The sequence below is a fragment of the Cohnella sp. WQ 127256 genome, assembly GCF_024519285.1.
Classification (GTDB): Bacteria; Bacillota; Bacilli; order Paenibacillales; family Paenibacillaceae; genus Cohnella.
In genome coordinates, this window is sequence record NZ_JAMZCY010000008.1 from 173,014 (window position 1) to 230,684 (window position 57,671).

General features: G+C 45.8%; 51 protein-coding genes (2 of these 51 only partly in view). 39 read left to right on the plus strand and 12 right to left on the minus strand.

The features are described from left to right. The 3 genes in view from M1K58_RS22355 to M1K58_RS22365 are tightly spaced (at most 14 nt apart) and all read left to right on the plus strand, a layout consistent with a single transcriptional unit that may run on beyond the window. Positions 1-173, plus strand: partial view of a polyphosphate polymerase domain-containing protein gene (locus M1K58_RS22355; RefSeq protein WP_256761106.1) — the final stretch only. Its footprint begins 541 nt before the window's first position; the window shows 173 of its 714 coding nt (coding positions 542-714); its start codon lies off the left edge, out of view; its stop codon occupies positions 171-173. Between the two features lies 1 nt (position 174). Then, positions 175-888, plus strand: coding sequence for a DUF4956 domain-containing protein (locus M1K58_RS22360; protein ID WP_256761107.1), 714 nt, complete (start codon positions 175-177; stop codon positions 886-888). A 14-nt stretch (positions 889-902) separates the two neighbouring features. After that, positions 903-3,011, plus strand: coding sequence for a CotH kinase family protein (locus M1K58_RS22365; RefSeq protein WP_256761108.1), 2,109 nt, complete (start codon positions 903-905; stop codon positions 3,009-3,011). A gap of 280 nt (positions 3,012-3,291) precedes the next feature. On the opposite strand, the gene odhB is transcribed toward M1K58_RS22365, so the two are convergent. Both odhB and M1K58_RS22375 read right to left on the minus strand, forming a co-directional pair. Further along, a complete protein-coding gene (gene odhB, locus M1K58_RS22370) occupies positions 3,292-4,533 on the minus strand; it encodes a 2-oxoglutarate dehydrogenase complex dihydrolipoyllysine-residue succinyltransferase (RefSeq protein WP_256761109.1) in 1,242 nt (413 codons plus the stop codon). Positions 4,534-4,538: 5 nt separating this feature from the next. Further along, on the minus strand, positions 4,539-7,448 hold the full coding sequence (locus M1K58_RS22375; RefSeq protein ID WP_256761110.1) for a 2-oxoglutarate dehydrogenase E1 component: 2,910 nt from the start codon (positions 7,446-7,448) through the stop codon (positions 4,539-4,541). Between the two features lie 336 nt (positions 7,449-7,784). Between M1K58_RS22375 and fliD the strand changes: the two genes are divergently transcribed. Further along, a complete protein-coding gene (fliD, locus tag M1K58_RS22380; RefSeq protein WP_256761111.1) occupies positions 7,785-9,035 on the plus strand; it encodes a flagellar filament capping protein FliD in 1,251 nt (416 codons plus the stop codon). A gap of 97 nt (positions 9,036-9,132) precedes the next feature. On the opposite strand, the gene M1K58_RS22385 is transcribed toward fliD, so the two are convergent. Together M1K58_RS22385 and M1K58_RS22390 are read right to left on the minus strand one after the other, a co-directional pair. Then, complete coding sequence (locus M1K58_RS22385) at positions 9,133-9,984, minus strand: 1,4-dihydroxy-6-naphtoate synthase (protein ID WP_256761112.1); 852 nt, start codon at positions 9,982-9,984, stop codon at positions 9,133-9,135. Next, complete coding sequence (locus M1K58_RS22390; RefSeq protein ID WP_256761113.1) at positions 9,981-10,643, minus strand: futalosine hydrolase; 663 nt, start codon at positions 10,641-10,643, stop codon at positions 9,981-9,983. The genes M1K58_RS22385 and M1K58_RS22390 overlap by 4 nt, the downstream gene beginning before the upstream one ends. Positions 10,644-10,748: 105 nt before the next feature. Here M1K58_RS22390 and M1K58_RS22395 point away from each other — a divergent pair, with 105 nt between their 5' ends. Continuing rightward, the gene (locus M1K58_RS22395) at positions 10,749-11,411 is read left to right on the plus strand and encodes a ribonuclease H-like YkuK family protein (protein ID WP_372339197.1); all 663 of its coding nucleotides are present in this window, start codon (positions 10,749-10,751) and stop codon (positions 11,409-11,411) included. Positions 11,412-11,456: 45 nt separating this feature from the next. On the opposite strand, the gene M1K58_RS22400 is transcribed toward M1K58_RS22395, so the two are convergent. Beyond that, a complete protein-coding gene (locus M1K58_RS22400; RefSeq protein WP_256761114.1) occupies positions 11,457-12,335 on the minus strand; it encodes a helix-turn-helix domain-containing protein in 879 nt (292 codons plus the stop codon). 123 nt (positions 12,336-12,458) lie between these two features. On the opposite strand from M1K58_RS22400, the gene M1K58_RS22405 reads away from it, so the two are divergent. The 7 genes from M1K58_RS22405 to M1K58_RS22435 all read left to right on the plus strand — a co-directional run bounded on the left by M1K58_RS22405 (position 12,459) and on the right by M1K58_RS22435 (position 20,265). Beyond that, positions 12,459-13,520, plus strand: a complete 1,062-nt coding sequence (locus tag M1K58_RS22405) for a Gfo/Idh/MocA family protein (RefSeq protein ID WP_256761115.1) — start codon at positions 12,459-12,461, stop codon at positions 13,518-13,520. Next, positions 13,517-14,395, plus strand: coding sequence for a sugar phosphate isomerase/epimerase family protein (locus M1K58_RS22410; protein WP_256761116.1), 879 nt, complete (start codon positions 13,517-13,519; stop codon positions 14,393-14,395). The genes M1K58_RS22405 and M1K58_RS22410 overlap by 4 nt, the downstream gene beginning before the upstream one ends. A 2-nt stretch (positions 14,396-14,397) precedes the next feature. Further along, entirely contained in the window at positions 14,398-15,282 is an 885-nt protein-coding gene (locus tag M1K58_RS22415) for a sugar phosphate isomerase/epimerase family protein (protein WP_256761117.1), read from the plus strand. 325 nt (positions 15,283-15,607) lie between these two features. After that, positions 15,608-17,050, plus strand: coding sequence for an RtcB family protein (locus tag M1K58_RS22420; RefSeq protein ID WP_256761118.1), 1,443 nt, complete (start codon positions 15,608-15,610; stop codon positions 17,048-17,050). 8 nt (positions 17,051-17,058) lie between these two features. Continuing rightward, positions 17,059-18,387, plus strand: a complete 1,329-nt coding sequence (locus M1K58_RS22425) for an ATP-binding protein (RefSeq protein WP_256761119.1) — start codon at positions 17,059-17,061, stop codon at positions 18,385-18,387. Positions 18,388-18,458: 71 nt separating this feature from the next. Continuing rightward, a complete protein-coding gene (locus M1K58_RS22430) occupies positions 18,459-18,743 on the plus strand; it encodes a late competence development ComFB family protein (RefSeq protein WP_256761120.1) in 285 nt (94 codons plus the stop codon). A 130-nt stretch (positions 18,744-18,873) separates the two neighbouring features. After that, positions 18,874-20,265 carry an MDR family MFS transporter gene (locus tag M1K58_RS22435; RefSeq protein ID WP_256761121.1) on the plus strand — a complete coding sequence of 464 codons (1,392 nt, stop codon included), beginning with the start codon at positions 18,874-18,876 and terminating at the stop codon, positions 20,263-20,265. A 234-nt stretch (positions 20,266-20,499) separates the two neighbouring features. On the opposite strand, the gene M1K58_RS22440 is transcribed toward M1K58_RS22435, so the two are convergent. Continuing rightward, positions 20,500-21,189 (minus strand): hypothetical protein, encoded by a 690-nt coding sequence (locus tag M1K58_RS22440; protein ID WP_256761122.1) that lies wholly within the window; start codon positions 21,187-21,189, stop codon positions 20,500-20,502. Positions 21,190-21,280: 91 nt separating this feature from the next. Further along, on the minus strand, positions 21,281-21,643 hold the full coding sequence (locus M1K58_RS22445; RefSeq protein ID WP_256761123.1) for a hypothetical protein: 363 nt from the start codon (positions 21,641-21,643) through the stop codon (positions 21,281-21,283). 176 nt (positions 21,644-21,819) lie between these two features. Between M1K58_RS22445 and hprK the strand changes: the two genes are divergently transcribed. The 4 genes from hprK to M1K58_RS22465 all read left to right on the plus strand — a co-directional run bounded on the left by hprK (position 21,820) and on the right by M1K58_RS22465 (position 24,650). Continuing rightward, positions 21,820-22,734: an HPr(Ser) kinase/phosphatase gene (hprK, locus tag M1K58_RS22450; protein WP_256761124.1), complete on the plus strand. Its 915-nt coding sequence runs from the start codon at positions 21,820-21,822 to the stop codon at positions 22,732-22,734. Then, positions 22,731-23,750 carry a TraB/GumN family protein gene (locus M1K58_RS22455; RefSeq protein WP_256761125.1) on the plus strand — a complete coding sequence of 340 codons (1,020 nt, stop codon included), beginning with the start codon at positions 22,731-22,733 and terminating at the stop codon, positions 23,748-23,750. The genes hprK and M1K58_RS22455 overlap by 4 nt, the downstream gene beginning before the upstream one ends. 118 nt (positions 23,751-23,868) lie before the next feature. Then, positions 23,869-24,303: a HEAT repeat domain-containing protein gene (locus tag M1K58_RS22460; protein ID WP_256761267.1), complete on the plus strand. Its 435-nt coding sequence runs from the start codon at positions 23,869-23,871 to the stop codon at positions 24,301-24,303. A 53-nt stretch (positions 24,304-24,356) separates the two neighbouring features. Continuing rightward, positions 24,357-24,650: a hypothetical protein gene (locus M1K58_RS22465; RefSeq protein WP_256761126.1), complete on the plus strand. Its 294-nt coding sequence runs from the start codon at positions 24,357-24,359 to the stop codon at positions 24,648-24,650. An 89-nt stretch (positions 24,651-24,739) separates the two neighbouring features. On the opposite strand, the gene M1K58_RS22470 is transcribed toward M1K58_RS22465, so the two are convergent. Then, a complete protein-coding gene (locus M1K58_RS22470; RefSeq protein ID WP_256761127.1) occupies positions 24,740-25,816 on the minus strand; it encodes a phosphodiester glycosidase family protein in 1,077 nt (358 codons plus the stop codon). Continuing rightward, positions 25,813-26,253, minus strand: coding sequence for a hypothetical protein (locus M1K58_RS22475; protein WP_256761128.1), 441 nt, complete (start codon positions 26,251-26,253; stop codon positions 25,813-25,815). Before M1K58_RS22475 ends, M1K58_RS22470 begins: the two co-directional genes overlap by 4 nt. A gap of 97 nt (positions 26,254-26,350) precedes the next feature. On the opposite strand from M1K58_RS22475, the gene M1K58_RS22480 reads away from it, so the two are divergent. From M1K58_RS22480 to phnE (M1K58_RS22515), 8 genes are all read left to right on the plus strand, one after another. Then, positions 26,351-26,671, plus strand: a complete 321-nt coding sequence (locus M1K58_RS22480; RefSeq protein WP_256761129.1) for a hypothetical protein — start codon at positions 26,351-26,353, stop codon at positions 26,669-26,671. A 383-nt stretch (positions 26,672-27,054) separates the two neighbouring features. Next, positions 27,055-31,080, plus strand: coding sequence for a glycoside hydrolase domain-containing protein (locus M1K58_RS22485; RefSeq protein WP_256761130.1), 4,026 nt, complete (start codon positions 27,055-27,057; stop codon positions 31,078-31,080). 264 nt (positions 31,081-31,344) lie between these two features. Next, positions 31,345-32,211: a DUF72 domain-containing protein gene (locus M1K58_RS22490; protein WP_256761131.1), complete on the plus strand. Its 867-nt coding sequence runs from the start codon at positions 31,345-31,347 to the stop codon at positions 32,209-32,211. A 19-nt stretch (positions 32,212-32,230) separates the two neighbouring features. Next, the gene (locus M1K58_RS22495; protein WP_256761132.1) at positions 32,231-33,217 is read left to right on the plus strand and encodes a Gfo/Idh/MocA family protein; all 987 of its coding nucleotides are present in this window, start codon (positions 32,231-32,233) and stop codon (positions 33,215-33,217) included. Positions 33,218-33,230: 13 nt separating this feature from the next. Continuing rightward, positions 33,231-34,373, plus strand: a complete 1,143-nt coding sequence (locus M1K58_RS22500) for an MFS transporter (protein ID WP_256761133.1) — start codon at positions 33,231-33,233, stop codon at positions 34,371-34,373. A 305-nt stretch (positions 34,374-34,678) separates the two neighbouring features. Continuing rightward, positions 34,679-35,464 carry a phosphonate ABC transporter ATP-binding protein gene (phnC, locus tag M1K58_RS22505; RefSeq protein ID WP_256761134.1) on the plus strand — a complete coding sequence of 262 codons (786 nt, stop codon included), beginning with the start codon at positions 34,679-34,681 and terminating at the stop codon, positions 35,462-35,464. Continuing rightward, positions 35,424-36,236: a phosphonate ABC transporter, permease protein PhnE gene (phnE, locus tag M1K58_RS22510; protein ID WP_372339198.1), complete on the plus strand. Its 813-nt coding sequence runs from the start codon at positions 35,424-35,426 to the stop codon at positions 36,234-36,236. The genes phnC and phnE (M1K58_RS22510) overlap by 41 nt, the downstream gene beginning before the upstream one ends. After that, a complete protein-coding gene (gene phnE / locus M1K58_RS22515; RefSeq protein WP_256761136.1) occupies positions 36,233-37,066 on the plus strand; it encodes a phosphonate ABC transporter, permease protein PhnE in 834 nt (277 codons plus the stop codon). The genes phnE (M1K58_RS22510) and phnE (M1K58_RS22515) overlap by 4 nt, the downstream gene beginning before the upstream one ends. 76 nt (positions 37,067-37,142) lie before the next feature. Here the strand turns inward: phnE (M1K58_RS22515) and M1K58_RS22520 are convergent, their stop codons facing one another. Further along, complete coding sequence (locus tag M1K58_RS22520; protein ID WP_256761137.1) at positions 37,143-38,153, minus strand: phosphate/phosphite/phosphonate ABC transporter substrate-binding protein; 1,011 nt, start codon at positions 38,151-38,153, stop codon at positions 37,143-37,145. Positions 38,154-38,315: 162 nt separating this feature from the next. On the opposite strand from M1K58_RS22520, the gene M1K58_RS22525 reads away from it, so the two are divergent. After that, positions 38,316-39,902 (plus strand): bifunctional metallophosphatase/5'-nucleotidase, encoded by a 1,587-nt coding sequence (locus M1K58_RS22525; RefSeq protein ID WP_256761138.1) that lies wholly within the window; start codon positions 38,316-38,318, stop codon positions 39,900-39,902. Between the two features lie 17 nt (positions 39,903-39,919). Further along, positions 39,920-40,558: a PAQR family membrane homeostasis protein TrhA gene (gene trhA / locus M1K58_RS22530; protein ID WP_256761139.1), complete on the plus strand. Its 639-nt coding sequence runs from the start codon at positions 39,920-39,922 to the stop codon at positions 40,556-40,558. Positions 40,559-40,630: 72 nt separating this feature from the next. Here the strand turns inward: trhA and M1K58_RS22535 are convergent, their stop codons facing one another. Further along, on the minus strand, positions 40,631-41,386 hold the full coding sequence (locus tag M1K58_RS22535; protein ID WP_256761140.1) for a YheC/YheD family protein: 756 nt from the start codon (positions 41,384-41,386) through the stop codon (positions 40,631-40,633). Between the two features lie 154 nt (positions 41,387-41,540). Here M1K58_RS22535 and M1K58_RS22540 point away from each other — a divergent pair, with 154 nt between their 5' ends. The 4 genes from M1K58_RS22540 (at position 41,541) to M1K58_RS22555 (ending at position 44,995) form a co-directional block, all read left to right on the plus strand. Then, positions 41,541-42,197, plus strand: a complete 657-nt coding sequence (locus M1K58_RS22540; protein WP_256761141.1) for a pentapeptide repeat-containing protein — start codon at positions 41,541-41,543, stop codon at positions 42,195-42,197. 216 nt (positions 42,198-42,413) lie between these two features. Next, entirely contained in the window at positions 42,414-43,427 is a 1,014-nt protein-coding gene (locus M1K58_RS22545; RefSeq protein ID WP_256761142.1) for an ABC transporter substrate-binding protein, read from the plus strand. Positions 43,428-43,434: 7 nt separating this feature from the next. Further along, positions 43,435-44,214 carry an ABC transporter ATP-binding protein gene (locus tag M1K58_RS22550; protein WP_256761143.1) on the plus strand — a complete coding sequence of 260 codons (780 nt, stop codon included), beginning with the start codon at positions 43,435-43,437 and terminating at the stop codon, positions 44,212-44,214. Next, positions 44,195-44,995 carry an ABC transporter permease gene (locus tag M1K58_RS22555; protein ID WP_256761144.1) on the plus strand — a complete coding sequence of 267 codons (801 nt, stop codon included), beginning with the start codon at positions 44,195-44,197 and terminating at the stop codon, positions 44,993-44,995. Before M1K58_RS22550 ends, M1K58_RS22555 begins: the two co-directional genes overlap by 20 nt. A gap of 30 nt (positions 44,996-45,025) precedes the next feature. Here the strand turns inward: M1K58_RS22555 and M1K58_RS22560 are convergent, their stop codons facing one another. After that, positions 45,026-45,220, minus strand: coding sequence for a hypothetical protein (locus tag M1K58_RS22560; protein WP_256761145.1), 195 nt, complete (start codon positions 45,218-45,220; stop codon positions 45,026-45,028). A 166-nt stretch (positions 45,221-45,386) separates the two neighbouring features. Here M1K58_RS22560 and M1K58_RS22565 point away from each other — a divergent pair, with 166 nt between their 5' ends. From M1K58_RS22565 to M1K58_RS22605, 9 genes are all read left to right on the plus strand, one after another. Beyond that, positions 45,387-46,796, plus strand: coding sequence for an aldehyde dehydrogenase (locus tag M1K58_RS22565; protein ID WP_306220637.1), 1,410 nt, complete (start codon positions 45,387-45,389; stop codon positions 46,794-46,796). Between the two features lie 77 nt (positions 46,797-46,873). Next, entirely contained in the window at positions 46,874-48,022 is a 1,149-nt protein-coding gene (locus M1K58_RS22570) for an amino acid deaminase/aldolase (RefSeq protein WP_256761146.1), read from the plus strand. Next, positions 48,019-49,323: a D-arabinono-1,4-lactone oxidase gene (locus M1K58_RS22575; protein WP_256761147.1), complete on the plus strand. Its 1,305-nt coding sequence runs from the start codon at positions 48,019-48,021 to the stop codon at positions 49,321-49,323. The genes M1K58_RS22570 and M1K58_RS22575 overlap by 4 nt, the downstream gene beginning before the upstream one ends. A gap of 44 nt (positions 49,324-49,367) precedes the next feature. Then, positions 49,368-49,844, plus strand: coding sequence for a DUF1904 family protein (locus M1K58_RS22580; protein WP_306220638.1), 477 nt, complete (start codon positions 49,368-49,370; stop codon positions 49,842-49,844). Between the two features lie 26 nt (positions 49,845-49,870). Next, positions 49,871-50,812 (plus strand): metallophosphoesterase family protein, encoded by a 942-nt coding sequence (locus M1K58_RS22585; protein WP_256761148.1) that lies wholly within the window; start codon positions 49,871-49,873, stop codon positions 50,810-50,812. A 272-nt stretch (positions 50,813-51,084) separates the two neighbouring features. Continuing rightward, complete coding sequence (locus M1K58_RS22590; protein WP_256761149.1) at positions 51,085-53,181, plus strand: Ig-like domain-containing protein; 2,097 nt, start codon at positions 51,085-51,087, stop codon at positions 53,179-53,181. A 190-nt stretch (positions 53,182-53,371) separates the two neighbouring features. After that, entirely contained in the window at positions 53,372-55,009 is a 1,638-nt protein-coding gene (locus M1K58_RS22595) for a diguanylate cyclase (RefSeq protein WP_256761150.1), read from the plus strand. A gap of 32 nt (positions 55,010-55,041) precedes the next feature. Next, positions 55,042-55,413, plus strand: a complete 372-nt coding sequence (locus M1K58_RS22600; RefSeq protein ID WP_256761151.1) for a response regulator transcription factor — start codon at positions 55,042-55,044, stop codon at positions 55,411-55,413. Next, positions 55,400-57,671 carry the 5' portion of an ATP-binding protein gene (locus M1K58_RS22605; RefSeq protein ID WP_256761152.1) on the plus strand. 995 nt of this gene lie beyond the right edge of the window, so only the first 2,272 of its 3,267 coding nucleotides appear in the window; it begins with the start codon at positions 55,400-55,402; the stop codon falls past the right edge of the window. Before M1K58_RS22600 ends, M1K58_RS22605 begins: the two co-directional genes overlap by 14 nt.

Here is a 57,671-nt window from a genome sequence, read left to right on the forward strand (position 1 = left end):
GCACGATTAATGCATTCGATGAAGATTTCATGGTGTTTGAAGTGAAATATGACGAGTATATCCCTGAATATATACGAGCTTTAGTGCAAACCAACGGTTTGGTCAGACAATCCAATTCTAAATATGTAACATGCAGAAAATTGCTGAAATTCAATTCCTGGGAGGACCAATAATATGGAACCAAATACAACAACGGCAACAGAGGCGAAAACGACCTTTTCCGATATTCTAAAAAATTCAGTTCAGGAAAACTTCACGAACGACATCGATATTAGTAAGATCATCATTACCTTGCTTATTTCCTTCTTCGTGGGGCTGTTTATTTATGTTCTTTACAAGCGTATCTTCAGTGGCATTTTGTATTCCAAGAGCTTTAATGTGTCGCTGATCGGCATGACGCTGATTACCTCAATGGTCATCATTGCGATTAACTCGAATCTGATCTTGTCACTTGGGATGGTCGGAGCGCTCAGCATCGTTCGGTTCAGAACACCGATTAAGGACCCAACGGATTTGATATTTCTATTCTGGGCAGCAGCTGCGGGAATCGTAACAGGTGCTGGTTTCTTCTCTCTAGCGATTATTGGTTCAATTATTATCGGACTCGTTCTTTTTGTATTCGTGAAGAAGGCTTCACTGGAAACACCATATCTACTTGTTGTGAATTGTGAAGGAGATAGTAGCGAGCAAGCGATTCATAAGCAACTAAATGTTCTTGTTAAAAGGTTTAACGTGAAGCAGAAGACAGTAACAAGCAACAACATCGAGATGACGGTGGAAGTGCGTTTGCGTGATCAAGAAACTCGATTTGTTAATCAACTCATGGCACTTAATGGTGTGAAGAACGCTGTTCTTATTAGCTATAGTGGCGATTACGTATCACAATAATGGGTGGTGAGAAAATGAGGTCGCGGAAGTCCTATACGGTTTTGATTGGTTTCTTCGCTGTCGTGCTGGCTTGCACTTTACTGTGGAACATACGTATCCAAAGCGTGGATAGTGTAGTTCACGCATGGTCCAACTCGGCAGCAACTGAAGAGATTAAGCAGAATATTTTTCCTAAAGATAAGGTCGTGGATGTGAGGATCACAATTGACGAGGACGATTTTCAAAATATGCTGGATAATGCATCGGCAGAAGAGATGAAGACGGCCTCAGTTGAATATAACGGGATCAAATTAGACAACATTGGTATTCGCACGAAAGGTAATCTTTCGTTACGTAGCGTTGTTTCATCGGATTCAGATCGATACAGCTTTAAGCTGAGCTTCGATGAGTATATATCGGGTCAGACCTTAAGTGGAATTAGCAAAATCAATCTAAACAACAATTATAGTGATGCAACGAGCATGAGGGAATTTCTAACCTATGAGCTTGCGGAGTCTATGGGATTGCCGACACCAGAGTATTCATACGTCAACGTGTATGTGAATGGAGAGCTTTGGGGCTTTTATTTGGCAATTGAGCAAATTGGTGATGCTTATTTAGAAAGACATTTCGATAACTCGTATGGAGCACTATATAAAGCAGAGTTCGGCGGAGGCGGCGGTGGAGGTGGCTTTGGCGACAGAGGTGCTGGAGGGGCAGGAGGTGTAAGCAGCTCAGGCGGCGGGGATTTACTATGGCAAGACGATAACATCGAATCCTACTCTAGCCTTGTACAGAAGTCGAAATCTTCGAATGACGATATTCTAGTGGATATGCTGGATGAGCTGAATAACGGAACGGATTATGAGAAGGTGCTGGATGTTGAAGGGGCACTCAAATATATCGGCTTGAATGCTGTTACCGTTAATATGGACAGCTACTTAGGATCTAATCAGCAAAATTATTATTTGTATGAAGATGATGGAGTGTTCTCCGTGTTGCCGTGGGATTACAATATGTCCTTTGGCGGCATGGGGAGTGGAAGCTCTCAAGTGATGATCGATGAGCCAACGCAGGGTGCTTTAGCAGATCGGCCGTTAATTGCTAAGCTACTTGGAGTGGCAGAGTATAAGGAAAAGTACCATGAAATGATACAAAGCATGATTAATGGTTACTTGTCCGATGAGGTGTTCGAAGCAAGGGTAAACGAGATTAAAGAGATGATTTCACCGTATGTTAAGAAAGATCCACGCCCTTTCTATACCTACGATCAGTATGAAAGTGCGATACCGCAGCTCGTAACCTTTACGTCTAGCCGAGTGGCTAACGTATCTGGGCAATTGGACGGTTCGATTGCTGCTTCCGGGGACGGAAGTGGGAGCGGTAGTGGTATGGGCGGCGGAGGCATGGGTGGCTTTGGCGGTGGTCAGATGCGTCAAGGAGACAGAACGCAGCTGGGTGGTCAGCGACCAACTGGTGAGCAAGTGCCGAGCGGTATGCAAACGCCAAGCGATAACAAGACATCGAGTGACGGTAACGCCGCTAGCAAAATTCCGAGTGGGGAGAAAGCATCGAGTGATGGGCAAGCAACTAACGGAGCTCGGAGTGGTGAGGAAATGAGCAGTCGAGCTCAAGATGCTGCTATTCGCACAGTAACCCTGGACGCTCATATGCAAAGCGATGTTATGCTCACGGATTTTTCACCTACTGATGGCAAAAGCGTAGCAGAAGCTGAGCAAGGACAAAGTAGTCAGACCCAGCAGAATGAACAGGGAGCTCAAGTCCCAAATGGTCAAGGAGCTCAAGCGCCGAATGCGCAAGGTGGTCAAATGCCAAATGATCAAGGAGCTCAAGCGCCGAATGCGCAAGGTGGTCAAATGCCAGATGATCAAGGAGCTCAAGCACCGAACGGGCAAGGTGGTCAAATGCAAAATGGTCCTGGTGGGGAGTTTGGTGGAGGCGACAGAGGTTTTGGCGGAGGTCAAGGTGGCCCAGGAGGAATGGGTGGCATGGGTGCTATGGGCGGGCAAGCAGGAATTCAACCTCAAGGTAGCAACGAAGGAGTCATCACAACAGCTGTTGCTTTGGCGGTACTCGGCTTAGCTGGTCTGTTTGTGACCTTGTACAAACGTAAACGGCTTTAATAAGGTTAGCTTAAGGAACGATGTTCAACAATCGACGGAGTGCGCAGCTACAGTTCGATGAAACCGAACTGCACGCACAAATTGCCCTAAATGTTCGCTACAGTTCGACGAAACCGAACTACACAGCACCAAATGCCCTAAATCCGCGCTACAGTTCGATGAGACCGAACTGTTCTCGCAATACAACCGCAACCCAAATCCAATTCAAACAAAAAAAACCTTTTCACCAGCCTGCACAATAACACGTGCAGGCTGCGAAAAGGTTTTTGCTTTTGAGGGATTAACCTTCGAGCAATAGCGTTTCTGGATCTTCGAGCATTTCCTTGATTTTCACAAGGAATTGTACAGCTTCTGCACCATCAACGATTCTGTGGTCGTAGGAGAGAGCGATGTACATCATTGGGCGGTTTTCCATACGTTCAGCATCGATAGCTACTGGACGAAGCTGGATCTTGTGCATACCAAGAATACCAACTTGAGGTGCGTTCAAGATCGGAGTGGACAGCAACGAGCCGAATACGCCGCCATTCGTAATTGTGAACGTTCCGCCTTGAAGCTCGGACAATTCCAAAGTATTGTTACGAGCTTTACCAGCCAATTGTACGATCGTGCGCTCGATCTCAGCAAAGCCAAGACGATCCGCTTCACGCAAGACAGGAACAACTAAGCCTTCCTTAGCGGAAACCGCGATACCGATATCGTAATATTTTTTGACGATAATGTCTTCGCCGTTAATTTCTGCATTCAGATGAGGGAATGCACGCAATGCGCCTACAACTGCTTTAGTGAAGAAGGACATGAAGCCTAAGCCCACATCATGCTTCTCTTTGAATGAATCTTTGCGGCGTTTACGAACTGCAAGAATAGCAGTCATATCAACTTCGTTAAAAGTTGTGAGCATTGCAGCCGTTTGTTGCGCTTCAACCAAACGCTTGGCGATCGTTAGACGACGACGTGACATCCGTTTACGCTCTTCTGGTTTGTTTGAATTCGATGTTGCTTTGTCAGGAGCAGCCGATTTAGCAGCCTGTGGTGCAGCACTTGCAGGAACTGTACCCGCAGATGCAACATCACTCGAGTGAATACGTCCAATTGGATCACGAGCAGGCAATGTGCTTAGGTCGATTCCCTTTTCTCTAGCAAGCTTCCTTGCTGCCGGAGTAGCGAGTGTAGCACCGCTATCGTTACTGCTAGAAGAAGCAGTAACAGCCGGAGCAGCAACGGGTGCCGCAGTAGGAGCAGGTGCAGTTTCTTGTTTTGGAGCTACAGCTGCAGCTGCGGCTTGGCCAGCAGCACCAATTTTGCCGACAGATTCACCTATTTTTACAGTATCCCCTTCATTCGCGAGAATTTCCGCAACAACGCCATCTTGATCGGCGCTAATTTCTAGGTTTACTTTATCTGTTTCAAGTTCTAATAGAAGATCACCTTGTTGAACTGTATCTCCAACTTTGACGATCCATTTTGAGATTGTTCCTTCGGTAATGGATTCACCCATCGCCGGTACTATAATGTCACTCATTGCTGTTACCTCCCGGATTTAACTGCCGATTTCTTTTCTGATTTCTTCTTCTGAACTAAAGCTTGATTGATAATAAATTGTTGTTCGAAAGCATGGATTTGTTGGTAACCACTCGCTGGGCTTGAACGTTTAGGGCGTCCATTGTAGCTGACAGTTGTTTCTGCCAGATCGACGAGCTCGCGAATACGTGGTTCTATATAGCTCCAAGCGCCCATGTTCTTCGGTTCCTCTTGAACCCATAATACTTCACTGAGGTTCGGGAATCTGTCCATAATCGCTTTAATTTCTTGCTGAGGGAAAGGATAGAGTTGCTCAACACGGGCAATGTGAAGCCAATCCCGGTTAACATCAGCATTCTTGTCGATTTCCTCTGCCAAATCGATAGCAACCTTACCTGTGCAAAGAACAAGTCTTTCCACGCGATCAGGATGCTGTCCGAGACCTGGTTGCTCTACTACGGTTTGGAATGAGCCTTCACTTAGCAGAGAAGCAGGAGATGCCACTAATGGATTACGGATCATGCTCTTAGGTGCCATAACAACGAGCGGACGAGCGGATTCCTTATTCACTATGGAAGCCTGGCGACGAAGCAAGTGGAAGTATTGAGCTGCGCTAGATAAGTAGGCGACAGTCCAGTTTTCCTCACCTGACATTTGCAAGAAACGTTCCATACGTGCGCTTGAGTGCTCAGGACCTTGGCCTTCATAACCGTGTGGCAGAAGCATGACCAATCCTGAACGTTGCGTCCATTTGGATTTTCCAGCAGAAATAAATTGATCGATGATAACTTGCGCAGAATTCATGAAGTCGCCGAATTGCGCTTCCCAAATGACCATCGTTTCTGGTGCATATACATTATAGCCATATTCTAAGCCAAGAACGCCTGCTTCAGACAGAGGGCTGTTATGGATGGCGAATGAAGCATTCGCTTCCGGTAATTCATGTAGCGGGCAGAACGTTTCTCCTGTCTCGGAATCATGAAGAACAAGGTTCCGATGAGCGAAAGTTGCACGTTCCACATCTTGACCACTAAGTCTAATTGGCGTGCCATCGGCCAATATCGAAGCGAAAGCTAGCGTCTCGGCATGGCTCCAGTCCACTTTCTCGCCTTCATTCAATGCATCAATCCGGCGTTCTAGAATACGCTGAAGCTTGCTGTATACGTTGAATGTTTCAGGCCATTGAAGCAAGCCTTTGTTAATACTACGAAGCTTCTCAATCGGTACGGAAGTAGCTGGTTTCGCTTCTTCCAATGTGTAGGCTGTTGGTTGACCCTTCTGGATAGAGTCTTTATGCTCTTGTCCTTTGACTTGGTCATAAGCGTCCTTCAGCTTGTTCTGCACATCACGCTTGATTTGTTCAGCACCTTCGGCAGAAAGAGAACCTTCGCGAACGAGTTTGTCCGCATAGAGACGACTAACCGTCGCATGCTCTCTAATTTTTTTGTAAATAAGCGGTTGTGTCGTTGAAGGATCATCTGTCTCATTATGGCCATAACGGCGATAGCCAATAAGGTCAATAAGGAAATCCTTCTTAAATAGAGTGCGATAATCACTAGCCATCCGTGCCGCAGCAATAACAGCTTCAGGCTCATCAGCATTGACGTGAATAATCGGAATTTCAAATCCTTTAGCTAGATCACTTGCGTAATGGGTTGAACGGGAATCATGGCTTTCCGTTGTGAACCCGATACGATTGTTAGCGATGATATGAATCGTTCCGCCGCTTGTGTAGCCTTTTAAGTTGTTGAAGTTAAGAGTTTCCGCTACGATCCCTTCACCAGAAAATGCAGCATCACCATGCATAACGATGGAGGCAGCTAAGTCAAAATTCTGAACAGGATATCCTGGCTTACTCCGATCCTCTTGTGCTGCACGGGCATAACCGCCAACAACAGGGTTTACGTACTCGAGATGACTTGGATTGTTCGCCAATGTAATTCGAGTTTCTGCAGTTTCCCCGGATTGGATGGAACGGTTTGCACCTAAATGGTATTTTACATCTCCAGTCCACCCGTAGTTGATCCCGATAGATCCTTCGGAAGGAATGAGTTTCTTGTTAGGTGAGTGGTGGAACTCTGAGAAAATGTTGCCGTACGGCTTACCTAATACGTGAGCAAGCACGTTCAAACGACCTCGGTGAGCCATACCGATAGCAATGTGGCGTGCACCGGCGTTAGTTAGCTCATGTACGATTTCGTCTGCAAGCGGAATAAGCGCTTCGATTCCTTCTGCGGAGAAACGCTTTTGTCCAACGAATGTGCGCTGTAGGAAATCTTCAAATTGCTCAGCCTCAAGCAGCTTTCTAAGCAAGGATTCACGCTCAGAGGCTAGCAGCTTAGTAGATGGAATAACGGATTCCGCACGCTGGTTCAGCCATTTACGTTCATCCTCAGCATGAACATGGCCGAATTCAAAGGCAATAGATCCCGTATAAACCTCTCGTAGCTTTTGAATACCTTCCCAAGCATTGTTCAGAGGATAGGGAGCATCTTCCCACACGCACTCAGGAGGGAGAAGCTCCAAATCCTCTTTGGTTAAACCATATGTGCTTGGTTCAAGAATATCCGTATTTGCTTTAGGACTGAGTTCAAGTGGATCGATATTGGCAGCAAGATGACCAAATGCGCGTAAATTCCAAGCCAATTGGCCTGCAGCGATTGCCTTCTTGAGTATATTAGTATCCATAGGTGCGGCTACTCCACGAAGCTGTGGCTGCTCAGTTGCTGTATTCTGAATATGCGTCTGCGCTTCGGCACGAGGTGGTGCGCCATATTGAGCGAAGAGCTCACGGTATTGCTGACTTACTGCTTCTGAATTCTGTAAGTAGATGTCGTACTGCTCTTGGATGTAGCCTAGATTAGGGCCAAAAAACTGCTGCCATAGTCCTTGCAACTTTTCATTGTCGTGTGACATTGTGTGCATCCCTCTGCATTCATGGTAGTCATACTGAGGTGCTAAATATGAAGTCATGTTCGCACCTGATTCTATTCTAATACATTTCAATGTTCGGATATAGACATTATTATGCATTGGAATGATCTATATAATAGATCGGTCCCGTTTTACCCTCAATATTAGTTAGATTGCGCTATTCAGACATTTTTGACTCTTCTTTTCTTATAGAAGGAAATAATTTGTTGCCACTAAAAAAATGGATGATTGTGTAAAAATATGACGCGTGATATATTGAAATAAGTCACTTTGAAGTGTAATTTTATACAAAATCTCTAACTTAAGGATGGTGATGGGGTGTTTAATTCCATTGTAGCTATCAATAAATCCGTTTCTCCTATTTCCCCGATTACCTTTGCACCGTTTGGACAATCGGTAAATCGGGAATCTGCAGGCTCTTGGTTAAAATCTTCCTATTCCAATCCGTATGAACAATATGCTAAAACAGCTGCAACAGGAATTGCTAATTTCCTTAAATCTACACAAAGCTTACAGTCCTCGGCGAACAGCTTACTTCAGAAAAGCACCTCGTCTTTGCATGCTAGACAAGTTCAATCTTCCGATCCAATGGCAGTAGCCGCCTCAGGAGCACAAGATGGATCAGCCTTGAACTCTTATAAAGTTAAGGTGAACTCGATTGCTCAATCTCAGAAAAACAGTGGTCTGGATTTGAATAATCATGCTTTGACTTCGATTCAAAGTGGAGCTAATGAATTCAAGCTGACGATTGGAGATAAGTCGACGACAATTAAAAGCAACATCGCAAAAACGGATACCAACGAGCAAGCATTAACAAAATTAAAAGATGCAATTAATGATTCCCGTACAGGGGTTAGTGCTAAGATTGTAACTGATTCGAAACTTGGTACCTCGAAGCTTGAATTGACTAGCGATAAGACGGGGACCAAGCAAGCCTTCGAAATAACGGATGAGGTAGGGAACGCTGCGGCAGTGACAGGAATTAATCGGGTGACGTCGGCAGCTGCGGATGCTTCTTATACCGTAAACGATGGAAAGGCACAATCCTCCCAATCCAATGAGATCGAGCTGGAGAAAGGGAAGGTTGCCGTAACACTGCTTAAACCAACGACAGAGACCATCGATATTAAAGTTCGTCAGGATGAGAAGAAAGCAGTTCAGCAGGTTAAAGAAATGATTACAAGCTACAATTCGATGATTGATCGGCTCAATGATGCAGGGGGGTTTTTGAACCCAGCTGTCAAACGAAGTCTTGAACAAGTCGTCCGATCCAGCTCCTATGAGCAATTAGGTATTAGTAAAAATGGAGATGGCACTTTAAAGCTTGATGAAGCTAAGCTTAGTAAAAGCTTGAGCACAAATTTCGAACAGACGAGTAAGGCGATAAGTGGAAGCAATAGCTTGGCCAAGAGCTTAGAGAAAGCATCTGGTCGTTTCGATGAAGTTCCAGTAAGTAGTTTGCTCAATCAAAAAATGCAGGCGATGCAGCAATTTACAACCTATCAATCGTCGATGCAGTATCAATCACCCTTCCCTATTTCAGGGGTATTGTTGAACAGTGTTTACTAAGTGAGCGGGATTAATAATAAAATGGGCTGTCCCCGAAAGTCGACATAGACTTTTGGAGACAGCCCTTCGTATGAGGGGGGATGGACATAGCCTCATCTTACCTAAGAGACAACAAGTCCATTTGTGGAACAAGCCCTTCATCCATGGCGCGTTGCAGCAAAGTGGTTATCGCAGCATAGCCATCTTCTCCCAAGCTCGCGGTGAACTCATTTACGTAAAGGTCGATATGCGATTGAGCCACGCTCGAATCCATTTCCTGTGCATGCTCCATAACATACTTCTTAGAAGCATCAGGGTATTGCCATGCATATTCCACTGAAGATTGAATCCATCTCTGAATGTTGGACAGGTCTAATGAACGACGGGCGATGATTGCTCCAAGTGGAATCGGTAGGCCCGTATCGGATTCCCACCAACTGCCCAAATCCACGACTTGGGACAGTCCGTAATTCTGGTAAGTAAACCTCGCTTCATGAATGACAAGGCCAGCATCTATTAATCCATCGCGTACAGCAGGCATAATCTCATGGAAGGGCATGACGACGATTTCGCCAACGCCACCTGGCACATTCTGTGCAGCCCACAACCTGAACAAGAGGTAAGCTGTCGATCGTTCACTTGGCACGGCAACACGTTTTCCTGACAATAGGGATGGATCAGGTGAGACGGTAGCTTCAGTACCGTTGTATCCTGCTGTTAGCACTAACGGACCACACCCTCGGCCGAGTGCGCCTCCACAAGGGATAAGCTTGTACTCGGGTAAAATCCAAGGCAAAGCGGCATAGGAAATTTTCATAATGTCCAGCTCATTGTTAGTTGCGGCTAGATTGTTCGTAATATCGATATCTGCATAGGTAACTTCAAATGAAGGAGTATCAGGAATTAAGCCGTGAACTAAGGCGTGGAATACGAAAGTATCGTTAGGACAAGGTGAGAATGCGATTTTCATGATGAAATGACCTCCGATAGATGTGTGCTTGCAGCTTCCAAAGCGGTAAGAGCATCTCCAATTTTCCAAGCTGCCTTATTACGTGGACCTACTTCATTGGAAATGGTACGAATTTCAAGGAAGGGGATACCGTGTCTGTGAGCTGCGGCAGCAACGCCATAGCCTTCCATTGCTTCTGCGGCAGCTCTTGGAATCCGCTCCGTTAATTCCAATGCCGTATTAGCTGTACCTGTTACAGTAGACAAAGTAAGAATAGGTCCATAGCAGACACTCAAGCCTCCAGCCCGCAGTGCTTCAACAAGCTGGATTGAAACCTCCGTCTCTACGTTCAACCGGCTTGTACCGAAGCCCAGCTTGTCCACGCTGAAGAACCCTTCCGGTGTTTCCGCACCCAAATCCGCAGAGATCACTTCGCTTGCTACGACGATTGAGCCAATTGCGGCTTGCCCAACGAAACCTCCGCCAATCCCTGCACTAACGACAAGATCATAATCTGAAGCTCCAGTAGCTAATACCGTTGCTGTGCTTACTGCTGCTGCGACTGGTCCTACACCAGCGACCTGTACATCAAATCTATCCCCATTACGAATACCACGAAGAACTGCTTCTCGCTCTACTTCAACCGCGGTCATGACTAGAATCTTCTTAATTATCATCATCCCCTTTAGATGGGCTTTGTTTAGTATTTCAATCTATTTCAATTTATTAATTATAGTTTCATTCTGATGACGAGTAAAATAGGCCGGCTAATTAAAGAGGAAAAAGTGAAAAGCTTTCATAAGGTTATGGTTCGAGTCCTGTCGGTTGCGCCATACAATAAGCTATTGCAGACAGCATGCATTGCAGAGGTGATCATTATGACCATGATGAGCACGATTTCTATGTGGGATGATTTGAGCTTTCAGAATTTGACCGAGAGTGACCTAAGCCTTGATCTCGTACTTGAGCGAATCCTTCAATTTATAGCGCAGGAGCCCAAGGGAGCTTATCAATTTATTATCGGGACAGATAGTCAGGTTCATCGTGGGCATACCAAATTCGTTACGGGTATCGTCATTAATCGTATTGGCAAAGGGGCGTGGGCCTGCAATCGTCAATTGGCGGTTCCAAGGCAGTTGACCTCTATTCGTGAAAAGCTGGCGCTTGAAACCTCTTTCTCCCAAAGGTTGGCTAGTTTCTTTGATATCGCTGCGGTCAGTCAAATGGAGAACTTGCTTATGCCTTATGTATATCAAGGTGCGACGCTAGAAACGTATATTGACATTGATGCAGGAACAGAGCCTGATATTAATAAAACAGCGCTGTACGTTCAAGAGATGATTGACCGGGTGGAGGCAATGGGGATTTATGCACCAAGAGTGAAGCCTGAGTCTTGTGTGGCGTCCTCCTATGCGAACCGATTTACGAAAAGTCGTATGGTTCTGTAAGAAAAGCACGCAGGCCCAAAGGGTCTACGTGCTTTTCACATTTACTCAATATTGATTGTTTTTCCACTCCGTAGGGGACACCTTTTTCAGCTTCTTAAAGGTACGGCTAAAATAATAAATATCGTTAAAGCCCGTTGCAAGCGCGATTTCCGAAATGGTCATTCGTTTGCTGCGGAGCATGCTTTCCGATTTATTAATTCTAACCAAATTGATGTACTCGACTAAGGATTTATCTGTCACCTGCTTGAACAGTCGGCTAAAATGAAATCGACTCAAGCCTGCAAGATCGGAGAGCTGCTTTACGGTCAGCTTGTCCTGATAATTTTCATCGATGTAGGAAAACACAGGGGCGAGGCGTTCGAGCTCTTTGAGCTTGAGGCGATATTCATCTAATTCCGAAAGCGTAGCGACATAGTTGCGAACAAGAACCGAGAGCAACAAATATAAGTATGATTTTACGGACAGTTCGTAGCCTACTTCTCTATGATCAAGTTCTCGGATGATCGCATGCATGCAACGGGTAATTTCTTCGTCACCAGCAATGCGATTGTGGAACAAAATTTGGTTCTTCGTAATCGGAGTAATGAACTTCTTTTCTATAGCTCCTGCAGATTGGCTGTGGAGCACGGAGAGATCAACGATCATCGCATAATAGGATAAATCCTCAGAGCCACAAATTCCATAATGAAGCTCGTTACTATTAACGACGCATAAATCGCCAGGTTGATAATTAATGGGTACAGATCCGCATTCTATCGTTGCCTTTCCTGAAACGAAAAATAAAAATTCCATATGTTCATGCCAATGGTGGACAAACAAAGTTTCGCCAACAACCCTTGGAGGGGACTGACATGGGTGAACCTTGATGGGAAATGAGGGGTCTGGCATAGGCATCGGTTCTCGCAATGAAGCTATCTTATCCATGATTTCACTCCCGTGACCGCACGATTGTACAAATAATGAGCATGCTTTTACATGGCAACTGCACCAAGTATCATTATAATACGAATTAAGAATAAATGTGAATATTAAGGGAGAGCTGAGGGAATGAGTCAGGTACGGGTAGGCATCATCGGCACAGGATCTATTTCGGAGCTTCATTTGAATTCGTATGCAAACAACCCTAATGTAATTATCACCGCGATTTGTGACGTTAACGAGGCTAGAGCACGCCAAGTCGCTACGAAATATGGAGCGAATAAAATATTTACCGATTACCGCGAGCTGATGGCGGATACGGATATCGATGCGGTCAGTATTTGTACATGGAACAATACTCATGCACCTATCAGCATAGCCGCACTGCAAGCTGGCAAACACGTGCTAGTGGAGAAACCTTTGTGCAGGACAGTTGAAGAGGCGTTTGAGATCGAAAAGGCTGTTAAGGAATCAGGTAAGCTACTTCAGGTAGGCTTCGTTCGTAGATATGATAACAATGTGCAGATGATTCGCGAGTTCATCGATAATGGGGAATTCGGGGAGATCTATTATGCGAAGGCTTCGTCGCTCCGTCGTCTCGGCAATCCTGGTGGTTGGTTTTCCGATATCGAACGTTCCGGTGGAGGCCCGCTTATCGATATTGGTGTACACGTAATCGATCTGTGCTGGTACTTGATGGGCAGACCTAAGGTGAAGACAATTAGTGCCAATACGTATAAGAAGCTTGGAAATCGTTCTCACATTCAACATTTGTCCTCTTATAAATCTTCCGATTACAATGCTGCTGTAAATACGGTTGAGGATTTGGCTAACGCTATTATTCGATTCGAGAATGGGGCTTCCTTAGTCGTTGATGCAAGCTTCACACTGCATGCGAAGAAAGATGAAAGCTATATCAAGCTCTATGGAGAAAAGGGCGGATTCGAGATTGAGCCTGCTATCGCTATCGTGACGGAAAAGAATAACACGATAATCAATATCGAGCCTCAAACCGACAGCTTGGCAGGGTTCAATGGTGATACTGCTTTTCAAAACGAAATTAATCACTTTATCGATTGCATAGTAAAAGGCGATAAACAGATTAGCCCCGTAGAAGACGGTGTGGAAATCATGAAGATCCTGTGCGGGATTTATGAATCCGCTGCTAAAGGTGAGGAGATCCAGCTATGAAAATAGGGATAAGCACTTATTGCTTCTGGCAGGACATTCAAGCAGGCAAGATAGATATCATTCAAGCGATTGGTGAGATCGCTAATATGGGCGGAGAGCATGTCGAAATCGTACCTCTCGGCTTTGACTTAGCAGCTAATCCTGAATTGATCGAAGCGATTAAAACAAAAGCTGCCGATGTGGGTCTCGATATTTCCAACTATGCGATTGGTGCTAATTTCGCTGGATTGGATGATCAAGCATACGAGCAGGAAATTGATCGCGTGATGCGAGAGGTCGATATCGCTGCGGCTCTTGGGGTTAAGCTAATGCGACATGATGTGGCTAATTCTGATGACAAATCGATACGTCAGTTTATGAAGGATTTGCCTAAGTTAGCCGAAGCTTGCCGACGGATTGCGGATTACGCTGCCCAATATGGGATTACGACAAGTGTAGAAAATCATGGCTACTATATTCAAGCGAGCGATCGAGTGCAAGCCTTAGTTAATGAAGTCAATCGGGATAACTTCCGTACTACATTAGACATTGGAAACTTCGTGTGTGTGGATGAGAATCCAGTCGTTGCTGTTCGCAACAATATTTCATATGCTTCCATCGTCCATTTCAAAGACTTCTATATTCGCTCAGCTGCTCTAGACCCTGGCGAGGGCTGGTTTCAATCGACTGGTGGTACTTACTTGCGGGGAGCGATCGTCGGACAAGGAGATCTTGATATTCGATCAACGCTGCAGATCGTGAGAAACTCGGGGTTTGATGGCTACATCTCTATCGAATTTGAAGGTATGGAGCCATGTGTACAGGCAACGAGAATTGCGCTTAACAACGTTCGACGGTTATGGGAAGAAACTAAACAAGCTGAAGGAGTGTTGTAAAGATGTCCGGAATTATTGAGCCTTGGAAAATCGGAGTTATTGTAGACAGTTTTCGAGTTGGAGTTCGTGAAGGTTTAGTTAAAGCACGTAATATCGGAGCGGATGGCGTCCAAATTTATGCGGTTACTGGAGAGATGGACCCAGCTAATCTTTCATCGACTGCGCGGAAAGAATGGAAATCTTATATCGAATCGTTAGGCTTGCAAATCTCTGCGCTTGTAGGAGATCTGGGTGGTCACGGATTTCAAGATAAAACAGTGAATGCAGCAAAGATCGAAAAGTCGAAGCGGATCTTGGATCTGGCTGTGGAGCTTGGAACGAATGTTGTAACAACGCACATCGGAATCGTACCGAATGATAAGAATAGCGAAGTTTATGAATCCATGCATCTCGCTTGTGATGAACTAAGCAAATATGCATCGAGCATGAATGCCTTTTTCGCAATTGAGACAGGGCCGGAGACTGCGGCACATCTGAAAGGGTTCCTCGATGGTCTAAGCTCCAAAGGGGTATCTGTTAACTTTGATCCAGCTAATATGGTTATGGTTACGGGGGACGATCCTGTTCAAGGCGTCCATACGCTCAAGGATTATATCGTTCATACGCACGCGAAGGATGGAATTCGACTTCGTGAGGTAGATCCACGATTGATTTATGGAGCTTTAGGCTTCGAGCCGATGGACCATGAGAAGATCGCATCCGATGCCGAGTCTGGAGATGCTTTCAGAGAAGTTCCGCTTGGCGAAGGTGGAGTGGACTGGGGTAATTATTTGAAGGCTCTTAGAGATATTGGTTATAACGGATACTTAACAATTGAACGTGAAGTCGGTACGAATCCAGAAGTAGATATCGCTGCGGCAGTTCAATTCCTTAAAGCAAGAAATTAATGGAGTATAGATATTATAGTTGACAGAATTTCACATCGACCTTATGATAAACCTTATCTTATTACAGAAAGGAGGCCAATGATCATGATCCGACTTCATCGCACGTCACTTAACATCTCGAATTCAGTAAGTCAACCGAATAAGGTGGGACAGGTCCATTGGTCTCTACGGGTAATGGCACGGAAGACAGAAGGGTAACGAACAGCGGCTGCAGTCGCCATCGATTCCTTTATTATTTTCTTTGCACAGGAAGACCGTGAGCTATGGCTTGCGGTCTTTTTTGGTGTTTATTTTAGAAAATAATGAAAAGGAATTGATTTATTTTATGATAACCATACAAACAAATAACAGTAAGAATTCCTACTACCGACAAGTGAAGCTCCCAGCGGGGGATCTACATGTGTATGCAGGAAATGAATTATTCGATGCGATGGGTGCCAAAGTGTTCGAAATGGCAAACAACAATCTGCAAATTCCTAATATTCGATATATGAGCTACACCCCTGATGTTCATGTAGGTGTCGGCACTTGTATAGGCACAACCGCACTTTGGGAAACGGACGATGCGTACGTGTCACCCTCGATCGTTGGTAGTGATATTGGTTGTGGGATGCGCGTGCATCTGACGAATTTGACCGCAGATGATTTACGAGAGGTTAAGCTGCGCCGAAAGCTTGTGAAGGCGATTGAGCGAATGCTGCCTGTCGAGGAGCAAGCACGGGGTCATTTTTCAGATTTCCGCTTAGAACAGGTTGTTAAGAAAGGGCTTCACGGACTTCCGAATAAATATGTGCCAGATGCTTATACACCACGAAAAGCAACCTCCCTCACTCATGTAGAGAGTAGCCGTTTTTACTTGGATGACAGTTATCTTGAACGGATCCCGGAGCAAGTATGGCATCGAGCGCATCGTCAACTGGGTACGTTAGGCAAAGGAAACCATTTTGCGGAAATTCAGGCGATTGAGATCGATGAAGGCAATCGTGAGGTTGCAGAGCAATGGGGACTAACAGATGGGCAAGTCATCATTATGATTCATTCAGGCTCCCGGGCGTGGGGTGGGGCAGTTAATCAATATTGTGGGTCTGAGGTCGTTAAGACCATGAGGAGGAGCGGATTTGGTACAGCAGATCCGAAGCTCGCCTTTGCACCGCTTCATAGTGAAGCTGGTCAGGCTTACGTGAATCTGATGTACTCGGCATTAAACTATGCCGTCGTTAATCGTCATCTCATTGCTTATAGTATCCGTGAGGCATGCAAGGAAGTGCTTGGTTCTAAATTTGAAATGAGCACGCTATACGATCTCATGCATAACTACGCGTGGGAGGAACAACACGAGGGGACATCCTTGTTCGTTCATCGCAAGGGAGCAACACGGGCTTTGCCACCAGGCCATCCGGATAATCCTGTGCCCTTTCTAAGCACCGGTCACCCTGCGCTTATTCCTGGCTCGATGGGTTCAGCATCCTATCTAATGGTTGGTAGACCAGAAGGAGCAAGCAATCATTATTCGATCTGTCATGGAGCGGGTCGAGTTCGTTCTCGTAATGCAACTAAGCAACTGGTAACCGTGGAGGAGTTCTCTGAATCGATGCGTATCGGACAAGAGGATGAGATTGTCGTGAATCACCGATCCTTAGAATCCATTTTAGATGAAAGCCCTCAAGCGTACAAAAATATCGATCAAATCATAGAAAGCGTTGTTGGAGCACAACTGGCCTCGGTCGTTGCGAAATGTCGACCGCTAGCAACGATTAAAGGAGTATGAAGGACTTTATGATACAAAATACAATGCGATATGAACAACAGCGTAGTGGGCAACAAAGCTATATTGCCACTTATGCGAATATGGATGTAGGAGTAAGAGAAGATCAACAGACCAAACACTATTTCGAATATGTGCAAGTGCTGGAGCGCATCATCCGCTTACTCTCTGAACGTTACAGCTGCGACTTCCGCCTCTATTATCAGGAGGGGATGAACGACGTTTGGAACGATCTTGCTGAGGATATTAAAGAAGGGGACTCCGAAATCGAGCATATTTCGAGTGTATTTGATCTCGTCGAGTCTAGGCAGTTCTCCTATCGCCCAAGTTGCGACCAAACAAATGTGGATATCGGTCCTTCGGTTCGCAACAACGTGTTTGGCTATCCGAGGTATAAGGTTGCGTTTGCTCGGATTCCGATTCTTGTACAGCATGGTATCAGCTGGGAGGATTTGGTGTTCGCTGAAAGTGATGAAGGTCTGCGCCGGATGCTGGAGGACCGTCAGCAGCGACAACTGAGACAACGCAAGGTAGCAATCTTCACGGATACGCGGGATGGGCTCGAAAGAAATCGAGAGCCGATTACTCATTCGGTAACGCGTAGCGACGTGATCATGGACGATGCGGTAAAACTTCAAATTTTCCGTTCGATTGACGAATTTTTTTCGCAGGATCGTTCCTTTTTCCAGACGTACAATGTGCCATACAAGAGGGGAATTCTGCTATACGGCAGCCCCGGTAATGGAAAGACGACACTAGTTAAGTCGATTGTCGGAAGTATTCATGCGCCCGTATCTTACTGGCAGATTACCGAATATACGAATAGTGAATCCATTCAGGAAGTATTCGCAGCAGCTATGAGGATGGCTCCTACGGTTCTGGTTATCGAAGATATTGACTCCATGCCAGAATCCTGCCGCTCCTTCTTTCTGAATACGTTGGATGGAGCGACATCCAAAGAGGGGATTTTTCTCATTGGAACGACAAATTATCCAGAGAAAATTGATCCCGCATTAATGAATCGAGCGGGTCGGTTCGACCGTGCATATGAAGTGAAAAAGCCTGACGAATCGCTTCGGTTCGCCTATCTGATGCACAAGGGATTGTCGCGGTTCGCGACTGATCCTATCGTTGCCCTTGCAGCCCGAAATACGGAAGGATTCTCGCTTGCTCAATTAAACGAGCTATATGTTTCCGCTGCTTTACAGATGCATTACGATAATGAACTAGATGTCGATCGATTAATCACTGAGTTGAAGGCGGATCTGACCAAGGATCGGAAAGGGACTTGGCTATCCGATGTGGGCTCCAATGTAAGAGTAGGATTTGTCGCTAAATAATTAGTTAATGTGTGCCATCCTCTTTTCCAGTATAATGAAAAGACATTTACGGATGGCTGGAGAGTGTTCACATGTTTTTTTCTCGCGATTTGTCTATTTTTAACGTAATGGAACCTATTGTTAGTAATATTTTCGAAGACAATTATGTAAAAACAGGGATTCTAAAATGCGATTGTCAGAAGTGTCAGCTGGATATCATATTGTTAGCCTTAAACCACGTCCCCCCACACTATACGTCCAGCCAAGCTGGGGAAGCGTATATTAAAGCACTCTATATGGAGCCGCAGTTGCAATCTGATGTTCTACGGGAACTAACGAAAGCTGCACAGATCATCGAAGAAAACCCTAATCATTAGAAATTTAATGAAGTGCATACAACATGAAGATTAGATGAAGAGGTCGGGGTTGCGCCCCTAGACCTCTTTATCTCTTTATTCGCCTATGCTAATATGCTTATTACTACGAGCAGGAGAGAAGGATTTATTGATGTCACAGAAGAAGACGAATCGAACACTCGTAACGATAGGATTACTAGCTGCCCTATTTATTGGAGCACTGGATGCTACTGTTGTTACGACAGCAACTACAAGTATTGCGAATGAATTAAATGGTTTAAGCCTGTTAAGCTGGATTTTCTCCATCTACACGCTGACGACTTGCGTTACAACACCTATCTTTGGTAAGCTGGCGGACTTATACGGACGGAAGTCTATATTTACGATAGGTCTTATTTTATTTTTAGTTGGTTCCGTGTTGTGCGGAGCAGCACAATCGATGACTGAGTTGATCTGGTTTAGGGCTATTCAGGGAATTGGTGCGGGTGCATTAACACCAGTTACGTTTACGATAATTGGAGATCTATATACGGGCGAACAACGAGGTAAGGTGCAAGGTGTGCTTTCATCTGTGTGGTCTATAGCGGGTTTAGTTGGACCATTCGTAGGCGGTTACTTCGTTGATTCAATGTCTTGGCGTTGGATATTTTATATGAATGTGCCGGTTAGCATCCTATCGTTCATCCTTGTTTTTGGATTCCTACATGAACGCTTCACGAAGGAAACTAAGAGTGTGGATTATATGGGAGCACTCATGTTCACGATCTGTATATCAAGCTTGCTGTTGGCTTTATTGACTGGTGGGGAAGCGTACGCTTGGGACTCCTCAATGATTATCGTTCTTTTTGCTTGTGCAGCGATATTCCTTCTTGTATTCCTAAGGGTAGAAGCGAAGGCGAAGGAGCCTATGCTTCCGCTCCTGTTATTCCGTGAAAGAAAATTGATTATCCCTTATATGCTGGGCTTTTTCGGGTTTTGCGTTGTCGCTGGGGTTACCATCTATATTCCGCTATGGATTCAGAATATTATGGGCTACAGTGCGACCAAGTCCGGTTTAATGCTGATGCCGATGTCAGTGACTTGGGCGATTGCTTCGAATTTCTCAGGCAGGTACATGTTCCGTTTCGGTGCAAAAAAATTCATGATGCTAGGAACCCTATTTGTGGCTGGGGCGGCTTTATGGCTCTATACTCTGGATATGAGTTCTTCCTATTTACAGTTGATCGGAATCGTGTCGATTGTTGGATTTGGAATGGGCTGCATTAGTACTCCTGCTATCGTAACGATTCAGAACTCGGCAGCAGAAAGTATGCGAGGAGTGGCAACGTCAACGAATTCGCTGATGGGCGCGCTTGGTCAGACGGTTGCGGTTGCGGTATTCGGAATGCTATTCAACAGTGTGGTGTCGGAGGATACTCCAACACAAATGGCAGATGGCATGCATCTCATCTTTATAATGATTCTTGCCATTGCAGTCGTGAAACTATTCGTCGTTAACTTCTTACCTTCGACACGGAAGTCTGTGGAGAAAACATCTAGTTGAACATCTCTATAGAGATGTTCGGTACACGTACGAAGTGTGAATGACGCAAAAACCGCGATGAGCTTAAATTGAGCTCATCGCGGTTTTTTGTCTTTTTGGGAGGGGTCTAGAGGATTACGCTAGAGTGACACAGTAAGTGCGTTTTCGTTGCTGCAGTTCGGTGGCACCAAACTCTATAGTTCGATGGCAGCGAATTCTAGATACGTAGGTGCGATATCACTCCTACAACAGGTTTTATTTAGCGCTATCGCTCGAAGGGGCAGCCGGAGCCACTCCTTGTCCCTTTCCTTGTCGTCCACCGCCCATACCACCACCCATGCCGCCGAAACTGCCGCCTTCGCTAAGAGTAATCGTAACCGCATTCTGAGTGTCATCTGCAAGATCGACACTTACGATATCGTCTGCTTTAAGATCGGCTATTGTTAATACAGTTTCCTTCCGTTCTTGATTCTCGAACGTTGTCTTGATGATCTTAGTGCTATCGGTTACTTGAATGTCTACAGTCTCATCGGAGAACATATTAGCCATGTTAGGGCGATTCTGTCCATTCCCTTGAGGAGGCTGCTGGCCATCCGCACCAGCCTGATCCCCACCGCCCGGAGGTTGCTGACCATCCGCACCAGCCTGATCCCCGCCGCCCGGAGGCTGCTGACCAGCTCCCCCTCGAGCATCTGGAACGAATGAGGACTTGTACACTGTGATCGTCTGCCCGTTAATGCTCTTTATTTTCCCCATTAAATCTGCATTCATCATTGGTGACCTTCCTTGCCCTTGCCCCTGTTGTTGCCCTACTTGTTGCTGCTCTTGCGAGTTGTTCACTTCTGCTGCTCCAGAAGTATTGTCCGCTGTATTGTTTCCGCATCCCGTAGTTAATAAGAATGCCGCCAAAGTAGCGACGAAAATTGATTTCTTGAAAGCCATCATGTCGTTCTCTCCTTTGATAATGAGCTCTTAAATAGGGTTCGTCTAAACTACGAATCCAAGAGCTCAAAAGTATCGCTAGAGAGGAGATATCTTACGGCATGTCATCATGGATAATCGGATTAACGTATAAATAAGGTGTACGGGAAGTAGAATAGGTTCCTTCCAATGACTTCTCGGAGAGGATTTTGGCTTTTAGCAGTGCAGTGATTTTAGCAGAATCGGCTTTGAACAGCACCTTCCAGAGCTCAGGATCGGGGAGAGCTTCGATTAGCAAATGATCATGGTAATGCTTTTTTTCCTGATAAATAATTTTCAACGTGTAGTCGGAAAGACGAATTTCGGAGTCCTGATCATATTCATTCGTAATTTCTCGACGTAATTCATTTAACTCATCTTCGCATTGTTTCATTTGGGCTTTCAATTGACAGAAGCGGGTTAGTTTATCGGTGTCCATCTCATGACCTCCATATGTAGGGTTATGATGATTTGTATGAGAAGGAGACACATATTATGAGATAAGTGTCTAGCTCTAAATGAACTCTCTGTCGAGCTCTAAACGAACTCCCTGCGGAACTCCTTGCAATACTAATTATTTGTTATAATGAAGGCATATGGGATAGGGGGACGAACATGAAATCAATAACTGTTAAGAGCCTGCAGGAGCGGTTCAAGCTTGAGGTGCTGGCGGGAGAAGATCATCTTCATCGAACGGTGACACGCTCCAGAGCACACCGGCCAGGACTGGAGTTTGTTGGCTACTTCGATTTCTTTCCGATGAATCGAGTACAAGTGTTGGGTAGGAAAGAGATCAATTATTTACATAATCAGACGGAAGAAGAACGTAACTTGCATATCGGCAACGTTGTAAAGTATCATCCTCCCTGTTTTATCGTAACGACTAAGCAAGAGGGCTTGAAATATTTGATGATCTATTGTGAGCAGGAAGGGATTCCACTATTAAGGACAGCAGAAACGACTACAGAATTCCTTGGGAAGCTCGATGCATTCCTGGTTCAAGCGTTAGCGCCGGAAATAGCTGTTCATGGCGTATGCTTGAACGTATCTGGTATAGGGATCTTGCTTCGAGGGAAGTCAGGAATCGGTAAGAGTGAAACTGCACATACCCTTATCCGCCGGGGGCATCGCCTTGTTGCAGATGATATTGTCGTGCTCAAGAAGCTAAGCTCACAAACCTTGCTCGGTTCTCATAACGAAACAACGAAGGAATTTCTAGCCTTACGTAGCATTGGACTCATAAACGTTGTACGCATGTATGGAAGAAAGGCATTTCAGGATGAGACACGGATCGTACTAGATATCGAATTAAATCCGTGGCAGGATCAGGCGTTGAATAATGGGCTTGAGCTGGAGCCGACTTTCACGGAATATTTGGGTGTGCGGATTCCTCATATCGAAATTCAACTGCAGCCAGGAAGGGATGTTGCCGGAATGATCGAGGCTGCTGCGAATAGCTGGTATTTGAAGCAACAGGGCTATAGTGCAGCTGAAGAATTTATGAAACGGATTGAAGGAGATATGAAATGAAGAAGCGTTTTAGCGGAATAATATTAACGTGGCTTGTCATCATGGTACTGATCGTGTTGACAGCTTGTTCCTCCAATTCGGCTAATCCCATAACGGAGCAGGCAATAGCAACGTCAACGTCTTCTCCATTGATAACGGAGCAACCTTCAACTTCAGCTAACATTCCGGCTAAAGAAGGGGCCAAAGGATTCCTCTGGAAGGTAACTGGCGATCACAATTCGGGATATTTAGCGGGAACGATCCATGTTGCGAAGAAGGAGATGTATCCTTTAGATGCAGATTTGGAACAGGCGATCAAAGAATCTGATTATATCGCACTGGAGCTAGACTTGACGAAGGTCGATCAGAAGAAAGTGATGGAGATGGTCAACGAGAAGGCTCTGCTAACGGATGGGACGACCTTAAAGGACCATGTGACAGAAGAGGATTATACAAAATTCCAGGCGATTTTGAAAAAATCAATTTTAAGCGTGGGAGCTGCAACCCTTGACAGCTATGAGCCGTGGTACGCGGCGATGACACTGGAGAGCCTTCCTGCAATGAAGTACATGTTGACCGATGGAATTGATCAATATATTGCTAAGCAAGCTCATGAGAATGGCAAGGAGATCATCGAGCTCGAGAGTATGGAGTCGCAGCTTAGTATATTTGATGGATTTTCGGACGAGCTGGAGCGGCTTTATTTTCACCAAACGGTGGAAAGTGCTGGGCTAGCTTCAATTGGACTCAAGCAACTAATGGATATGTGGACATTAGGGAATCTGAAGCTGCTGGAGACGATGCACGACCAGTTCGAGAAGGAAGGCAGTCAATCGATGGGGGATTTATTCGACGACTATAATAACACTTTTCTCGTTAATCGGAACATCGAGATGGCGAACAAAGTTGATCATTACTTGAAGGATGGGGAAGCTGGAACATACCTCGTCGCAGTTGGTTCGTTGCATATGGTGGGGGAACAGGGATTGGTGTCTCTTTTGGAGCAGAAGGGGTACACGGTTGAGTTTGTGGAGTAGTTTACTAATAACATATCATTGTACAAATGGAATTACAGTGGTATGATAAAATATTGATATGTAAAATGAGCTAATGAGATCACACCTTACTAGAACAGGACGGGATCAATTGGATAAAATGGAAGATCAAAATGAATTGCCTGCAAATTATGAACAATTAAAAATAGCTGCTAATCGAACGTCAAATTGGCGTGAGCGTTTAGAAGCTGTGGAGCAGTTAGGGCAGTGGAAAAGCAAACAAACCATCGATGTACTTACGCATAGAATGAATAACGATGATGTGTATCAAGTACAAATGGCAGCTTTTAATAAGCTCAAGGAGCTTGGCGAAGATGTTCAACTTCCGCCAAGGAAAACAGTTGAGTTGATTAAAGGTGTTAATAAAGTTTTGATTAGAATTAAAAAAAGCTTGCCTAAAGATCATTCTTACGAAGAGTTCAAAGTGAAATTGAAAAAGATGAGACTCGACATCTATGATATTTACGAAGGTGAAAGAGGCGCTGACTTTGATCAGTGGCTTGAATCCACGTGGTCTTCATTGTCGACTAGGTAAGTGGAATTTAATTAAATTGATCTAGGGGTGATCTTCTGAGAAAGCAAAAGCCAATGTCATTTGAGGATTTGTTGAAAGAATTGCAAGGTCAGAAAACGATGATAGAGGACCCGAATCATGTTTCATTTGATGTATTGTTTAATGATGCGTTTATGAGCAAGCATTCCACTAGTGTTAAGAGCTTCGAAGAGTTTCTTGAGAAGGGCAACTTCCAAGTGAGGTCACAGGAAGATGTCGACAACATTCCGGATGAGCTCTTTGATCGACATGTTGCTAGGGAGACCGATTTTGCAGATTGGAAATCCATGTTCGACACAGCGACTAGCGAGTATGCGGGTAATCAATAAAGTGTTGAGCTTACGAAGTGAAGAAAAGGGTTATTCCACAGGCGCTTGAATGAGCGGCTTGCGGGATAACCCCTTTTTTATGAGTCATTTTACTTGAAAAATAAGAAGTTGGTTGGAAGCTTACGCAAATTACCGTCAGAAGGGTTGTTAATGACCCGACCATTGAACACGAGTGACGTTGAGCCACCGCCATCCAGGTTGTAGCCATTGATAGCTCCATAACGCTGTAACAGAATTTGCATCTCAGCTAGCGTTGCACCGGAACTACCCTTTTCGTTATAGCCATCGACAATCAAGAATAGGATCTGATCATCCTTATAGTTCGCAATAACTGTACGAGGTGCGCGTGAGGGACTGCTCTGCCATTTAGATGGAATTTCTGTTTTCCTGCCATTTTGCAGCAGCACGGGTACGAATGACGCTCCGAACTTAGGGTTCTTCGCATCTAATTGCGATTTGCTCGTGAACTTGCCTCCAATAAGCTTGTTATTGTCGCTTAAGCCCACGAAGAACAAATCCTTATAGGTGGGCTGGAAGCCTCCCACATATTCTCCGTTCACGATAGTCGTGCTCAGTGGATATCTTTTGCCCCCACTATCTGCGAATCCCCCGGCATTAACTCCTATCGCCGCTTTATTTCTCTTAACCGCTTCAAGCGTCGTTTCTGAGCCGCCTTGCTTATCTTTCCCGAGGGCAAGTTTCATGGCATCGTCCTTTTTAAGCTTAACCTTAAGCGCATAGCTCCTGAAGTTTTCCGTCTTCAGATAGAACAGCTGAGCATTAAGATTGTCCGATTGAATGGTCGCGGAGGGCGCACCCAATTTATTCGTTATTCGTCGGTCATAGATTTGGTAAGGTCTAGCAGACTGGGTAGAAGCAATAGATGCAATTTGTTTCATATCCGCATTCGTCTTCTGATAGAGCGTGATTTGCTTTTGAAGTGATTTTCCAGTTACTTTGGCAATCACTTCTGCTTGGTTTAAACCTTCAATGGCTTTAGCGGTATGTACGACTAGATTGCCGGATTCCGTACTGTGTTGCGGGAATGAGTCCTCGGATAACTCGATCCCGATATTCGAGACGAGCATCCAAATCAGCATCCCTAAGAAAGGGGTACAGGCGAGCAACAATGTCCGATTGAAAGAGCGAGTCATCATCGTACTCATTTCAATACGTCCAAGCTTTTCTTCAATTCTGTAAGCTGTTTCTTTACATCTGCTAGTTGGGAGTACAGTTTGTTACTGTTGTCTGTCTTTGTGTCGGCATTGTCTTTCGTAAAAGTAAGCAATTCGTTTAACGCCTCGATCTTACCTTCCATTAGCGCAAGCTGTTCCTTATAACCGGTTTCTAGCTTTGTTAATCGGCTATCGTAATCTTGCTGCATCAACGTAATTTGGCCGGCAGTCTGGCGTTCTAAATCTGAGGATACTTGCTGCTGTATCCGATCGGAGTAAAATTTGGCACCAGTAACTCCGCATGCAATGAGTAAAATCCATACTAAGGAAAAAAAGAGCAAGGCGCCTCGGCGCTTCTTCCTAGGCGGTGTCTCTTGATAAGTGTCGGTTAACGTTTTTTGTGCAGGTTGTGCTCCTAATTCTCTCATTACGTTGTTTGTTACACCTCTCTTGTTGTCTTTGCAACTAGCAGACTTCAGAATGACTCGACTTACTATGAACGAAACTAGGCGGAGAAAGTTGCGCTTGTCATGGGATTGTAACATAGATTGGAGTGGAAATTCGGGGATTGCAGCCATCCATTATCTGCATGTTCGAAAAACGAAGGGGGAAACGCAGCCCAAGGCTCCGCCGGAAGTAAAGAAACTGCAGAAGCAAGCGGGAGCGCCCAGAGTGAATCCAAATCACCACCACAAGAGCAAAAAGTCATTGTCGTTGATCCAGGAGGAGATTTGGCGGATTATTCTTCAACTCCAAGCCTCGACAGGTGTTGAAGTCGCAACTCCAGTAGGCTTGGTTGAAGTGGAATGGGTAAGCAAAAGCCTTTGGAGTATCGGGAAACGGTAAGGTTGAAAAGGTAAAGGGAAAAGAAGCAAGTAAAGATCTTAATATTGTGTGGAGTGGACATACGGTTTTATGCTAAAGGAAGCTATCCTAGGGGTAGCTTCCTTTAATCAAGCAATTGTAAGCGCTTACCAACTCGTAAACAGATGAGAAGGTTGTAAAGATCTTGGGATTGTTGGCAATCAGCTGAACCTTCTATAGTTAAATTGTGAGTTTTGAGTTATGAAAAGGGACACCTCAAGTTACATTAAATAACATAAATGATATGTTGAAAAATGATTCTTGCGATATCTTGCCATGTTCTATCACGGCAGGCTCTGAAAGGGGGTGAACTTAGGTCAGTTTCTTAATCAATTTCATAATCCAGATTAAAGGAGAGGGAAAAAATGTCTAAGAAGTGGATGTCCGTATTGATGAGTGCGGTTATTTTGTTGTCCGGAGCCGAACTTGGAGGATATGGTACAAGCAAAGCTTTCGCGGCTGGCGGTGCTCCGGATTGGTGGACGGCGGGCCCGCTTAAAACGGTCTATCGAACGAGCGTTTTACCAACGAACCCGGGCAAATCCGTGGAACTGGTGTCCGCCGTTAACGAATATGAGAGCGCTCAACTGGCAGTCAGAAGCGCTGATCCGTTCGTGATTACGGGAATCGATTTTACGGATCTTGATTTTGCCGGCAACCGAATCGCCGCAACCAATCTCAAATACCGGTTCGTCGAATACGAGGACGCGGAGCCTGTTCAACCGAATGCGTATAATCCGGACAAGGTAGGCAATCCACTTTACCCATTGTCTGACATGCCCGATCCTCTATCTAACGATAGCTCGGTGCAAGTAGTCGGCAATTCAACCCAGCCTATTTTCATTACGAACTATGTGCCAGCCGGTACGGTTCCCGGAGACTATCAGGGAACAGCTACCGTGAGGACGACGGCGGGGGATTTCACGGTCCCGATCAGCGTCGAAGTAGCGAACGCGGTAATCCCGCCAACGTCGGAATCCGAATTCATCAATTACCAATGGATGATGACGAACGGTTTTACTTGGGATGGTTTATCGTGGGACGGTTCTCCTCAGCCGAACTACGATGCAGGCGAATATTACTATGGCGTTCAGCCTTATAGCGACGAATGGTTCGATTTGATGGACGAGTTCGCAAGGGTGATCACAGAATATCGCCAAAACATGATCTGGGTCCGAACGGACTTGTTGCTGCAAGAAACGGGAACGTTTCAATCGGAGTTCGTGAACGGCATTCCCGAAGACTTGGATTGGACGCAGTTCGATAGGTACATGCAGATCTTTATCGATAGGGGCATCAAGAACTTCGCCAATATTCATCTCATTCACGTCTTGAACAAAATGCCTGCGAATGAGAAGCCGAATGCTTCGTGGAACGAGAGCTTGCCCGACGCGCTGCCGCAGACGGACGCTTTCCTGACGAATTACTTGACGGCCTTAAATGACCACTTGGAAGAAAAAGGTTGGACGGAAGCCGGTGGATTCACCTGGTATCAGCACATCAGGGACGAACCGATCAAGGACGATGATAAAAATTGGTGGACGTACGTTGCTCGGAAGATTCGCCAAATCAACGCGCAGTATGGTTCGGAGTTCAAGCTGATGGACGCAGACCCGAACGGGATCCTGCTCTCGGAGGGAACGAAAGGATACTCGGACGTGTTCGTTCCTTTCACGCCGACTTTATACTACAAGAAAGATGAATACAAAGCGGTGCAAGCAGCCGGAAAAGGGTTGTGGGCTTATACGATGGAGGTGAATCCACCGCCGTGGTTAAACCGGTTCTGGACGCAGCCAACGCTAACCGGAAGGCTGCTGTTCTGGAATCTTAGCCAAGATGGCGTCACGGGTCACCTTCACTGGGGATGGAACGCGTGGTTCGTAGGGCCGTGGAGCGGCGACTCGTTCATCGTCTATCCCGACAGAGTTAACAAGACGGTTAAGAGCTCGTTGCGCTACGAAGCGATGAGGGATGGTCTAGAGGACTACGAGCTGTTAAACCTGATCAAGAAGACAAACCCGAACTTAGCGAAGAGCTTAACGGACAGTGTTGTTAATCCGTCCGACCCCCGCAAATATTCGCTTGATCCGGAGTACATCCAGAAGCTTCACCGTTACTTGGTGCTCGCAGCAGCTGGGGAGTCGGTCGGAGCGATTCCGGAGCCGACGAGTCCATATGACGGGCAGGAGACGCCGCGAACGTTCATGACGGACGGTGCAAGCAGCGACATAGGTTATACGGGTGCATGGTACGATAAAAACGGGCAATATGCGTATTTAGGCAGCGTGAAATCGACCTCAGTCGCGGGAGATGAGCTGACATACGAATTTACCGGCATAGGCATCGATGTTGTTGTGGCGAAGAACGAGAGAGCGGGTAAATTCTCCGTATCCATCGACGGTGCGGAGCCAGTTGTTTTGGATGCTTACGAGAAGGTGGATTACGACTATTATACAATCTATAGCAACCGCGATCTGGCGGAGGGAAGACATTCGATCCGGATCGTCAACCTGGAAAACAAAGAAGTGAATCTGGACGCTCTTCGGGTGCATATGTACGAAAATCAACAAATCTATGATGCCACTTTAAAAAGCTTGGGGCTGGCAGGCGTTCCTTCGTTTGCCTTCAACGGTCTGAAGACGAATTACCAAATCCTGCTACCCGATGATGTGGATACAGTTACGATTTCGCCGGTGATGACGGACGCAACAGGTACCATGACTCTCAATGGTAAAAACTTGGAGATCGGGATGACGGCGACAGCGGATATTCCGGTGGGCAAGAGCCGGATCAGCATCATGACGACGGCAAGCGACGGCGTAACGAGTAAGCAGTATACACTGAATTTTATGAAGGGACGAGTGAACGAGCCGGGCATCAACGCTGCCAGAAGCTATGCCTCGATAACCGCGTCGGCGGCGCGATCGGGCGAGCAAGGCTTGATCTACGGACCCGAGAAGATAGCTGACGGAGATTACGGTACGATGTTCGCGAGCTTGCGCGATTATAACGATACCCATCCGTTTCCGCACGAGATCGTCGTGTCCTGGAACGAGCCCCAGGCGTTCAATACGCTAGTGCTGGCTACGCCGTCAGGCTTACTTCAAGGGATTACCGACGTCGACGTCCAGATTTCCCGTGACGGCACGACTTGGGAAACGATTAAGAGTAGAGTTCCGTTCACCTGGAAGAGCGACAAGGACGACAGCGTAATGGAATCTTCCTATGCCGACATACCCGCGGTTTCCGGTGTCATGAAGCTGCGCTTGCAGATCAACGATGCCTATTACAAAATGTGGAGCATGTATGCCGCATATGAACTGGAGCTCTACGATCTCCCGGACAACGGCGAGATTGAGGTCATCGTGACTAAAGAGGTTGCCTTGTCGGAGCTTTCACTCTTTGGATTGCAGAAGCATAAGCCTATTCCTCTTTCATTCGACCCGAAGGTTGAGAATTACAAGGTAGATTTGGAAGCAGGGATGGACAAAATCGAAATTCAGCCAGTTCTGAAGGACGGTTATGGCACGGTGGAGATCAACGGCGTGCTTGTATCTTCCGGCAAGAAGACCGTAGCCCGAATTCCCGAAGGAACTAGCATATTGACCGTGAAAGTGAGTGGAGCCGACGGGGCTTCCAAGACGTACCAGATCGTGATTAACCGAATCAAAGATCTCGCCACGAAAGCGAATTCCATCGATCTCGACATGAAGATGGCGGGGTATAGCGATGTGGCCTACCTGATCGACGGAGATAACGCCACGGCATTGCGAAATGGGAATTACAACACGTATGCCGAATTCGAATTTCCTCATACGATAACTTTGAAATGGAACTCGCCTCAAGCGTTCAATTCATTCAATTTGATCGTTCCTGATGGCTCCGCCGATCATAAGCCGTCCGTCCTGGCGTTGAAGGTTCGCCGATCTGCTGCGGATCCGTGGACGCAAATTCTGAGCGATGACCGGACGTGGACCCAGAACGGAGATACCGTATTCTGGCCGTTATACACAGGACTAGATTCTAACGCCGCTAGTGGAACTTATCGGGAGAAGTTGCCGATTCTCGCCCAACAGGGAATAACTGAGATGCAAATCGTCATCTACGACGGTCGGTTGTTCACGACTCCAGCCTATTATCAGATCAACGGCATTGAGATCGCCAATATCCCTGCTGGTGGTCAGATCGTAATTGAGAACCCCGGTAACGGAAGCGGTAATGGACATGGCAACGGTAACGGACATGGCAACGGTAACGGTAATGGACATGGTAACGGTAATGGACATGGTAACGGTAATGGTAACGGTAACGGTAACGGTAATGGTAACGGTAATGGACATGGTAACGGTAATGGTAACGGTAATGGACATGGCAATGGCAATGGTCGGTAACAGGGCATGACCGTATCGTTTTGGAACGGAAGCATTGGCGAATAGAGCCTGTGCTTCTGTTTCATTTTGGGGCGAGACGCTGGTCGCGGAGAGAGAAGCTGATGGTTATTCCCATAATCTCGATTGATACGGGAGACCTGGATATTAACCGTGTGTGATACTCGGCGATATACGCTTTTTCTAGGAACACTTGATGTGCTCACGATAAAGTTTTAGTATCAATGTATTGCTTAATCCTAAGGTTAATGGTTTCGGAGGTGTACCGTGAAGATTGCCGTCGGTTTGGCAGGCTGGGGAGACCATGATTCATTGTACGCGCCGGGAACCGCGGCGAAGGACAAGCTTAAGGCATACGGCGCCCACTTCTCCCTCGTGGAGCTGGATAGCTCGTTCTATGCCGTGCAGCCACCGGAACGGATGTCGCGTTATGCGGCGGAGACGCCGGAAGGCTTTGGATTCGTCGTGAAGGCTTATCAAGGAATGACGGGGCATTTGCGAGGAAAGCCCTATTACGAAAACGATGACGAGATGTACCTTGCGTTTCGGGAAAGCCTCGAACCGGTTATGAATGCGGGGAAGTTAACCGCGGCGCTGTTTCAATATCCGCCATGGTTCGATTGCACGAAGGATAACGTTCGGTTGTTACGTGAGACGAAGAAGCGAATGGATGGTTTCCCGTGCGCATTGGAGTTTCGCCATCAGAGCTGGTTCGAGCCCGAGTATCGGGAGAGAACGCTATCGTTTATGCGGAAAGAGGGCTGGATACATAGCGTTTGCGACGAGCCACAGGCGGGTATAGGATCAATTCCAATCGTATTGCAAGCCACGGATTCAGTTTTCACGCTCGTACGCTTGCACGGTAGAAATGTGAGCGGCTGGAATCAAAGCGGGGCTCCGAACTGGAGAGAGGTCCGCTATCTATATGATTACAGCGAGGACGAGCTCAGGGAATGGAAGGATCGCATCGTACAGTTAAAGGAATTATCCGCTACTGTGGGCGTTATTTTCAACAATAATTCTGGAGGCCATGCAGCAGGGAATGCCAAGCAGCTTATGCAGATGCTGGAGATGCCTGTGTACGAGCTTACGGCAGACAATCCACCAGAACAATTGGATTTGTTTAATCTATAAATAGAAGGGGATTTGGACAATGATTAGATTCGGAATTATCGGAACGAACTGGATTACTGAGGATTTCATTAATGCTGCAAGGAGGATTGGCGATTTTGCGTTGACCACGGTCTACTCCAGAACGGAAGCGACAGGACGAGAATTTGCGAATAAGCACGATATTGCCCATGTTTATACGGATTTGGAACAGTTCGCATCTAGCTCCGAATTCGATGCTGTTTACATAGCAAGCCCAAACTCTCTTCACGCTGAGCAGGCGATTGTTCTCATGAATCATGGGAAGCATGTGTTATGCGAGAAGCCACTTGCCTCTAATGAGCTAGAGGTTAGGAAAATGACGGAGTCGGCGAAGAGTAATGGTGTTGTGCTGCTGGAGGCCATGAAATCAACATTTACGCCGAATTTCCAAGCGATAGCGGACAACTTACATAAGATTGGTCCGGTTCGACGTTATTTCGGAAGCTACTGCCAATACTCCTCTCGTTATGATCTTTACAAGCGTGGTGAGGCTCCGAATGCTTTTAATCCCCAATTTTCTAATGGAGCTCTTATGGACTTAGGGGTGTATTGTATTTATCCATTAGTCGTGCTATTCGGGCAACCGGAGAGGATTCAGGCGAGTGGGATCATGTTAGATTCAGGAGTAGATGGAGCGGGAAGTCTGTTGCTCAGCTATAAGGGCATGGATGCGGTAATTCAATATTCTAAGATCGTAGACTCCTACGCAAGCGCTGAGATCCAAGGGGAGAATGGAACGATCATCTTCGATAAAATAAGTAGGCCAGACCATGTGCAAATCCGTTATCGTGACGGAAAAGTCGAAGATCTAACGAAGCCACAGGAAGATAACGCTATGTTCTATGAAGTGCAGGAGTTTATCGAGCTGATTAAAAGCGGGGCTAAGGAATCGAAAGTGAATTCACACGAGATTTCCTTGAAGGTCATCGAGATTATGGACGAAGCGCGGAAGCAGATGGGGCTTGTTTATCCGGCGGATAAGAGCTAAGAGGAGAATTACGATGTCTGTCATCCTGAGATTAAGAGGCTTTAACTTTTTTTACTTTGCCATGTTCGCGTTGTTTATTTCTTTCCTGCCTATCTACAGCGCTAAAGTTGGGATATCGGGTACTCAAATTGGTCTTATCCTCGGTATGGGCAGTTTAATCAGCATCGTGGCACAACCTTTATGGGGAATGGTTAGCGACAAAACGCGTACGATCAAGAAGGTACTATTAATTCTACTGCTGACTTCTATGCTCGTTGGAACTTTACTGTTCCAAGCTACCCAGATATGGAGCTTGGTCGTCCTTGTTGCGTTAATGAACGTGTTTTATTTGCCGACCGATCCGCTTGTTGAGAGCTTGAACTTCCAAACTACGCAACGCGAGAAAGTAGACTATGGCTCCGTTCGGATGTTCGGAGCTCTTGGTTATGCGTGTGTTTCGTTGACTGCAGGTTATGCGCTTAAGCTATGGGGGATGAATAGTCTCTCGTGGATATTCCTAGGTGTAGGAGGCGTTGCGCTGTTATTTGCTATAGGTCTCTCTGACGTCAAAGCATCGACTAATAGACCTTCGCTCCATCATCTGAAGGATTTTTTCCTGCAGTCACATACTTGGATTTTCTTTCTCCTCGTATTGATTGTGGCAATCCCGCACAAGATGAACGATACGTTCATCGGGCTCTATATGGACCAATTGGGTGGAGATGTTCGATTAACCGGGATGTCGTGGTTCGTTATGACGATTACCGAGACGGTAATGTTTGCGATTAGCTCACGGATCATCAAGCCTGGTAAGGAAGCGATATGGATGACGGTGGCTGCAGGGTTATATGCGGTACGATTCCTGCTCAGCTCAATAATCGGGACTCCATATGGACTAGTGGGGCTTCAAGTGTTTCAAGGTGTAACCTTCGTTCTTTTCTTCGTGGGAGCCATGCAATACTTGTATCGGATCGTGCCGGATCAATGGAAGTCGACAGGGCAGACGGTGCTGACAGCAACCTTCTTCGGTGTTTCTGGCATTATTGGCTCCACCTTCGGAGGGTGGTTAATGGACGAATATGGTGGCGCTTTGCTTTACAGAGGCATGGGGCTGTTTGCTTTACTAGGGCTTTTGCTTGGGATCTATTTGGTAAAAAGGCCGACAAGAAGCATGTAGATTAGATGGGTAATGAGAGTTTGAACAGATGGATTAAACGCTTGATGACTTAAGGTCATTTAAGCGTTTTTTTTGTTGCATTTATAAATGAGGGGCAAGTTAGGTTGCAGACTATTGTTAACCGAGTTCAAGATTTACCCTCAGACAATGTTAGTAAAATGTAATCCATGAATCAAAAATGTAAATTAAATGTTAAATTTTTCAGAGCAATAGGAATGCTCCGAATGATGCCGAACTACTGAATATGAATCATTGAACAAATGCATTCAACATACTCGGACAGCATTAGCAACGGAGGTTGGCAGATGATTGAATTCAAGCAGGTAAGTAAAGTGTATCCCGGAGGTACGGTGGGGCTGAACAACATCAACTTGACGATCCAGTCGGGGGAGTTCGTTGTTATTGTCGGTTTGTCAGGCGCAGGAAAATCTACGCTGCTCCGATCGATTAACCGACTTCACGAGATCACATCGGGAGAAATTCGAATAGAAGGAAAGTCGATTACTGTAGCGCAAGGGCGCCAGCTCAGAGTTATGCGTCGGAGCATCGGTATGATCTTCCAAAGCTTTAATCTAGTCAAACGATCATCTGTTCTTCGTAATGTGCTGGCAGGTAGAGTAGGCTATCATTCAACGTTAAGAACGATGCTGGGTCTATTCCCGAAACACGACATGGAGCTGGCCTTCAGCGCACTGAAGCGGGTCAATATGCTGGAAAAGGCTTATCAACGGGCCGACCAACTGTCAGGGGGCCAACAACAACGGGTCTCTATCGCTAGAGCGCTCGCTCAAGAAGCCAAAATCATTCTAGCTGATGAGCCTGTCGCTTCCCTTGATCCATTGACGACGCGTCAGGTGATGGATGATTTACAGAGAATTAACCGGGAGATGGGAATCACGACTGTCGTGAACCTCCATTTCATCGATCTAGCTCGAGAGTATGCGACCCGAATCATCGGTGTTCGTGCAGGGGAGATTGTGTTCGATGGAACCGCAGCTGAAGCTACGGATGAAGTGTTCTCCGCCATCTATGGTCGTCCGGTAGCGGCGGATGAGCGGTTGGGAGGCAGCGCATTTGAAGCCATCTCATGATTACCCAATTAAGCCTGCTGCAAGCTTGAAGAAATGGATGACGCTTATTTTGTTTTTGGTACTTCTTTGGTTGAGTGCAAGACAGACAGAGGTGTCCTTCGGAGAGCTATTCTATGGGATTCCAGAAATGGGCAAGTTTTTCGCGAAAATGTTCCCTCCGGACTGGTCGTATTTTCAGGTGGTCATTAAGCCAATGGTGGAGACAATACAAATGGCTATTTTGGGTACGACCTTCGGGGCGTTATTCGCTTTGCCAATCGTTTTCTTTGCGGCTGGTAATGTGACTAAATCATGGACCCTGCGGACTCCAGCTAGAGTTATCCTCAATTTGTGCCGCACGATTCCGGATTTACTTTTTGCCGCGCTTTTTGCAGCCGTAGTTGGTTATGGGCCGCTAGCAGGAACACTTGCATTAATTTTTTTCTCGTTCGGGATTTTGTCCAAGTGGGCTTATGAAGCAATTGAGACGATAGATAACGGTCCGCTAGAAGCAATGACCGCTGTCGGCGCGAACAAGCTGCAATGGATTTACTTCGGGGTTATCCCACAAGTCATCGCACAATTCGTTGGATTTGTTATGTATATGTTTGAGATTAACATCAGAGCTGCAGCCATTCTTGGAATCGTGGGGGCCGGAGGAATCGGGATTTATTTGAACCGGACGCTCGGAATGTTCCGGTACGATCAAACCGTAATCATTATTTTGCTTACCCTCGCGATTGTCCTCGTTATTGATGCGATCAGCACTAGGATTAGGGGGAAGCTTATATGAACAATAACAACATATCTTCAGTCGATATCCCTCAGCCTCCCAAACCCTTCTATATCCGTGTGAAAGTATGGCTGTTAACCGCAGCCATTGTAGGAATATATATTTGGGCTTTCACGGGTATTCCGTTTACGGGAATCAAAGAAACGGCTTGGCAAATTACCAAGGCTGTTTTCCGAGGATTGTTTCATCCGGATTGGAACTATGTATATATAGCCGAGGGAGAAGACTTGCTGAGGGGGTTGTGGGAAACCCTTGCGATCGCCTTGCTGGGTACGACTATTTCCGTGTTTCTAACGATTCCATTTGCGTTATGGGCGTCACGTAACTTGGTCAAAACGAGGCTTTTCTCGGGTATATCAACCTTTACTCTAAGCCTCATTCGAACTTTTCCGGAAATCATTATGGCAATTATTTTTATTAAGGCAGTTGGACCGGGTGCCTTCGCTGGTGTGCTAACGATCGCAATCAATTCGATTGGGATGCTGGGTAAGCTGAACGCGGAAGCTATCGAGGATATGGATATGGGCCCTTCTGAAGCGTTAAAAGCGTGTGGAGCGAACCGACTGCAGTCTATCTGGTTTGCTATCGTACCTCAGGCGATTCCTTCTTATCTGTCTTTCGCCTTATTTCGTCTAGAAATTAACGTTCGCTCAGCAGCCATACTCGGCGCAGTAGGGGCCGGTGGGATTGGAACACCTTTAATCTTCGCCTTAGAAGGACGGTCATGGAACAGGGTGGGTATCATATTGCTTGGAATTATTATATTAGTGACGGTCATCGATTGGATATCGGGAACACTCAGGAAAAGGTTAGTACAAGGTAAATCCTAGCCTCCATTCTAAAAACCGGACGGTCTGAACCCATAAGTTGGGCCTCAGACCGTCCGGCTTGTTTGTCAGCAATCTTTTATTTCAAGAAGCTGGCATACTCGCGAACGGAATCAAACTTGCTGTCATCGCTCTTCGCGTAGCCTTGATGGGAGTAAATTTCAAAAATAATTTTACGGCTTTCTTCGTTCGTGCCAAGGCTAATAAATGCATCCTGGATCTTAGTAATCCATTCTTTGCTCATATCGGAACGGACGGAAATCGTATCGTTAGGAATCGGAATGGTGAAGTGAAGAACTCTTGTTTTCTCGAAAATGTCGGGAACGTCTTTAATAACGATATTACGAGCATCTTGGAAGATCGCAGCTGCGTCCGCATCCCCATTAAGTACGGCTAATACGCCTTTGTCATGACCTTTCAATTCAATGCCAGTGACGTCTGTATTAGGATCGATACCTGCCTTTTTCAGTTCTACAGCAGGATAGACAAAACCAGCCGAAGAGGTTGCGCTTTGCCAAGCGATTCGTTTGCCTTTCAGATCGGCTAACGTTTTGATATCGGAATCAGCTTTGACGATGATCATTGATTTGTAGCTGTCGGCCAATTCTGTTGTTGGAGTTCCGTCAGCGTCGTTTACACCAAACCGTTGCGCTTGCAGGATAACTTCGGCTGCTCCCATTTCTTTCGCTTGTACATAAGTGTTAGGTGGCAGGAAGCCCACGTCAACCTTCTTGGACTGCATTGCCTCGATAATCGTATTGTAGTCCGTGGACACGCTCACTTTTACAGGAATGCCGAGTGCATCCGTCAGCAGCTTCTCAAGCGGCTTAGCCTTAGCTTCCAGTGTTTCCGCATTCTGAGATGGAACGAATTGCACTGTTAACTCAGTAGGCACATAACCTGTTTCTTTCGGACTTGGGCTAGCTTCTGGACTTGGAGAGGCTTGTACGCTTTCACTTGGACTTGCGCTTGAAGCAGATGGCTCCACGCTTGCGTTCGAGCTGTTGTTCTTGTTGCCGCACCCTGCGATGATCAGTAGTACGATGGAGATGATGAGCATGAAACGGAATTTCGGCAAATGGTTAAGCATAATTTCTGTCTCCTCCTCTTTCTATGGGCAAGATTGGGTACTACAAGCCTTAATCTACCATCGAAATATTTTGTTAAATGAAGTTAAATATTAAATCTAAAGCAACAATTGTAAAATCTTTAGTTTACAAAGGAATAGAGACCGGAAAGGAAGACGATAGAAATGAAGGATTTCGATACGATTCAAGTAACGATTCTCGCAACGAGCGATATTCATGGGCACCTCATGCCAATTCGGTACGTTGATAATGAAGCAACAGATTACGGACTATTAAAATTAGCTACACGAATTGATCAGACACGTCAGGAAAAGGAGCATGTTCTCGTTATCGATAATGGGGATTTGCTACAAGGGACTCCGTTTGCTTATTATCACGCCTGCTTGGATCAATCGACGAGTCATCCGATCGTAGATATCATGAACCAAATACGGCTAGACGCTTTTATCCCGGGCAATCATGAATTCAACTACGGTCTTCGATTCATTAACCGGGCATGGGGACAGTCTGATTATCCTTGGCTGTCGGCTAACGTGCTTTCTCAAGAAACGAATGAGCCGTATTTCGGTTGCCCTTATCGGATATTTACTTTACCTGGTGGGGCTAAGATGGGTCTTCTCGGGTTAACAACCTCCTATATTCCTCATTGGGAGCAGCCGGCTAACATTTCGGGACTGTTGTTCGATTCAGTGGTAAGTGCAGCTAAGAAATGGGTACCCTACCTCAAACAAAATGAGGGTGCAGACATCATTATCGTTTCTTATCACGGGGGATTTGAACGTGACATCCTAACGGGCGAGCCAAACGAAGAGCAGACGGGAGAAAATGAAGGCTGGCGACTCTGTCACGAGGTCGAAGGTATTGACGTTCTCTTAACCGGACACCAGCATCAACGAATTGAAGGGGTACGGATCGGAAATACGTTGGTTGTGCAGCCAGGGTACCAAGGAGCTTGTCTAGCCCAGGTCGATCTAAGTTTACAAAGGGACGGACATGGCGCGTGGTTTTTAATGGACAGTCATGCGAGGCTACAAGAAGCGCAAGAAATGCAAGCGGATCCGGCGTTGGTTGCGAGAATCCAAAGCTGCGAGAACAACACCCAGAGTTGGCTTGATCAGCCGCTTTGCGAGGTTAGGGGCGAAATGTTAGTCATTGATCATATGAAGGCTCGGCTGGAAGAGCATCCTTTAATCGAGCTGATTAACCTCATACAAATGGAAGCTTCGAATGCAGAGATCTCATGTACTTCGTTGTTTGATAATTTAGCCCCAGGCTTCGGGCCTCAGGTATCGATGCGGGAAGTAACGGCTAATTATCCGTTTCCGAATACGCTGAAGGTATTGCGTCTGAGTGGAAGGGACATCCGCGAGGCGTTGGAATGGACCGCAGCTTATTTCGATTGTACGGACGACGGGACGATCATCGTTAATCCATCATATCTCTATCCGAAGCCCCAACATTACAATTACGACATGTGGGAAGGCATTGAGTATGTGATCAATGTGTCTCGTCCAATTGGAAGTCGGATTGAGGAACTGAGGTACAAGAGGCAACCGATAGATCCAGAAGGTGAGTTTGAAGTCGTCATGAATCACTATCGTGCTTCGGGAGGCGGTAACTACCGGATGTTTCGCGATAAACCGATTGTTCGGGAGGTCACGGTTGACATGACGGAGATGATTGCGGAATACTTAACGAAGCAGGGCCTCGTTCATGCTCGAGCGAATGGCAATTGGAAAGTCTACAGCTAACGGAAGGTGGCATAACAATGGCAGATACGCATGTGTATACGAAGAGGGAAGAGATCGCTAATGCGATTACGCACGGAATCGGAACATTGCTCAGTATTGCTGGGCTCGTGGTGTTAATCGTATTTGCTAGTATAGAAGGAACAGCCTGGCATGTCGTGAGCTTTACGATTTTCGGCGTGACGATGCTGCTGCTCTATACGGCTTCGACGCTCGTGCATTCATTTCCGGAGGGCAAGGTTAAGGATTTGTTCGAGACGTTCGATCATTCGTGTATCTATTTGTTTATTGCGGGGACTTATACTCCATTATTGCTCGTTACTTTGCGAAGTCCGCTGGGGTGGACCTTGTTCGGGATCGTGTGGGGGCTCGCGATTGCGGGGGTCGTGTTCAAAGCCTTCTTCACGAAAAAATATTTGGTGCTGTCCACGTTGTTCTATGTGTTGATGGGATGGCTTATCGTGTTCGCTTGGAAGCCGCTTCATGCATTGCTAGTGCCTGAAGGGATCCGTCTGCTTATTATCGGTGGACTTTTGTATACGGTTGGCTCCGTGTTCTATATTTGGCGTGGCTTCCCGTACCATCATGCCGTATGGCATCTGTTCGTTGTCGCAGGATCGGTTATGCACTTCTTCGCGATTTTACTGTACGTGCTGTAATGTGCCTTTCCGACTGACCTCATTTTCGCATGCAAATGCCAAAAACGCGCGCAAGGAGCTGCGCGCGCTTTATTACTTCGTTCTCCCATACTGTCGAGCATAAGAAACAATTTTTCGATATAACTTCTGGTCCCTCATCTTCTTTAAGGGGTAAAATTGGGGCCTTGTATTGACTTCCAGAATCCAAGCATTCCCTCTTGAGTCGAGAGCAACGTCCAATCCCAGCTCCCTAAAACCATTAATATGGCGATCAAAGTTTTTTCCTACCGATACTCCTAAATGTTTTAACTGTGCTTCTATTCGTTGAATCGAGGCTGTAGAGTATTTGGTTCCAGACATCGTAGGGTGAAAAAAGCCGACTTTCCCGCCTTGATTATAGTTCGTGGCAACCTTTCCCGGCTTTCCGATTTTCGTGAAAAGGGCAGTGCTAACCCACTTTCCTTCGTTCGTCTTCTGGACCATTACCCGGATATCGAAGGGGTCTCCATGGGTTGTAGCTAAATGGATTCCTTTTTGTAAGAGGTATGATCTTTTTTTAGAAAAACGATTTAAGTAGTGATATAATTGGTCCGAATTAGAGAAATAAGATTTCACTGCTCCGAGTTTGGTTTTGTACCCTTTGGATTCTGTTGTAATGCGAATAATGTTAAATCCGCCAGAACCGCCGGTAGGCTTGAAATAAGTGGTTGAATTTTTGGAAAGCATAGCTTGCAAGTTTGCTCTATTAAACTGCATAGTCGTAGGGACATATTTACGTAAATCGGGTTGCTTTAATAGCCATTTGGTTTTTAGCCATTTGCTTTTGATTGAGCTACTCTTATATTTCATCACAAAGACCTCCCTATATTTCAATCTTATGCATACAAGCGAAAGCTTGTCACAGCCTTTGCCTACTCTGTAGCATATTGAGCATCCGCGGCTATCGAAGCGGCTTAGGGCGAGTCCTTTTCATTATCCATTTTGCAAACGGAGGTTTCGAAATATGGCAACGAAAAAAGAAAAAAGTATTGTGGAAGCGCCAAGAATACCAGAACGACTAGAATTACTAAATATTGAGGATTACGATATGCAAGACAAACAGATTTTCGAGAACGGTCGATTTACTCAAGGGACGATAGCGAATCAAACCGCGGACAAAGTCAGCTTCGACTGCATTGTGTTCGAGAACATTGTTTTCGATCAAATCAATCTGGAGAGAGCAGAATTGACCGACGTTGTCTTCAACCGTTGTGACCTTTCCAATGTTAATTTCCGCGATGCTATCCTACACCGAGTAGAATTCAACAATTGTAAAATGCTCGGATTTGATCTATCTACGACAACGATGCGTAATGTGAAGTTCGATGAATGCTACGGACAATACTCGGTTTATCGATTCGCCGATATGAAATACATTAGCTTTCGCCAGTGTAACCTCGAGAAGGCGGATTATTATCAAGCGGTATTTTCCAAAATAGAGTTCTTAGAATCAAAGCTGGAGCAAGCGCAATTCTCAGGGGCGAAGCTGTCGGGAATCGACCTAAGTACATGCGAATTTCTAAGTATCGGAGTGACTTTGGAAGACTTGCAAGGATGTGTCATTGGCCCAGATCAGGTTCAGGGCTTCGCTTATCTACTAGGTGTCGTGATTAAAGAGTAGCTGGTCCAGCACAATAGGAGAACACGTAGCCTAAGCTTTGAATAGGATAATACCTATTCAAGGCTTTTTTACGATTCAGAAAGTATAAAATTCGCCATACTTTTCTGAATCGTCTCCGACATAATCGTTCTTCCGCCATCCCTAAGGACGGAGGAAGCCGGTTATGCTTGGTCGTATGGTTCAAAAAAATAGGAGCAATCTGAGAGGGGAATTATCATGAAGAGGATGAGAAAACCGGCTTTGTTACTGTTAGCCACGCTGCTGATCATTCTGACCGCCGCTTGCGGCAACAATAAGAAGGATCCAGATAAGCTAGCTAATGTTAAATTTTCGGAGGTTATTCGTTCTATTTTTTACGCACCCCATTATGTAGCGATGTCGCAAGGGTTCTTTAAGGAGCAAGGACTGAACGTGGATATGAATACATCCCAAGGCTCGGATAAGGGAGCTGCTGCTCTGATCGCAGGGACTGCAGACATTTCCTTGGTCGGACCAGAGACGAGTATTTATATTTACAACCAAAAAGGAGATAAGACACTTAAGGTGTTCCACCAGCTTACTTCGAAGGACGGCTCATTCCTGTTATCTCGCGAGAAGCTCGATAATTTCAAATGGAGTGATCTGCAAGGGAAAACCGTCATTGGCTGGAGACCGGGAAGTGCACCACAAATGGTTATGAACTCGACATTGCTTAAGGAGCAAGTCAAGGATGTCGAAGTGATCACGAATCTGGCTGCCCCAGCTATGGCCGGCGCGTTCACGAGTGGGCAGGGAGACTTCATCCAGTTATTCGAACCCGTTGCTTCTACATTAGTTCAAAGTGGCAAAGCATACTATGTTGCTTCCATGGGAGAAGCATTCGGGGCATTCCCAGAGACTTCCTACGTCGCAACCTCCGACTATATTAAAAACAATAAGGACATTATTCAGAAGTTTTCGAATGCCGTCGCCAAAGGGACGGAGTGGTTGAATAGCGCTTCTCAAGACGAAATCGCGGATGCCCTGCTTCCGTTCTTCGAGGGAACGAGTAGAGATCTTATTCTTCAATCCGTAGATCGCTATATGAAGCAAGGAACTTGGTCAACGAACCCGGAACTGACGAAGGAGCAATTCGAGACGCTCCAAAACGTGCTCATAGAAAATGGTGTACTGAAGGCAGCTGACAAAGTAGCTAAGATGGAAGATGTCGTGGACATGAGCTTTGTGAAAAATAGTAAGAACACGGATTGATGAGCTTATGGCACAAATCGAGCTGAAAGACGTTGGGTTGAGTTACTTTACTCTAAAGCAAGAGACTGAGGCGCTGCAGGAGATTAATCTTGCCATTAAGCATGGCGAATTTATAAGCATCGTAGGGCCGAGCGGCTGCGGTAAAAGCACGCTGCTCTCCCTAATCTCTGGGATGCTTAAGCCTACAAAAGGGAAAATCATGATCGACAGCTTAGAGGTTCAGGGCACATCCCCAAAAGTAGGCTACATGCTTCAGCATGATCACCTGTTCGAATGGCGGGATGTGCTCAGTAATTTAATGGTCGGAGCGGAAATTCGCAGGATGGATCGGGCTAAAGCGAAGCAGAAGGCACTCGAGCTGCTTGAGCGCTATGGTCTAGGGGGGTTCGCACATCATAGTCCAACGCAGCTTTCCGGGGGGATGCGTCAACGGGTTGCCCTTATTCGCACATTAGTCGCAGAGCCCGATATTCTTCTCTTAGATGAACCGTTCTCCGCCTTAGATTATCAGACGCGTCTGACGTTATCGGAAGAAGTGTTCCACATTATTAAGGATCAAGGGAAGACGGCTGTTCTGGTTACCCACGATTTATCCGAGGCCATCAGCATGGCGGACCGGGTTATGGTCATGTCGAAGCGCCCAAGCACGATATCGACAGTACATGAGATCCAATTTGACGAAGGTACAGATCTGTCTCCATGGAAGAAGCGGGAGGCCACGCGATATAAACATTATTTCAACGCAATCTGGAAGGAGCTGGAGGAGCATGTCGTCCCCTCTATATGACAACTATCTCAGAATCCAGAAACGCAGATTGCGTTTGGTCACTTTATCACGATTGTCGGTTCTTGTGGTGTTCTTTGGATTGTGGGAGCTTGCGGCGAGATGGAAATGGATCGATCCGATGCTCACGAGTAAACCGTCTCAGCTGTGGTCTTCCTTCCGTGAATTAGCTTTTGAAGGAAGCCTGTTTAGGCACACGTGGACGTCCAGTTGGGAAACACTCGTAGGTATCTTCATTTCAATGCTGCTAGGTACGGCCATCGCGATTCTCTTCTGGTGGTCAACCTTCGCCTCGAAAGTACTTGAACCTTACATTATCGTACTTAATGCGCTTCCTAAGGTCGCGTTAGGTCCGATATTCTATATATGGCTAGGCGATCGATATTCGATTTATGGTATGGCGGTAGCAATTTCCGTTATCGTAACCATCATTATGGTGGAGAGCGGATTTAGGGAAATTAGTAAGACGAAGCTTAAGCTAATGGAGTCATTCGGTGCAACGAAGGTTCAAATGCTTAGAATGGTTCTCCTGCCGGCAAGTGTTCCACATTTTATTGCTACGCTAAAAGTAAATGTGGGTTTGACACTTGTAGGGGTTGTCATGGGAGAGTTTCTATCTTCTAAGGCGGGGCTTGGGTACTTAATTATTTACGGAGGTCAAGTATTCCAGATGAACTTGGTTATGGTAAGCATAATGATGCTGGCACTTCTATCTGTGATCCTGTATGGTTTCGTGACTATATTGGAGAGGTTTGCGAGGAAAAAATACAATTATGAGGCATAAGTGGACTGATAAGCGGATTGGCAACACAGACTATCCTGCAATAAATAAATCAGCGCCGTCGCGGTTGCCTTTAAGGCGGCAATGCGTTCGGCGCTGCTCTGCTTTCTTATTCTGTACAACTTGGGTGTGTGGCTTGCGATGCCACTGATTACGGCTTATTTCCGGGTTATTAAGGCCTGACCTCTCAAGCTTACTTCTTCGTTGCTTTGATTTTGACATTCCCATATCTTTGGACACCTCCAGATTTACAACGATCATAACGCAAGCTATTGTATGTATGCAATAGAGAAATTGTCAGAAAACTCTTTACATCAGGGTCTATTTACCTAGATAATTCAATTAGTGACCGGATGGCTTATTTAGGCTTAAAGCCAATGAAGGAGCATACCCATTGAACGATGAGATAACACCAGCAGTAATCGCTGATCCATTAGATGCTAAAGTCAACCGACTACAATCCTATTATCGGAGCGGAGCCACAAGATCGATTGCATTCCGTAAGGGGCAACTACATAAGCTTCGGAACGCCATCCATCAATATGAGCCACAATTGTTGGCAGCGCTTAAGCAGGATTTGAACAAGTCCGAGCTTGAGGCATACTCGACTGAAATTGGTCTTGTATTGAAAGAAATTCGTGTAGCCTTAAGCCGCGTTCGTCGCTGGGCAAAGCCGAAGCGGGTTCGAACTCCGCTATCCCACTTTGGAGCTAGTAGTCAAATTGTTCCGGAACCCCTAGGTACGACGTTAATTATTGGACCTTGGAACTACCCTATCTATTTAATGCTAGCGCCGGTTGTCGCTGCGATTGCTGCGGGCAACACGATGATGCTGAAGCCTTCGGAAATGGCTCCGGCTACCTCTCGCGTATTAGCTGCGCTTATTGGTGAGGTTTTCAGGCCAGAATTTGTTGCGCTCATCGAAGGAGGAGCGGATGTAACGACGGAGCTTCTGAAGCAACCGTTTGATCATTTCTTCTTCACAGGGAGCCCGCAGGTTGGTCGTATTGTGATGGAGGCGGCTGCTAAGAAGTTAATACCTGTAACACTGGAGCTGGGTGGGAAAAGCCCATGCATCGTTCACAAGGATGCGAATATCGAGCTTGCAGCAAGACGGATCGTATTCGGCAAGCTGACGAACGCAGGACAGACTTGCGTAGCACCGGATTATTTGATCGTCCACAAAGCAGTAAAGCAGCAGCTTCTGAGCAAGATGGCTTCTGTAGTTGAGGATTTCTATGGTAAAGAGCCGATCCTTAACCCTGCATACGGTAAAATCGTGAACGAACGTCACTTCCACAGGCTCGTATCCTATTTACACGATGATAATGTCGGTCATGTCGCTTATGGGGGACAAATAGACGAAGCTGCTTGCAAAATTGCACCCACGTTTTTGGAGGGAGTATCCCTTCAAGCCAGAGTCATGCAGGAGGAAATTTTTGGGCCGATTATGCCCTTCATAGAGTACGAACAGACCGAAGATATTTATGCTACGGTGCAAGCGAGTCCGAAGCCGTTAGCGTTGTATGTATTCTCTGGTAGCCCCGAGTTTCAGCAAGAAATCATAGGTCGAATCCCGTTCGGTGGCGGATGCATCAACGATACAATTATGCACCTTGCTACATCATATCTTCCTTTCGGAGGGATAGGGACTAGCGGAATTGGAAGCTATCATGGTGAGCATGGCTTCAAGGCTTTCTCGCATTATAAAGGGATTCTCAAGCAATCGAACTTATTCGATATTCCATTCCGTTATCCCACGTCTAAGTGGGGATTGGCTATCATTCGCAAGCTGCTTCGCTAAATCGATGATGAGAGGGCGACGATCTTATCCTTACTCCCGATTACGAAACCTATAAGAGTATTTTTGCACAAGTCCCGATGCCTTTCGCATACTTAGATCTCGATCTGCTTGATCGTAACATTCGAGATATTGCTCGGGCAGCAGGAAATAAAAAGGTTCGAGTAGCCAGCAAATCGATCCGGTCAGTAGAGGTCCTTCGACATATCCTCAGATCGGATGATACTTTTCAAGGGGTCATGTGCTATACGGCAGCGGAAGCTGCTTATTTGGCGAATAACGGATTCAAGGATTTATTGCTCGGCTATCCGACATGGGAGCCCAAAGGAATACAGACGCTAGTGGATCTCATTGGAGAAGGCCATTTGATTACATTCATGGTGGATTGTGCGGAGCACGTCATTCAGTTGGAACAGATCGCGATGGAACGTGGAATTCGGATTCCACTCTGTCTCGACGTTGATATGTCAGCAAGTTATCCGGGATTGCGGTTCGGAGTATGGCGCTCCCCCCTCCATAATTGGGATAACACTCGTCCAGTTGTAGAGCGGATCGTACAATCCCCTTGGGTCTGGTTGGATGGTGTGATGGGCTATGAGGCTCAAATTGCGGGGGTGGGCGACCATGTACCGGGTGCTACACTGAAAAATAACGTCATTCGTTATTTGAAACGCCGATCTATTCGCGAGGTTGCTAAGCGCAGGGGAGCGATCGTTCAGAACATTCAAGCGTTAGGTGTACCCTTACGTTTCGTCAATGCGGGTGGAACGGGGAGTATGAGCAGCTCGCGGGAGGAAGAGCTAGTCACGGAGCTGACTGCTGGTTCAGGCTTCTACTGTCCCGCGCTATTTGATCACTATCGGTCCTTCGAATATCAGCCTGCGGCTGGATTTGCAGTGGAGGTTGTGAGGAAGCCGCGGGACAATATTGTGACTTGCTTGGGTGGTGGTTATATCGCCTCGGGAGCCGTAGACAGGACCAAGCTTCCGAAGCCCTATTTGCCGCAGGGCTTGGAGCTATTTGCACTCGAAGGTGCAGGAGAAGTACAAACCCCTCTATCGATTCGCGGTCCATCCCCAGAATCACTATCTTTAGGTGATCCCATATTTTTCAGACATGCGAAGGCGGGAGAGCTGTGCGAGAGATTCGATAGTCTCCATGTGATTTCGAATGGCTCCATCGTTGGAGAATATTCAACCTATAGGGGTGCGGGGGAAAACTTCTTATGATCAAGAGCGGGCGGAAGTGGAGCAACTGGTCTGGAATTGTCAAAGCAAGACCACGGACGGTTATTTATCCAAGTCACGTGGAGGAAGTTGTCGAAGCGGTCAAACAATGCTGTAGAGAGGGCAGATCCTTACGAGTGTTAGGCTCAGGCCATTCGTTTACGGCAATTGCTGCTTCTAATGATGTTTTGTTATCGCTTGATCGAATGCAGGGAATATTAGAAGTAAATAATGAAGCGCTTACAGCTACGGTTTGGGCAGGGACGAAGCTGAAGACGTTAGGTGAGCTATTGCATGCGGAAGGTTTAGCGCAGGAGAACTTGGGAGATATTGATGTACAGTCCATTGCGGGCGCAATCAGTACAGGAACACACGGGACAGGCTTGCAGTTCGGAAATATTGCGACGCAGGTTGTTGGCATCACAGTCGTAACGGGAACCGGCGATGTGCTGGATTGTACAGAACGGTCGCATCCTGATTTATTTAAGATGCTACAAATATCGTTAGGAGCGCTTGGTGTCATCGTCAAGGTAACTCTCCGGCTTCGCCGCTCTTACAAGCTCAGCTACGAAAGCTCGAGAGTGCCACTCACTGCTTGCTTGGAACAGCTTTCTTCACTCGCTAGCGAGCATCGTAATTTTGAATTATATTGGTTTCCGTATGCGGAGCCTTGCCAGCTTAAAATCATGAACGAAACCGAAGAACCGATTACGGAGCGTAAAATAAGCAGTTATATGAGCGACGTTATTTTAGAGAATGGTGTCTTTGGTATGTTGTCTTCCATGTGTAGAATGGTTCCGCGACTGAGTGCGTCAGTGAGTAGATTATGCGCGGCAGTTGTCCCTACGAGCCGTAAAATAGAACAAAGTCATAGGATCTACGCCACGAAGCGACTTGTTCGCTTTAATGAAATGGAGTACAATCTACCGGTTGAGGCAATGGAAGTCGTTATTCGCGAAATGCGGGATAGGATGGCACAGGAGAAATACAATGTCCATTTTCCCGTAGAGTGCCGCTTTGCTAAAGGAGATAACATCTGGCTCAGTCCTGCGTATGGGCGGGATTCGGCTTATATCGCCGTCCATATGTATCGAGGGATGCCGCATGAGAAGTATTTTGCCGATATGGAACGAATTTTCCTTAAGTATGGCGGGCGGCCGCACTGGGGAAAGCTGCATACGTTGAAGGCTGAGCAGCTGCGAGCTGCCTATCCTAAGTGGGATAGCTTTAATGAGATGAGAGAGAAGTTGGACCCTAACGGCATTTTCCTTAGTCCTTATTTACGGAGTGTCTTTATTCATTAATTATTGAATGAACGGGTTCATATATTGAAGGAGTGTTGAAACAGATGCCTCACCTACTTATCCGGGGAGTTTCCCCTGAACAAATTCGGATCATTAGCAAACCATTAGTCGCGGACCTCGCAGTCTTATGCCAGTGTCCACCTGATCATATTTTATTAGAATGCCTGCATACGACCGCTTGCTTCGATGGAGAAGCTGTTCCATCTTATCCTTTTGTTGAAGTGAATTGGTTTGAACGGGGGCAGAGTGTGCGGGACCAAGCCGCAGCTTGTATCGATAAGCATATCCGTTCGCTGGGCATTGTCGAGTTAGAGGTCGCTTTCAGAATTTATGAAGCGGAGAGTTATTATGCTAACGGGGTGAGTCTATCTACTGCGGCAAACGCAGAAGGGATCATTCAAGCCCTGCAAACCGAAAATCAGCGTCTCAAGGATGAGCTGCAGAAGTCTAGAAAAGCGTTACAAGCGAATCAAGCGAGCTCTCACATGTCTAGCAGGTTATATGATGCGCTAAGAGAGTAGCTTCCTGATTGTGAGGTAGGTATGCCATGACCACAACTCTAAAGTTTCGTTCGGATGGCACGTTCAAGATCGTACAGTTTACCGATTTGCATTGGAAAAATGGGGAGCCACGAGACTTACAGACGAGAGCGCTGATGGAGCGGGTTCTTAAGGCAGAGCAGCCGGATCTTATCGTCTTCACGGGAGATGTAATAGAGAGCTTAAGCTGCAAGGACCCAAAGCAAGCTTATAAGGATGCGGTCTCGGTTGCGGAGAAGAGTGGCATTCCGTGGGTGGCAATATTCGGTAATCATGACGCGGAGAAGAATGTAACCAAGGAAGAGCTGATGAATATCCAACTGGAGCATGCGGGCACGATTGCAGAATCAGGCCCAGTGGACATTGATGGTGTTGGTAACTTCATCGTAAGAGTAACGAACGCTGAGGGGAATACGGCTGCAGCTCTCTATTTTCTCGACAGTGGGGGTTATTCTGAGCATCACTCTGTAGTGGGGGGATATGACTGGATACGTCAAAGCCAAGTGGAGTGGTATCAAGCGCAATCGCGTTTGCTGCGGGAGGGCAATGGGAGCACCCCAGTTCCGGCCTTGGTGTTCTTCCACATCCCGCTGCCGGAATATCGGGAAGTTTGGAACAACAACACTTGTTACGGTCACAGGTACGAGAAGGTACAATCGCCTAAGCTGAATTCTGGAATGTTCGCAGCGATGGTGCAATCGGGTGGTGTGATGGGGACATTCTGTGGTCATGACCATATCAACGATTATACGGGTGTGCTGCACGGAGTAAGATTAGGCTACGGAAGAGCAACCGGCTATAACACGTATGGGAGATGGCTCTATCAGAGAGGCGCTCGGGTGATCCAGCTTCGTCAAGGGCAGGACTTTACGACTTGGATTCGACTTGCGAATGATAAAATAATAAGCAAAGCCCGTAAGCATGCCCGGAATTGGTTTTCCAGGGCTTAAATTTGTATGGGAAGAACGCCGCATGTAGCGGCGAATCCGCGTAGTACTACTCCTAATTTTTTCGCACAAACCATCGCTCTATTTGGCTTGTTTCCCAAATGACCGCCCCTTTTTCCAATACTCCACTCAAACAGCTTGCTCACATTTGTATCTTTATTTCTGAAAAAATGCTCATCAACGAAACAAAACGTATCTCATCTGCGTCAAAATACAATAAGCCGCCAACCATACACCGAGCCAACCAGAGGCGGGGGATACGAGGAGGTAGCGGGATGAGAAATTTGATGAGAAATTTTATTGCAGTTACGTTAGCCTTCATGATGCTAATCAGTGTACCCTTTACAGCCTTGGGAGCATCGTCTAATTTATCCACTGAGCAGAAGTATGAAGTATTGAAGCAGAAGAAGATCATAACTGGATTTACAGATGGAAGCTCTCGACTGTATGATTCGATGACTCGTGAACAGTTGGCTGTGGTATTATTTCGATTGCTGGAGCTATCCACACAAGCAACATCGCCGAGCTATGACGATGTGTTGAAGACGAGATGGTCGTACAATGAGATTCAAATGGTTTCTCGTGCAGGCTTAATGAACGGGACAAACACAAGATTATTTTCTCCAGCGGACAATGTGACGGTAGAGCAGTTAGCTGCAGTATTCGTAAGAAGCAATAGTTTGTCTGGTGGGGGGACAACACCGGTTACAGGTAAAGTGTCCAAGTGGGCAAGAGGAGCCGTCTCCCTGGCGTTGGAACACAATTTGATTCCCCGATTAAGCGACTATACGGTTGATGCCACTAGAGGATTACTTGTCGAAGCGGCCTATGCGGTCTATGACGAAATGAACATTGAACCGCTTCATGTTCGCTCTATTGAGCAGATATCGAACCAATCCGTCAGAGTGAATTTGCTGCAATGGATTAATTATTCTGATCCTAACTTAGAAGCTAGTAGGTTTATCCTTAAGGATGTGTATGGAAACAATCGCAATGTATATCAAGCGACGGTAAGCCAAGATGGGATGTCCATTGTATTGTGGACTGATAGGCAAGCTGGAGGCGTGGTTCATACATTGACCATAGACGGCATCACTTGGAGTTATGTGTCCGCAAGCGATGATGCGACTAAACCAACGATTGTAGCTCAACCCGTTAAACTTCCTAATAAGACTTATGAAATCACATTCTCCGAACCTGTCGAGGTAAATTCAGCAACCCATTCATCTAACTATCAATTTAGCAACGGATTGAGGATGAGCACTCTGCAGCTTTCGGCAGATCAGCGCAAGGTGGTGTTTACGACCTCGGAGCAATCTGATGGCAGGACCTATCAATTAACGATCCGCAACATTAAGGATTTAGCTGGAAACGTGATGGATACACGTAATGATTTGTACATTCAGGGAAACAATGATGATACGAAACCGAAAGTATCCGAAGTAAGAATCGACGTTACCACGGCTCTGGTTACCGTCAAATTTAGTGAAAAGGTAGATCCCCAATATGCTAACCAAACTTATCATTATGTCATCGACAAAGGATTAGTCGTTACTCAAGCGACTTTGGATAGTGATGGTAAAACCGTAACCTTGAGAACGACTCCTCAACAGGATGCTGTTTATTATACTTTGACGGTTAGCGGAATACCCGATCTTGCTGGCAATGTGATGGATTCCTCGACGAACTGGAAGTTCGGAGCTGTAGCAAACCCTGTTACACAAGCTATTCTACAAAGTATAGTTGCGATTAATAAGAATACCATTGAGATCACCTTTAACCGGGCTTTATCCGATACGGATGTTAAGAATGTGAAATTAACAGCTCTCACAGACAATGGTGAAAAAGTAACGATGTCAGACTGGGATTCTTATGTTCAGCGGAAGCCGGGAACCGATCGGACGGTTATCGTGCAATACCGTAATAAGTCGAGTAATCCAAATTTGTTCCAAACCGGGCATGTATATACGGCAACACTCGCAGGGGTATCGGGGTTGGAGACTTCCAATGGATCTAATCAAGCTGTGTTTGCAGGAACAAATGCAGACAATGTGAGTCCATACGTGACGCAGGTTATCGCCATTAGCCGTAATTCAGTCAAGGTGATTTTCAGCGAACCAGTTACGAATGTTAGCGCAAGGGCTTTCCGGATATGGAATAATGATGGCAATAGAGTGGATATCGATAGGGATGCACTTAATGAAAAGGGAAAAGTCGTTAACGAGATTATCCTTCCGTTGAATGATGAGCTACGTGGGAACAGCGGATACCAGATGCAGTTCAATCCAGATGTAATTACCGATGCTGCTGGATGGAATGGACTGAAAACGATGGAAGGATCAAATCCATACATCGCGTACTTTAACGTTTAATAATAATGAATGCAGTTTCACTTGAGTTGAATGTTGTACGTTAAGCCCTTTAAGCCGTGAAAAACGCGGGTTAGAGGGCTTTTTGTCGCAAAAGATCGTATACTAATAGAAATTGAAGAATTAGCTCTTATTTCTTCCAATACTCGTGTAAAATATGAATCATTAATACCTTAGGACTTAGGTGATCATAATGTCGATACATAAATATAAGGCACTACTAGAGCAGCGGATCAAGATGACTTTTCAGGAGTGGTCGATCCGGGCTTCGGTAGAGGAGAGGGAAGTTTATCGATTCCTGCACAATCTTAAAGGTACGGCCGGAACGATAGGAATGAAGGAGCTGGAGAGGGTTGCGGAGCAAAAGCTGCAGCTTTATTCGGATGAAGGCTTCCGGGAATTAAATCATTCCGAGTGGAAAGAGGAATTACATTCCTTATTGGCTTTTGTCCCAGACATTTCCGAGGAAAGCACACAACCAGATAACACTTTTCTAGTCATACAGCCTGAAGAATCTTCAAGCATTAAGGAAAATAAGATTCTCATTATTGATGACGATGCGGAGCTGGCTGCTTATTTAAAGGGAATTTTGGAGGAAAGATCGTATTCTGTGAATATCGCTTTGACAGCTGAACGTGGATTAAAGCTGTTTTACGATTGGAAGCCGGATATGCTGATCCTCGACTTATTTTTACCAGATAGAAATGGGCTGCAGGTCCTGAAACAGATTCTGGAAAAGTTTAACCAAGCGCATATTCCTATTATTGTAATTAGCATAAAGGACAGCACTGAGAATAAAATACATGCCTACCGCCTTGGTGCGATGGATTTTTTCTCCAAGCCAATTGATTCTGAACTTCTTGGAGCTCTGATAGATAATCGGTTTCGGATGAAGCGGCATTGGGAGCATTCCATTGTTGTGGATGAGCTTACAGGTGCGTATAACCGCAAGCATTTCAATAGGGTTATGAAACATTTAATATCCCATTATCAACGATCTCAAAGCCTATTCTCAATCGTAATGATGGATCTGGATTACTTCAAGCGGGTTAATGATTCCTATGGTCATCTTAAGGGAGATGAAGTGCTCCAATGCTTCACACAAGTTGTACAGGAGGCTAAACGTGAGGAAGATGTGTTCTGTCGCTATGGAGGAGAGGAGTTTGCCCTTCTTCTGCCTAATACGGACAAGCATCAAGCGAAGGAACTGATGGAGCGTATCCATAAGCAGCTTTCGTTGCGTGTGTTTGAATCGGATAGCCAAACCTTTCAAGTGACCTTTACGGCCGGGATAACGGATATTACGGAAGATAACTCGCATATTGAGAAGATGGTCGGTGAAGCGGATCAAGCGTTATACCTTGGGAAACAATCAGGTAGAAATCGTACGCTTATTTTCTCCCCTCATATGGCAGGCAATAGTATGGGGCATAGATTAAATATCCTTATCGTAGATGATGATCCCCTTATACGGGACGTGGTGGTATCACAATTCGTGCGTTGGCAGCCGATCAAGAATATGACGGTTTGTGTCAAAGATTATGTAGACGGAATTGAATTCCTAAATTCAGATTGGTACTCGGAGCAGGAGAAATATATCATTTTATTGGATGGTTCGATGCCAACGATTGATGGATTAGAGGTTCTGGATAGAATTCGCAGCAATTATCCCGAGCGTAATATCATCGTAGCGATGCTAACAGCAAGAGCAAATCAAGCCGATATCGTTCATGCTCTTCAGAATGGAGCAGATGATTATATCGTAAAGCCCTTCCAAATGCCTGAATTAATGTCTAGGGTAGAACGCCTGGCTCATAGGGTTATACAATAACATCACAGTTAGAACAATAAGCAGGAGGATTTATGAGAAAATTATTGATTGTCGACGACGAGGAAATCCTTCGTATGCTCATCTCAGACACACTTGAGGATTTGGATGTTCACATTGAATTGGCCGAGGATGGCAAGGTTGCCTTGGATAAACTACAACAGTCGGAATATGATCTCATGATTCTCGACTATATGATGCCACAGCTAACGGGAATGGAAGTGCTCGAACGGTTGCCAGTGGACTTGAAGAAGCGAATGCCTATCCTTATGCTTACGGCTAAAGCTCAGGAAGCGGATCGAATGAAGGCACTAGAGGCAGGTGCTAGTTACTTCATACCCAAACCATTTAGCCCATTAGAACTTCTGCAAGTCGTGGAAGAGATTTTAGTTGATGGAGGTGAGTAGAATTAAACCTACCCGTATTCGAACTAAATACATGCGAGCTTTAGCGGGTGCTATTACACTAGTCTTACTAATAGGGGTTTCCTTTTACTTTTATACGAACGAGCAGCAGCGTAAGCTCGACTCTGAGTTAAGTGAGTTGAAGCTGAAAACCGATACGATATTAAGCCTTTCAGATACATTGTATGACTTTGTATTCCGAGCTAGGGGGTACTATGTATTCCAAAGCAACACAGATCTTGAACAATTGAAGTTGGATTTGAAAGAGTTTGATGTGCGTCTTCAAGAGTTCTCGTCACTTAAGCTCACTAGTGAAGATAGAACGGCAAGTGAAGATTTAAGAGCCTTCTATAACGATTACACGACGAATTTGCTGCCTAAAGCTATCGGTTACGCTGAAGCGAAGGATTTTGATGCGTTGCGTGAATTATTAGAGAGCGGAGCGAATCAGATCGTCTATGATTTCATGGATTACACTAGTAATTTCAAGGAGAATTCGGATAATAGATTAAACCAAGTGATCGATGACTCTATCAAACAATCCAATCAATTTACGATTATCGCTATTTTGTTTAGCATGGTTATCCTTTTGTTGTTAGGGGGGTTATTTTGGAGGCTGTTAAGAAGCCTCATTACACCTATCCTTGAGCTTGAAGCGGCTACCAAGTCACTAGCAGCTGGACAGGAAGTTCCAATCACGCTGACCAACAGGAGCGACGAGCTTGGGCGCCTGAATGATTCCTTTATTGAGATGACTCATAGTATTCAGATCAAGGAAGAAGAGCTTATGATGCAGAATGAGGAGCTGCAAGCCCAGCAGGAAGAGCTTCAGGCACAGCAAGCCCAGTTGCAGCATTCCCTCACTGAGATTGAAAGCATCATGAAGGCATTGGATCAATCTTCAGCTGTTGCCATTCTTAATGAGCATGGCGTATTTACGTATACGAATGAACGGCTTACTGCTTTTACACAATTTAAATCTTCGGCACTTCTGGGCAAGCCCTATAAAATCATAAAGATTCGGGATTCCTCGTTAAAGGCTCTTAAAGAATTGGAAGAGAGAGTCGCTAAAGGTGGAGTCTGGAACATCGAAATGGAATTGGAGAGACAAGATGGATCAGCCATATGGTTTGATCTTACGGTCGTTCCCTATCTTAACGAGCATGGGGAAGTCTATAAATATATTCTGATCGGTAATGACATTACATCGAATAAAGCGATACAGAAAGAACTTGCGGAATCGTTGCAACAGACAGAAAAAACGATGGACATTCTAAAAAATCATAATTTATTGAATCATGAAATCACATATACGTTGAATAAACAGGATCTTGTCGAGAAGTTCAATCACTTTATTAATGAACTGCATTCCTTTGACTCTAGCCTTTTCATGATCGTTAGAGAAACGATATATTCATCAAGAGGAATTCCGCAAGAAGTTATAGAGCGTTATGTTAACCATTCTTCCAATGATATGCTGGATAGACTGGCTCAGGAAAAAACGTATATCGTTCAAAGAAAGGCAAGCAATGCTGAGCTAGGAATATCGACATTGTCCGTAGATTGCTATGACCTATACACTGCCGTAACGGATACGAAAGACAACGTTGTTGCTCTCTTCTGTGCTACAAGAATAGGCAGGGTGTACGAAGAGGAAGAGATAGAAGCGATACAAGGGCTGATGAAACGAGTCTCTCTGGCGGTTGAAAGAATAGAGATGGTCGAAGATATAGAGATGGCCCATAAGCTGAACCAAGATATTGTTAACAATGTAAATGAGGGTATCCAATTCGTAGATTCCAACGGAACGATGACTAATAATAATCAAGCGTTGAGTGAGATTATCATGTGCAAGGAATGGGGAGAAGGTAAAGGCATCCCTATAGATCAATGGATACATGATATTTCCGATCAATGCAGCTCAGCTCCAGAATTAGAGGAATTTTTCCGGATGGCACTATCGCAAGAGTGCGAGGAATCCAGTAGCACGCAATATTCCATCGGTAATGATACTAAGAGGTATATTGACGTGTATGCCACACCGGTTGTGCGTCGCGGTGCAAGGATCGGTACCTTGTTCGTGCATCGTAACATTACTAAAGAGCACGAGCTGGATGTCATGAAATCGGAATTGGTCAGTACAGTAAGTCATGAATTAAGAACGCCGCTTTCTAGCGTATTAGGCTTTACAGAATTATTGCTCTCCAAGCCTTTGAAGCCTGAGCGTCAGAAGAAGTATCTCGAAACGATTCATAAAGAAG

Excerpts from the sequence above, each read along its gene's own strand:
- M1K58_RS22485 (WP_256761130.1), top strand. The coding sequence starts at position 27,055 with ATGTCTAAGAAGTGGATGTCCGTATTGATGAGTGCGGTTATTTTGTTG.
- M1K58_RS22540 (WP_256761141.1), top strand. The coding sequence starts at position 41,541 with ATGGCAACGAAAAAAGAAAAAAGTATTGTGGAAGCGCCAAGAATACCA.
- M1K58_RS22425 (WP_256761119.1), top strand. The coding sequence starts at position 17,059 with ATGATACAAAATACAATGCGATATGAACAACAGCGTAGTGGGCAACAA.
- M1K58_RS22550 (WP_256761143.1), top strand. The coding sequence starts at position 43,435 with ATGGCACAAATCGAGCTGAAAGACGTTGGGTTGAGTTACTTTACTCTA.
- M1K58_RS22375 (WP_256761110.1), bottom strand. The coding sequence starts at position 7,448 with ATGTCACACGACAATGAAAAGTTGCAAGGACTATGGCAGCAGTTTTTT.
- M1K58_RS22410 (WP_256761116.1), top strand. The coding sequence starts at position 13,517 with ATGAAAATAGGGATAAGCACTTATTGCTTCTGGCAGGACATTCAAGCA.
- M1K58_RS22455 (WP_256761125.1), top strand. The coding sequence starts at position 22,731 with ATGAAGAAGCGTTTTAGCGGAATAATATTAACGTGGCTTGTCATCATG.
- M1K58_RS22580 (WP_306220638.1), top strand. The coding sequence starts at position 49,368 with ATGCCTCACCTACTTATCCGGGGAGTTTCCCCTGAACAAATTCGGATC.
- M1K58_RS22400 (WP_256761114.1), bottom strand. The coding sequence starts at position 12,335 with ATGGATAAGATAGCTTCATTGCGAGAACCGATGCCTATGCCAGACCCC.
- M1K58_RS22465 (WP_256761126.1), top strand. The coding sequence starts at position 24,357 with ATGTCATTTGAGGATTTGTTGAAAGAATTGCAAGGTCAGAAAACGATG.
- M1K58_RS22470 (WP_256761127.1), bottom strand. The coding sequence starts at position 25,816 with ATGAGTACGATGATGACTCGCTCTTTCAATCGGACATTGTTGCTCGCC.
- M1K58_RS22440 (WP_256761122.1), bottom strand. The coding sequence starts at position 21,189 with ATGATGGCTTTCAAGAAATCAATTTTCGTCGCTACTTTGGCGGCATTC.
- M1K58_RS22555 (WP_256761144.1), top strand. The coding sequence starts at position 44,195 with ATGTCGTCCCCTCTATATGACAACTATCTCAGAATCCAGAAACGCAGA.
- M1K58_RS22405 (WP_256761115.1), top strand. The coding sequence starts at position 12,459 with ATGAGTCAGGTACGGGTAGGCATCATCGGCACAGGATCTATTTCGGAG.
- M1K58_RS22575 (WP_256761147.1), top strand. The coding sequence starts at position 48,019 with ATGATCAAGAGCGGGCGGAAGTGGAGCAACTGGTCTGGAATTGTCAAA.
- phnC (WP_256761134.1), top strand. The coding sequence starts at position 34,679 with ATGATTGAATTCAAGCAGGTAAGTAAAGTGTATCCCGGAGGTACGGTG.
- odhB (WP_256761109.1), bottom strand. The coding sequence starts at position 4,533 with ATGAGTGACATTATAGTACCGGCGATGGGTGAATCCATTACCGAAGGA.
- M1K58_RS22435 (WP_256761121.1), top strand. The coding sequence starts at position 18,874 with ATGTCACAGAAGAAGACGAATCGAACACTCGTAACGATAGGATTACTA.
- phnE (WP_372339198.1), top strand. The coding sequence starts at position 35,424 with ATGAGCGGTTGGGAGGCAGCGCATTTGAAGCCATCTCATGATTACCCA.
- M1K58_RS22590 (WP_256761149.1), top strand. The coding sequence starts at position 51,085 with ATGAGAAATTTGATGAGAAATTTTATTGCAGTTACGTTAGCCTTCATG.
- M1K58_RS22475 (WP_256761128.1), bottom strand. The coding sequence starts at position 26,253 with ATGAGAGAATTAGGAGCACAACCTGCACAAAAAACGTTAACCGACACT.
- M1K58_RS22445 (WP_256761123.1), bottom strand. The coding sequence starts at position 21,643 with ATGGACACCGATAAACTAACCCGCTTCTGTCAATTGAAAGCCCAAATG.
- M1K58_RS22545 (WP_256761142.1), top strand. The coding sequence starts at position 42,414 with ATGAAGAGGATGAGAAAACCGGCTTTGTTACTGTTAGCCACGCTGCTG.
- M1K58_RS22535 (WP_256761140.1), bottom strand. The coding sequence starts at position 41,386 with ATGAAATATAAGAGTAGCTCAATCAAAAGCAAATGGCTAAAAACCAAA.
- M1K58_RS22460 (WP_256761267.1), top strand. The coding sequence starts at position 23,869 with ATGGAAGATCAAAATGAATTGCCTGCAAATTATGAACAATTAAAAATA.
- phnE (WP_256761136.1), top strand. The coding sequence starts at position 36,233 with ATGAACAATAACAACATATCTTCAGTCGATATCCCTCAGCCTCCCAAA.
- M1K58_RS22520 (WP_256761137.1), bottom strand. The coding sequence starts at position 38,153 with ATGCTTAACCATTTGCCGAAATTCCGTTTCATGCTCATCATCTCCATC.
- M1K58_RS22560 (WP_256761145.1), bottom strand. The coding sequence starts at position 45,220 with ATGGGAATGTCAAAATCAAAGCAACGAAGAAGTAAGCTTGAGAGGTCA.
- M1K58_RS22600 (WP_256761151.1), top strand. The coding sequence starts at position 55,042 with ATGAGAAAATTATTGATTGTCGACGACGAGGAAATCCTTCGTATGCTC.
- M1K58_RS22430 (WP_256761120.1), top strand. The coding sequence starts at position 18,459 with ATGTTTTTTTCTCGCGATTTGTCTATTTTTAACGTAATGGAACCTATT.
- trhA (WP_256761139.1), top strand. The coding sequence starts at position 39,920 with ATGGCAGATACGCATGTGTATACGAAGAGGGAAGAGATCGCTAATGCG.
- M1K58_RS22360 (WP_256761107.1), top strand. The coding sequence starts at position 175 with ATGGAACCAAATACAACAACGGCAACAGAGGCGAAAACGACCTTTTCC.
- M1K58_RS22365 (WP_256761108.1), top strand. The coding sequence starts at position 903 with ATGAGGTCGCGGAAGTCCTATACGGTTTTGATTGGTTTCTTCGCTGTC.
- M1K58_RS22595 (WP_256761150.1), top strand. The coding sequence starts at position 53,372 with ATGTCGATACATAAATATAAGGCACTACTAGAGCAGCGGATCAAGATG.
- M1K58_RS22570 (WP_256761146.1), top strand. The coding sequence starts at position 46,874 with ATGCCTTTCGCATACTTAGATCTCGATCTGCTTGATCGTAACATTCGA.
- hprK (WP_256761124.1), top strand. The coding sequence starts at position 21,820 with ATGAAATCAATAACTGTTAAGAGCCTGCAGGAGCGGTTCAAGCTTGAG.
- M1K58_RS22415 (WP_256761117.1), top strand. The coding sequence starts at position 14,398 with ATGTCCGGAATTATTGAGCCTTGGAAAATCGGAGTTATTGTAGACAGT.
- M1K58_RS22390 (WP_256761113.1), bottom strand. The coding sequence starts at position 10,643 with ATGATGATAATTAAGAAGATTCTAGTCATGACCGCGGTTGAAGTAGAG.
- M1K58_RS22500 (WP_256761133.1), top strand. The coding sequence starts at position 33,231 with ATGTCTGTCATCCTGAGATTAAGAGGCTTTAACTTTTTTTACTTTGCC.
- M1K58_RS22525 (WP_256761138.1), top strand. The coding sequence starts at position 38,316 with ATGAAGGATTTCGATACGATTCAAGTAACGATTCTCGCAACGAGCGAT.
- M1K58_RS22420 (WP_256761118.1), top strand. The coding sequence starts at position 15,608 with ATGATAACCATACAAACAAATAACAGTAAGAATTCCTACTACCGACAA.
- M1K58_RS22585 (WP_256761148.1), top strand. The coding sequence starts at position 49,871 with ATGACCACAACTCTAAAGTTTCGTTCGGATGGCACGTTCAAGATCGTA.
- M1K58_RS22495 (WP_256761132.1), top strand. The coding sequence starts at position 32,231 with ATGATTAGATTCGGAATTATCGGAACGAACTGGATTACTGAGGATTTC.
- M1K58_RS22385 (WP_256761112.1), bottom strand. The coding sequence starts at position 9,984 with ATGAAAATCGCATTCTCACCTTGTCCTAACGATACTTTCGTATTCCAC.